The sequence below is a fragment of the Cryobacterium sp. TMT4-31 genome (genome assembly GCF_004403385.1).
GTDB classification, from domain to species: domain Bacteria; phylum Actinomycetota; class Actinomycetes; order Actinomycetales; family Microbacteriaceae; genus Cryobacterium; species Cryobacterium zongtaii.
The window spans coordinates 115,087-159,998 of sequence record NZ_SOGI01000044.1; the positions used below are offsets into that span (position 1 = coordinate 115,087).

Below are 44,912 nucleotides of genomic sequence, written 5' to 3' on the forward strand. Positions count from 1 at the left end.
CGACATCGGCATCGGCCATCAGCACGATCTTGTGGTAGCGCACCTTGTCCTGGTTGAAGTCTTCACCGATGCCGGCGCCGAACGCCGTGATCATCGCCTGCACTTCGGCGTTGCCGAGGGCACGGTCCAGGCGCGCCTTCTCCACGTTGAGGATCTTGCCGCGCAGGGGCAGGATCGCCTGGGTCTCCGGGTTGCGGCCCTGCACGGCGGAGCCGCCGGCCGAGTCGCCCTCCACGATGAAGATCTCTGAGGCGGCGGGGTCCTTGCTCTGGCAGTCCTTGAGCTTGCCCGGCATGCCGCCACCCTCGAGCAGGCCCTTGCGTCGGGCGGTCTCGCGGGCCTTGCGAGCGGCCATCCGGGCGGTCGCGGCCTGCAGCGACTTGCGGATGATCTCGCGGGCCTGAACCGGGTTGCGGTTGAACCAGTCGGAAAGCTGGTCGCCGACGACCCGCTGCACGAATGCCTTGGCCTCGGTGTTGCCCAGCTTGGTCTTGGTCTGGCCCTCGAACTGCGGTTCGGCGAGCTTGATCGAGACGACGGCGGTGAGGCCTTCGCGCACGTCGTCGCCGGAGAGGTTGTCGTCCTTTTCCTTCAGGATGCCTTTTTCCCGCGCGTACTTGTTCACCAGGGTGGTCAGCGCCGCACGGAAGCCCTCTTCGTGGGTACCGCCCTCGTGGGTGTTGATGGTGTTCGCGTAGGTGTGCACGCTCTCGGTGTACGCGGTGGTCCACTGCATAGCCACTTCGAGGGCGATCTTCTTCTCGGTGTCCTCGAACTCGAAGGAGATGATCTCCTCGTTGACCAGTTCGGCCTTCTTGGCCCGGTTGAGGTAGGCCACGTAGTCCATCAGGCCCTGCTCGTACATGAAGCTGTTGCTGAGCGGCTTGTCCTCGGCGTCCAGGCTGTCCGCACGCTCGTCGGTGAGCGTGAGGCGTAGACCCTTGTTGAGGAAAGCCATCTGCTGGAAGCGCGCGCGCAGGGTTTCGTAGTCGAAGACCGTCGTCTCGAAGGTCTCCGAGCTCGGCCAGAAGGTGATCGTGGTCCCGGTCTCGTCGGAGACCTCGTCCTGGTGCAGTGACTCGTTGGGCACACCGTTGTGGAAGCTCTGGCGCCACACATGGCCCTGCCGGCGCACCTCGACCTCGAGGCGGCTGGAGAGCGCGTTGACCACCGAGCTGCCGACGCCGTGGAGTCCTCCGGAGACCGCGTAACCGCCGCCCCCGAACTTTCCACCGGCGTGCAGCACGGTCAGGACGACCTCGACGGTGGACTTGCCTTCCGCCTTGTGGATATCGACAGGGATACCTCGACCGTTGTCCTGCACGCGCACGGCGCCATCGGGAAGAATACGGATGTCGATGGTGTCGCAATAGCCGGCCAGGGCCTCGTCGACGGAGTTGTCGACGATCTCGTAGACCAGGTGGTGCAGACCGCGTGGACCGGTTGAACCGATGTACATTCCGGGTCGTTTGCGAACAGCTTCGAGGCCTTCGAGAACCTGGATGTCTTCTGCGCCGTAAGCGTGCTGCTCCGGCTCAGTTTTCGGTTCAATTGTCATGTGAAATTGGGCTCCTGACCGTCGCACAGGCGACCCCTCAGCCTACCAAACACCCCAAGCCCCAACGGCCAAAACCGCCGTTTGACGCGTTTTATTCGTAAGGGTGACCTGTTTTGGCTACCTAGCCATAGGTATCGCGTGGACCACGCCCTGGGATTGATCTGGGACCCTTTTTCCAGGAGGGGGCGTTGGGTCCTTGAAAACGAATTGCGGCGATGCCGGCATCCGGGAACTTCTGCATGATCTGAGTCATGATTTCCACCCGCATCATGCGCAGCTGAGTTGCCCACGCCGTCGACTCGCAGTGCACGGTCAGGATGCCCTCGTCGATACCGGCCGGGGTGGAGTGTTTCGCGGTTTCCTCACCGGCGAGTTCGATCCAGGACCCGAGCAGGTCCGACTGGGCCATCGGTGAATTCCAGCCCAGCTGCGCGGTGAGCGAATTAATGGTTTCGCCCAGTCCCCGCGGGTCCCGGCCGGCGCCGAACGGCACGCTGGACCCGATTTGAGGGCTGGCCTTGCGCCTGGCGCGGGTTCGCTTGGCGTTCGGGTCGCCGAAGACATCCTTGAACCGGAGGTAGACCTTGGCGGCTTCACTGTGTTCAGCCACGGACCGTCCCGCTCTCGGCCTCGGGCGCAGCGACCACGGCGCCGGCGTGGATGTGGATGGCGTGGGCAGCGAGCACCGCAGGGACGTCTTCGAAGACGGCGGCCGTGATCAGAACCTGTTCGTAGCCGGTGACGGCTTCGGCGAGGCGCCGGCGGCGAGATTGGTCGAGCTCGGCGAACACATCGTCGAGGATCAGCACCGGGTCACCACTGGACGAATCTCGCCGGAGCAGCTCCGCCGACGCGAGTTTGAGCGCAAGCGCGAAGGACCAGGATTCGCCGTGGCTGGCATAGCCCTTGGCCGGCAGATTGTTGAGTTCGAAGACCAGATCGTCACGGTGCGGTCCGGCCAGGGTCATTCCGCGGTCCAGTTCCTTGCGCCGCAGACCGGCCAGCGCGGTGCGGAAGGTGTCGGCCGTCGCGGAACCTGAGCTCGCACTCGGCGAAGCTGCGGCCGGGGAGGCGGTCTCGTCGGCTTCCTCATCGGCACCGAGAATACTCAGCGACGCGACCAGGTTCGGCCCGTGATCCGCGCCGGCAACCGATTTGTACGCCTTTTGCAGCGGCGGCATCAGCTCAGCCACCAGATCCGCGCGGGCATCGATGATCTCGGAGCCCAGTGCCACCAGCCGTTCGTCCCAGATATCGAGGGTGCCCAGCTGGGTGGTCTTCAAACCGGAGGCCCTGGCGGACTTGAGCAGGGTATTGCGTTGTTTCAGCACCCGGTCATAGTCGGCAAGCACCCCGGAGAGTCTGGGGCTCCGCAACACCAGCAACTGGTCGAGGAATCGTCGACGACCGGACGGGTCGCCGCGCACCAGGGCAAGGTCTTCCGGTGCGAACAGCACGCTGGAGAAATAGCGGGGAAGTTCCCGGGTCTTGATGACCGACCGGTTGATCTGGGCCCGGTTGAGTCCGGACCGGTTGATCTGCACCTCAGCGAGGATGTCCCGGCCGTTGTACTCAAGGCGTGCGCGGATGATCGCGGATTCTGCGCCGGAGCGCACCATCGCCCCGGTCTGGGACACCCGGTGCGAGCTCAGGGTGCTGAGGAATCCGAGCGCCTCGACCAGATTTGTCTTGCCCTGGCCGTTTCGGCCGACGATCAGGTTGGGTCCGGGGCCGAACGGGACTTCGGCTTGCGCATAGTTGCGGAAGTCAGTGAGGGAGAGGTGTGTGACCCGCACTCGGGATCAGTCTGCCTTCTTTATGGCATGCCCACCGAACTGGTTGCGCAGCGCGGCCACCGCCTTCATGGCTGGGGAATCATCCTGGCGGGAGGCGAACCGGGCGAAGATCGACGCGCTGATCGCGGGCACCGGAACGGCATTGTTGATGGCTTCTTCGATGGTCCAGCGTCCCTCGCCGGAGTCTTCGACGTAGCCTTCGATGTCGCCCAGCTGCGGGTCGTCCTTGAGGGCACGCACCAGGAGTTCGAGCAGCCAGGACCGCACGACGGTGCCGCGCTGCCAGGCCGTGAAAATGCCGGGCACATCCTGGATGAGGTCGTCGCGCTTCTCCAGCAGTTCGTAGCCCTCGGCATAGGCCTGCATCAGCGCGTATTCGATGCCGTTGTGCACCATTTTGGCGTAGTGACCGGCGCCGACCTTGCCGGCGTGCACGAAGCCTTCTTCGCGCGGGCCCTCCGGACGCAGCGCGTCGAAGACCGGCATGGCCGTTTCCACATCGGCGGCGGAACCGCCGACCATGAGGCCGAATCCGTTGGTGAGACCCCAGACCCCACCGGAAACACCGGCGTCGACGTAGTGGATCCCGTTTTCGGCGAGCAGCGCTTCATGGGTGAAGTCCTCGGTGAACCTGGAGTTGCCGCCGTCGATGACCAGGTCGCCGGGGGAGAGCTTCGTGGCCAGGTCTGCGATCACCGCGGTGGTGATGGCTCCGGCCGGAACCATGACCCAGACCAGCCGGGGAGACGGGATCGCCTCGACCAGCTCGGCGGTGCCGGCGACGTCGGAAACCTCGGGATTGCGGTCGTAGCCGGTGACGGTCAGACCGGCGGCGCGCAGGCGGTCGCGCATGTTGGCGCCCATTTTGCCCAGGCCGACGATTCCGATGTGCATGGCAGTCCTTCGTGGTTCGTGTCGTGCTGGTGAGGCCGGCGGGTTAGCGCAGGAGCAGGTTCGGCTGCAGCAGGTACCGGTAGCTGTCGGCGCCCGGCTGCTCGCGCGACGTCTGGCTCGTGATGAGCACGGGTCCCGGTTTGTTGGGGTTCTCGGTCTTGGTGAAAGAGATGCGCACGAACTCGGAGTGCACGGCGCCGAGGCCGTCCAGCAGGAACTGCGGCTTGAGAGAGACGACGGTGTCGCCGCCGGCGAGGATCGCGTCGATGGTCTCAGAGGCCTGGGCCTGCTCCGAGCCGATGGCCTCGAGGGTGAGACCGTCGGAAGTGAAGCTGAACCGCAGGGCCGCCTCCCGCTCCAGCACCAGCTGCACGCGGCGGGTGGCCTCGATCAGTTCGGCGGTGTTCATCACGGCGTAGTTGTCGACGTTGTCCGGGAACAGGCGACGCACCGGCGGGTAGTTGCCCTTGATCAGCAGCGACGTGACGGTTTTCTTATCCGCGGTGAAGGCGATCAGTTCGCGGTCGTCGGTGTTGGTGATGGCCACCGAGATCGTGCCGCTGTGGCCGAAGGTCTTACCGACCTCCTGCAGGGTCCGCGCCGGCACCAGGGCCGTGATCGGTTCCTGGGCCTGGTTGGCTCCCGGGTCCCAGTCGATCTCGCGAACGGCGACACGGTACCGGTCGGTTGCGACGAGGCTGATGCTGTTCTCGGTGATCTGCAGCTGCACGCCGGTGATCACCGGGGTGACGTCATCGCGGGATGCGGCGACAGCGACCTGCGAGACTGCCGCGGCGAATTCCTCGGCGGGTACCAGGCCGGATTGGGCGCTGACCTGGGGAATACTTGGATATTCCTCTACCGGCATAGACAGCAGGGTGAAGTTCGCGGTACCGCAGCTCACGGTGATGCGGGACTCGTTGGTGGAAAACCGCACCGGAGCGTTCGGCATCCGGCTGGCGATCTCGGCCAGAAGGCGTCCGGAGACGAGCACCTTGCCGGTCTCTTCGACATCGGCGGCGATCTCGGTCTGGGCCGACACTTCGTAGTCGAACGAGGACAGGATCAGGCCGGTCTCTGTCGCTTCGATTAAGACGCCGCTCAAAATGGGCAGGGTGGTGCGTTGGGGAAGGAGCTTGACAGCGAAAGATACGGCTTCGCTGAAGACATCCCGATTGGCCTGAAATCTCACGAAGTCACTCCTGTCGGTGGAGACCTGGATACGGCCTCAATGCTAGTCGGGTTTATCCGCTGCCTATTTCTTGTGAGCCTCGGCGAGTAAAGGTTGTTGGACCTGGAGCTAATGAAGTTAATCGTTAATCTTCTTAACCGCTGTGGAAACTGTGGATAACTCGGTGGATAGCGCTCAGCGACTGGGAACTACAAACTTGTAACTTGTGGACGCCCTGTGAGCGGTAAGCCCAATGAATGACACGAACTTGTTTTTGTAATTCCGAGTTTTCACAAGCGAGCCGTGCGTTTCTACAGATTGTGCCAAGTTGTCCGGGCAGTTTCCACAGGGTTATCCACAGGTACGAAACACAAAAAAATTTTCTCTTACTTGTAGCGGTGATCCTGCTTGATGCGGTTTGTCAGTTCCGTCACCTGGTTGTAGATGGATCGGCGTTCCTTCATGAGCTCGCTGATCTTCTTGTTCGCGTACATCACCGTCGTGTGGTCGCGGTTGCCGAACAGCTGGCCGATCTTGGGGAGCGAGAGATTTGTCAGTTCCCGGCACAGGTACATTGCGATCTGTCGTGCGGTGGCCACAGCCTGCGAACGTGACGAACCGTACAGGTCGTCGACGGTGAGCTTGAAGTAGTCCGCGGTGTTCGTGATGATGTCCACCGGAGCGATCACGTTGTCCTCATCGAGGGTGATCACGTCCTTCAACACCGTCTGCACGAGGTTCATGTCCACCGGGGTGCGGTTCAGGCTCGCGAACGCGGTGACCCGGATCAGCGTGCCCTCGAGTTCGCGGATGTTCGACGACACCTTCGACGCCATGAACTCGAGAATGTCGTGCGGAACCTGCAGCTTCTCGCTCTGCGCCTTCTTGCGGAGGATCGCGATGCGGGTCTCCAGGTCAGGAGCCTGGACATCCGTGATCAGGCCCCACTCGAAGCGCGACCGCATGCGGTCTTCAAACCCGGTGAGGGCCTTCGGCGGCAGGTCGCTGGTGATGACGACCTGTTTGTTGTGATCGTGCAGGGTGTTGAAGGTGTGGAAGAACGCTTCCTGGGTCTCCGCCTTGCCCTGCAGGAACTGGATGTCGTCGATCATCAGGATGTCGATGTTGCGGTACCGGTTCTGGAAGGCGGAACCGCGGTTGTTGGCAATCGAGTTGATGAAGTCGTTGGTGAATTCCTCGCTACTGACGTAGCGCACACGGATGCCCGGATACAGGCTCATCGCGTAGTGGCCGATGGCGTGCAGCAGGTGGGTCTTGCCCAGGCCGGAGGAACCGTAGATGAAGAGCGGGTTGTACGCCTTGGCCGGAGCCTCGGCAACGGCGACGGCCGCGGCATGTGCGAACCGGTTGGACTGTCCGATGACGAAGTTGTCGAAGCTGTACTTGGAGTTCAGCCGGGTGTCGTGGGGGCGCTCAGGGGGAGTGCTTTCGAAAACCGACTGCGGCGTGGCCGGCGTCTCGATGTCAGGCTGGCGTTCGATGGGTTCCTGAACCGGGCGCAGGGACTCCTGCTCGAGCTCGGGATTGACCACGACGTAGAACGTGGTGACCGCGACCGATTCGCTGAGCTGGCCCATGGCAGTGAGCAGGGGAACCCGCATGCGCACGTTGAGCATGCTCGCGGTGAACTCGTTCGGGACTTCCAGGTAGAAGGTGCCGGCCGCGATGCCTTTGGGCTCGACCAGGTTCAGGAAGCCGTACAGCATCGGAGTGACCGTGTCGTCCGACTCCAGAATGGTCAGAACTGACCGCCATGTCTCGCTGATGGGCTGTTCCCCGTCTGGCATGGTTTCCCACAATCTTCATCTGTACGTTTGCCGCCCTGAGAGAGCCTTCGCGGGTGGACACAGAATGCCCATCGGGCGATTCATCCACAACGTTATCCACCGCCTGTGGGCAAATAACAACTGGATTCTCAGGGTTTACCCACAACCTGTGGATAACTTGTCCTCACGGTAGTCAATGACCGGCGGTCAGGCCAAATTAGCTTGAAGATTGCCAGCGTGTCTGTACCGGAAATGGGAATTCAATGGGCAGAATCGAACGTTTGGGCGTCGTCAGTTTGACCACGGGCGAGCGAAGCCGTAGTTTTAATCAGTTGACCCCAGCCCGTGGGCTACCTCACTCTTTCCCGGCCGCTCGTTTTGGCCTGCGGAGATCCAATACGTGGAGATTGAACAATGAGCAAGAGAACGTTCCAGCCGAACAACCGTCGTCGCGCGAAGGTGCACGGTTTCCGTCTTCGTATGCGCACCCGCGCCGGACGCGCCATCCTCGGTGCTCGTCGTCGCAAGGGTCGCACCGAACTCTCCGCGTAAGACCTCCCGTGCTCGCTCACGCCAATCGCATCACGAGCGGGAGCGACTATAAGGCTGTCGTTCGACGAGGTGTGCGGGTCGTCGGCCCGCACACTGTGGCGTACCTCCGCCGCAACCCAGAACCCACCCCGGTGCGGTTCGGGTTCATCGTCGCCAAGAACGTGGGCGGCGCGGTGGTTCGAAACCGCGTGCGTCGTCGTCTGAAAGCGGCAAGCTTCGATCTCCTTCCTGGCGTTCCCGCCGGGACGGAGATCGTTTTTCGCGCACTGCCGACATCTGTGCACGCCAGCTGGCCCGATCTTGTGGCCGAGCTGTCGACTGCACTGGTCAAGGGGCAGCGCGCGAGATGAACAGGGTGATCCTCACGTTGGTATTGCTGCCCCGAAATCTCGGGGTAGCGCTCCTGCGGGTCTATCGCGCAGTAATCTCACCGTTGTACGGCGATGTTTGCCGGTACTATCCCTCGTGTTCGGCGTACGCCCTCGGCGCCGTCCAAGAATATGGCCTGATCGTCGGCTCTTTTTTCGCCGCACGTCGGGTCTTGCGTTGTCATCCTTGGGCTGAGGGCGGAATCGATGATGTTCCCCTGAAACGACACCGTCGCTACACCGTGACGTCGTTTGGATTTGTAGTTCCTTTAGCCACGGAAAGGGCTGACCCGCACGTATGGACCTCATAGGTACTATCCTCTGGCCGCTGAAGTGGGCCGTTGAGCTTCTGCTCGTCGCCTTCCACTGGTTGTTCTCCAACCTCGGCATGGGCTACAACGACGGCATCACCTGGGTGCTGTCCATCGTTGGCCTGGTCCTCGTGGTGCGAGCTGCGCTGATCCCCATCTTCGTGAAGCAGATCAAGAGCCAGCGCAAGATGCTCGAGGTCGCGCCGCAGCTGAAAAAGATCCAGGACAAGTACAAGGGCAAGAAGGACCAGTTCTCCCGCGAGGCCATGTCCCGCGAGACCATGGAGCTGTACAAGCGCACCGGGACCAACCCGCTCGCCTCGTGCCTGCCCCTGCTCCTGCAGATGCCCATCTTCTTTGCCCTGTTCTCGGTGCTCAACGACGCCCAGCGCTCCAACGCCGGCGTCGGCCCCCTCAACCAGGCCCTGGCGACCAGCTTCGGCAATGCCAACCTGTTCGGCGTTGCCCCGCTGCACGACACGTTCGCCCAGCAGTGGACGCTGTGGACCTCCGGAGCGGACTTCAACCTCTCCGTCATGATCATCGCGGCCACCATGGTCGTCCTGATGACCGCGTCGCAGTTCATCACCCAGCTGCAGATCGTCTCCAAGAACATGTCGCCGGAGACCAAGGCCAGCCCGATGTTCAAGCAGCAGAAGATCATGCTGTACCTGCTGCCCCTGGTCTTCGCCTTCTCCGGTGTGGCCTTCCCGCTCGGCGTGATGTTCTACTGGCTCACATCGAACATCTGGACCATGGCCCAGCAGTTCCTCGTCATCCGAAACATGCCCACACCGGGCAGTGAGGCCGCCAAGGCCCGCGAAGAGCGGCTCGCCCGCAAGGGCAAGCTCATCGCAACCGACGGAGACGTCATCATTGTCGACGAGCCCAAGAAGCCGGCCCAGCGCCAGCAGCCCGTTGGCAAGAACCGTGCCAAAAAGCAGACCGGCCCCAAGAAGTAAGAGGGATGGACATCGTGACTGAGAACACCGACGTGATCAACGCGGATGCCGCGTCCGACGCCGCTCCCACCATCGGCCAGCTGGAGCAGGAAGGCGACATCGCAGCGGACTACATTGAAGAGTTCCTGGATATCTGCGACCTCGACGGTGACATCGACATCGATGCCCGGAACGGACGGGCCTACCTGTCGGTGAATTCGGTTGACCCGCAGAACCTGCGCCTGCTGTCCAAGCCCGACACCGTGAACGCCCTGCAGGAGCTCACCCGACTGGCCGTGCAGAACAAGACCGGGTCGTTCTCCAGGCTGATCCTCGACATCGGCGGATCCCGCGAGGCCCGCGAGGCCGAGCTGACCGACCTCGTCGGCCACGCCATCGAGCGCATCGAAGGCGGCGCAACGGAGGCTTCCCTCCCCCCGATGTCGTCCTACGAGCGCAAGCTCGTGCACGACATCGTTTCGGAGCGCGGATACGTCTCCGAGTCCCTGGGCGAAGGTCGCGACCGTCACACCGTCATCACGGCAGCGTAGCCACACCGAGTATGACTGAGACCCTCGAGGCCGAGCCCGCCGTTGCAGCTGGACTCTTCGGTGACCGCATCGAGGTCGCCCGAGAGTTCACCAGGCACCTCGCCGAGCAGGGGGAGGAGCTCGGCCTGATCGGTCCGCTCGAACTTCCCCGGTTGTGGAGCCGGCACATCCTGAACTGCGTCGTGGTAGCACCACTCCTGAAGCCCGGCCTGGTCGGCGACGTGGGATCGGGCGCCGGGCTGCCGGGTCTGGTGCTGGCGATCGCGCGGCCCGATGTCTCGTTCGTGCTCATCGAGCCGATGGAACGCCGAGTGGCGTGGTTGACCGGCCAGATCGCCGCACTCGGCCTCACCAACGCACGGGTGCAGCGGGCCCGCGCCGAAGACATCCGTCTGGATACGCCCCTGGATCAGGTCACCGCCCGCGCCGTGAGCGCGTTCAAGACCCTGATTCCCCTCACGGCCCCACTGTTGCGTTCCGGCGGTGAACTCGTGCTGATGAAGGGCGCGGGTGCCGCGGGGGAGATCGCCAACGCCGCCAAGCCGATCAAGAAGTTCCGCCTGCGCGATGTGGAGGTCCTCACCCTCGGCGAGGGTGTGCTGGAGGACGTCACGCGGGTCATTAAGGCTACAGTGGACTAGTCCCCGGCAACATCCGCGCAACATGGGCGGAGAACTCCGGGGCACCCTTTCGGGTGGCTCATCAACCGTCGAACGCAAAGGTTTCACGTGAAACATCCCGGCGAAGACCAGCAGACCGGCACTCCCGGTTCCGGCGTCGACAACAGCACCCCCCTGGCGCGGGAGATCTCGGATCTGACCCGCCGCCGTCAGGTGATCGCCGCCGAGAGGCTACCCAAGCCCGAGAGCACCCGGGTGATCACCATCTCCAATCAGAAGGGTGGGGTGGGCAAGACCACCACCGCCGTCAACCTGGCCGCCGCGTTGGCCCGCCAGGGTGCGCGTGTTCTCGTGATCGACCTGGACCCGCAGGGCAACGCCTCCACCGCGCTCGGTGTGGAGCACCGCGCCGAGACCTCGAGTGTTTACGACGTCATCATCAATGACTTGCCGATGGTGGACGTTGTGCAGAAGAGCCCGGAGTTCGGGGCGCTGTACTGTGTACCGGCGACCATCCACCTGGCCGGCGCAGAGATCGAACTCGTTTCGCTCGTTGCCCGGGAACAGCGACTGCGTCGCGCCCTGGACCTGCACATCAAGGAGATGGCGGACCCCTACGACTACGTCTTCATCGACTGCCCGCCGTCCCTCGGGCTCCTCACGATCAATGCGTTCGTCGCCGCTCGGGAGGTTCTCATCCCGATTCAGTGCGAGTACTACGCGCTGGAGGGACTGAGTCAGCTGTTGAAGAACATCGAGCTGATCGAGAAGCACCTGAACCCGCAACTCATCGTCTCGACGATCCTGCTCACCATGTACGACAGCCGCACGAACCTCGCGAACCAGGTGGCGCAAGATGTGCGCGATCACTTCCCGAAACAGGTGCTGGACACGCTGATTCCGCGCTCGGTGCGGGTTTCTGAGGCGCCCAGCTACGGTCAGAGCGTCATCAGCTACGACCTCAACTCGGCAGGATCGCTCTCCTACCTCGAAGCAGCCGCAGAAATCGCCCGTCGGGGCGTTCCACGAACAGGAGATGCGCAGTAATGGCGAAACGTACAGGGCTCGGCCGCGGTATCGGTTCGCTCATTCCCGTGCAGGACAACCCGTCACAGGCACGACCCGTTGACGTCTTCTTCCCGTACAACGAGGTCCCGCACGCCGAGGGCACCGCCGGCGCCTCCCCGGTGCCCGGCTCTGCGCCGACGTCTTCCGCAGGTTCGGCTTCGACGGCGACGATCGAGGCGGCCGACGAGACCACTGTTGAGCTTCTTCCGGTTCCCGGGGCGCGCCTTGCGCATCTGAATCCGGCCGACATCGTGCCCAATGCCGTGCAGCCGCGCAGCGTTTTCGACGAGGACGACCTGGCCGAACTCGTGCACAGCATTCGCGAAGTCGGAGTGCTGCAGCCCATCGTCGTGCGTCCGCTCCTGGAACAGCCGGGCAAGTACGAACTCGTCATGGGGGAGCGGCGCCTGCGCGCCACCAAGGAAGTCGGCCTCGACAGCATCCCGGCGATCGTGCGGGATACCGCTGACATCGACATGCTCCGCGACGCGCTGCTGGAGAACCTGCACCGCGCGCAGCTGAACCCGCTCGAAGAAGCGTCCGCTTACCAGCAGCTGCTGTCGGACTTCGACATCACCCAGGAAGAGCTGGCCAGCCGCATCGGTAGGTCGCGCCCGCAGATCACCAACACCCTGCGCCTGTTGAAGCTGCCGGAGGCCGTGCAGCTTCGTGTTGCGGCCGGCGTACTGTCGGCTGGTCATGCGCGAGCAGTGCTGTCAGTGGGGGACACCGAGGGCATGTTGCGCCTCGCAGACAAGATCGTCAACGAGGACCTGTCGGTGCGGGCGGCTGAGGCCGCCGCCGCTGCCGGACCCAAACCCGTTGTCGTGAAACCCGCACCCGGAAAGCGACAGGGACATCTCAACGAGATCGCCGAACACCTCGGAGACCGCCTCGATACCCGCGTGAAAATCAACCTGGGCGCACGTAAAGGCCAGATCACAGTTGATTTCGCTACGATCGGCGACCTGAACCGCATCCTCGGCGTACTCGGGGAACCCGGCTTCGGAGCCAACTAGCCGGGCACTGTTTCACGTGAAACATTCGGTGTGGGACGAGGTAGGCCTGCCAAACGGCGGGTCTCGCTGATCGAGGTGAGCGAGGTTCCCTACTGATTCGGGCGCACTCGCCCGCGGCGGTCCTCGCTGATTGAGCATGTGGATATCAGATTTCCGGGTCCTGACAGCTCGGCTCCTGGCCACCCTTCCGGGCCTCGGTGACTGACGTGGTCGATGTTCGAATCCGAGGGTCTCGCACGCTCACCCACAACCGGGCCTCGCTGATTGCGCTTGTCGAAATCAGGCCTGGGCCTGTCGACGAGTCCGATCCAACGGGGGTCCCCGGGATTGAGCCTGTCGAAGTCGGATCCTCGATGCTCCTGAGCCCGAACCGCGCGGCCGGCAGTCATCGGTTTACGCGATTTTGAGCTCATTTGGGGCGTTGAGAGGGCGACTGTGGCGCGACGAGCCGGCATTTGCGCCGCTGACAAGCGGAGCAGCAGCCTTACGATGGCTCTCAGGGCCGTCAATTCGCGCCAATCTGGCGGGAAAATTGCCTACTGTACCCCCTTTGCGGCGAGAAACCGGGTGGCCGGTGGTTGACGAACCCTGGCTCACGACGGGCATCCCGTCGAGTGTGATGTTCACGTGAAACAGCTGCCGCGCGTGGTAGCGACGGGCTTGACCAACCACGAGGGTGCGACGCTCAGGCCATGACTGCTCCTTCGAGGCGGGTTGACTGGGGCGTTCCGAAATCACGGTGCCCCGTTCGAGGAAGCGACTCTTCAGGTCTCACCTAACCGCTTGAGATTTCTGACATCAGATTCACTGAGCCGGCTGGCACGACGCGCTCTGCTCAGCGCTGACCGTGACCGACCCCTGGCCCGATTCCGGACGCTCGTAAGACGATCGTGGCGTCGCCGGGCTGTCTTTGGCCCTCCGAAAGCGGGGGAGTGGTCGTTCGATGGCTCACGTGTCGGGTTTACGTCAAACGGCCCGGAATTGCGCCGGCTGGACCTGCTCCGAGCGTTGTTTCACGTGAAACACTGGCCGTGTCGGGACTCGATAGGCACGACCCCCGAAATGGCATGCAACCTGCGTGTTCTGGCCGGAGCACGTCGGGTGGGTCTGGCCGTGCCCGCGGCTCGAGACTTCTGGCCGTGTCGTCAAGCTCGGCCGACGTACGTGCGGAGCGCAAGCCCTGGCGTTCGGATCGTCCCGACCGCTCAGTGAGGGTGTCGGGGATTGACGCGGGCGACGTAACGGGCCCTGACTCGCTTGCTTCAGCCCGTCGAGATTCCGCTCCCGCTTCTGGATAGGCCCCGTGGGCTCCATGTCTGGTTGATTGAACTTGTCGACGTCAAGTTTTTGGCACTCATGAGTAGGAACGATCCCGCGAGGGGAGCGGCCGCAAATGGGGGACTTGAGAGGGCTGTTTCAGCGAAAATGGAGGCGAATTCGGTGGTCGGGGCGGATGCGCCGTCGGAAGCTGCCGCGTCTCCGGTCCGGTGTTTCACGTGAAACATTCGTCACCTAGGGGCTCAGCAGGCTCGACCGGCAAGGTGGTTGGGGCCTGCACGTCAAGGTCTGAAATGCGCACCCACGGCTGATTGTGGTTGTCGAAAGCGGGTTTCCGGTGCCAATGGGCTGCACGGGAGCGCATACAACGGCCTCTACAGCGCAATTTGAGCCGGTTTTGGGCCAGTCGAGGGCGATTTGTGGCGTTCCCGAGCTACTTCGGCGGCATTGACGCGCGGGGGAGTGGACGCGCGGGGGAGTGGACGCGCGGTGGCGCTCGGAGCCGCCAGATCAAACGACGTGGGGACGAAGTTCAGATCTGTCGCCAGGAGCGGGTGGCCGCCTAGGTTCCTCCAGCAGGGCCTCGACCAGCTCGACCACCGAAGGGCGCGTCTCGCTTTCTGGCCGGACCGGCGAGATGGTGACGAGCGGCCACTGGGAGCCGTCGTTGACAATGTTTCACGTGAAACACCCAGCCTCGGAGGGTCGTGTTTCACGTGAAACATGACGGCAACGCGTGGCTACTGCAGGCTGGTGGAGGCCGCTCGAGCGAGAGCCGCATAGACAGTTCCGAGTGACTCTCCGGAGGCTTCAATGGACTGCGGGGCGAGCGAGGTTTCGGTGAGTCCGGGCAGGACGTTCGCCTCGAGGAACCATGCGACCCCCTCGGCGTCGACCATCAGGTCGATGCGGGAAAGCTGGGCCAACCCCAGCAGGCTATGAATCGCCACGGCGGTCTCGGCCACCCGCTGGGCCACATCCGGGGCGATGCGGGCCGGCGTGAAGAACAGCGTTTCGCCGGCGTTGTACCGAGCTTCGAAGCTGAAGACGCCACTCACGGGCACGATTTCAACGGCGGGGAGGGCGACGGGCCCGGCACCGGTGTTGATGACCGTGATGGCAAGCTCGGTGCCTTCGATCTTCGTCTCGACGAGGGCGGTTTCGTCGTAGGTGTAGGCATCGACCATAGCGCGGGGGAGACCTGCTGCCGTGTCGACAATGGTCACGCCCTGGGCGGAACCACCCTGAGCGGGTTTGACGACCAGGGGTGTGCCCAGGGCGGTCACGAGGTGCTCGAGCACGCTGGCGGCACCGAGGTCGCGGAAGGTCTCACGCGAGAGGGCGATCCAGGGCGGGGTGGCGTATCCGGCGCGACGCACAAGTTCCTTGGCGGTGGGCTTGGACCAGGCCAGTCCCGCCGCGGTGCCACGCGGGCCGACGTGCGGGATCCCGGTGGTCTCGAGCAGTGAGAGCAGGGCACCGTCTTCTCCGGTCGCGCCGTGCAGAACGGGCCAGATCACGTCGGGCTTGCGGGTGGCTAGCTCGGTGAGGAGTCCCGCTTGCGGGTCGAGCACGGTCACGGTGTGACCGAGCCCGGTCAGCTCGTCTGCCACCCGGCGGCCACTGCGCATGGAGACGTCGCGCTCGTGCGAGATTCCACCCGCGAGCACCACAATGTCAAGAAACTCTGATTCGCTCATGATCTGGGGTTTTCCTTAGCTCGAGCCGGAGAAACGCGGGGTTAGTTGATGTCGGGCGGCGGGGCGCCGAAGCGGCGACCGTCGTGGGCGGGAAACAGCGAGCCTGTTCCGGCGAAGGTGTCGAGCAGCTCTAGTTCGTCACGGATGACGGTGGCGAGGCGACGGATACCCAGGCGGATGTGGTCCGGCGTGGGATAGCAGAAGGAAAGCCGGATGTTCTGGCGACCCTGACCATCCGCGAAGAACGCCGTGCCGGGGGTGTACGCCACGAGCTCCTTGACCGCGCGAGGCAGCATTGCCTTGGAGTCCAGGGTGTCCGGCAGGTTGAGCCACACGTAGAACCCGCCGTTGGGGTTGGTCCAGGTGAGCTCGGGAAGGTATTCCGTCAACGCGGAAAGCATGGCGTTCTTGCGTTCGCGGTAGACGCCGCGGAAGGTGTTGATCTGACCTTTCCAATCCGCGGTGGACAGGTACTCGGAGATCACCAGTTGGCTGAACGAGCTGGGGGAGAGTACCGCCGCCTCGTTGGCCAGCACGAGCTTCTCGCGGATTGCGTGCGGCGCCAGGGCCCAACCCACCCGGAAGCCGGGGGCGAGGGTCTTGGAGAAGGTCCCCAGGTACACCACACCGTCCCGTTCGATGGAACGCATGGCATCCGGTGCCTTCTGGTCGAAATACAACAGCCCATACGGGTTGTCCTCGAGGACCAGAATCTGGTTGGCCTTCGCGATCTCCAGGATCTCCAGACGGCGGGCCCAGCTGAGGGTCACCCCGGCCGGGTTGTGGAAACTGGGAATCGTGTAAAGGAACTTGATCTTGCGACCGGCGGCCTTCAGGCGTGCGATGTGTTCGCGGAGGGCCTCGGGGATCATGCCGTGCTCGTCCATGGGTACATGGTCGACATCGGCCTGGTACGACTTGAAGATGACCATGGCCGTGACATAGCTCGGCCCCTCGGCGATGACAACGTCGCCGGGGTCCAGGAAGAGCTTGCTGACCAGTTCGAGAGCGTGTTGCGACCCCGTGGTGACGACGACGTCATCGGCGTGGGCGCGGATGCCTTCCAGCGCCATGACCTCGAGGATCTGCTCACGGAACAAGGGAACTCCCTGGCCAGAGCCATATTGCAGCGCAACGGGGCCCTGTTTGCGCATGACGCTGTCCATCGCGTTGATCACGAGGTCCTGGGGCAGGGCGGCGACGTAGGGCATGCCACCGGCAAGGGAGACGACCTCGGGGCGCGAGGCGACGGCGAACAGGGCGCGCACCTCGGAGGCGCGCAGGGCGGCGGCTCGCTCGGCGTAGTGGTGGTACCACGGGTCGAGGTTGTTGCCGGCCTGGGAGGTGCCTATCGCTGTCACGTCATATCCGTTCTGGTGTGGCCTTAATCGTATGGGGTGCGTCGCTCAGCGGCCGCATCCGCTTGAATTTACAAAAAACACCCGCCCGGCGGCTGCCGGGCGGGTGTCGGGTTCGCGGAAGAACCTGCCGGCGGCTACTTGAGGTAGGCGGCCAGGTCGGCTTCGAGGGCGGGCTTCGGCTTGGCGCCGATGACGGTCTTGACGACCTCACCCTTCTGGAAGACCTTCATCGCGGGGATGGAGGTGATCATGTACTTTGCGGCGAGGGCCGGGTGGTCGTCCACGTTCAGCTTGACGATGTCGATCTTGTCGGAGTGCTCCGCGGCGATCTGGTCGAGGATCGGGCTGACGGCGCGACACGGGCCACACCACTCGGCCCAGAAGTCCACCAGGACGGTCTTCTCGTTGTTGATGACTTCCTGGTCGAAGGTGGCGTCGGTGACGGCGCGTGCTGACATGTAGTGCTCCTTAGTTGGTGACGCTTGCAAATTCGGGGTCGCCGGCCGCAGCCAGCAAGTCCTCGGGGAGGGTGGCCAGGTAGTGTTCGGCGTCCAGGGCCGCCACAGTGCCGCTGGCGGCCGCGGTGACGGCCTGGCGGTAGGTGGGGTCAATGACGTCTCCGGCGGCGAAGACGCCCGCCTGGCTGGTCTTGGAGGAGCGTCCGGCGACGGCGATGGTGCCCTCACTGGTGAGGTCGAGCAGATCGTGCACGAGGTGGGTGCGCGGGTCGTTGCCGATGGCGACGAACAAACCGCCCACCTCGAGGGTGCTCTCGGTGCCTGTGACGGTGTCACGAAGACGCAGACCCTCAACGGCCTCTTCACCATCGATGCCGACGACCTCGGAGTTCCAGACGAACTCGATCTTCGGGTGCGACAGAGCGCGCTCCTGCATGATCTTGGACGCCCGGAGGGTGTCCTTACGGTGAATGATGTAGACCTTTTTCGCGAAGCGGGTGAGGAAGGTGGCCTCCTCCATGGCGGAGTCGCCGCCGCCGACAACGGCGATGACCTTCTCCTTGAAGAAGAAACCATCGCAGGTGGCACACCAGGACACGCCCCGGCCGCTCAGACGCTCTTCGTCGTGGATGCCGAGCTTGCGGTAGGCGGACCCGGTGGCGAAAATCACCGACAGGGCCTCGTGCTTCTCGCCGTTGCCGAGGGTGACCGACTTGACCGTGTCGCCGAATTCGAGCTTGGTCACGTCGTCGTAGACGACCTCGGTGCCGAACTTCTCGGCCTGCTCCTGCATCTTCGCCATCAGCTCCGGGCCCTGGATGCCGTCGGCGAAGCCCGGGAAGTTCTCAACGTCGGTGGTGTTCATCAGTTCACCGCCGGCCTCGACCGAACTGGCGATCAGCAGCGGCTTCATGTTCGCACGCGCAGCGTAGATGGCGGCGGTGAATCCGGCAGGACCCGAACCGATGATGATGATCTGACGCACGCGTAGACTCCTTGAAATCAGTGGAAGAGACGCCTTTCGGCGCCTCACATTCGGGTACAACACATCCTAATCGGAAGCTATTCCGCTCCGTCCGGCTCGAGCCCCCGCTGCACAGCTGCTGTTCAGCAACCGGTCACCCGGCCATTACCCGCAGCACGGGCGGGCTACCGCCCGAGGCGGGCCTTCAACGGGGCCAGGAAGCCGTGTAGTTCGGGGCTGCGCATGAGAAGCAACAGGCCGAAGTACAGCACGGCCATGACCGAACCGATCAGGATCATGGAGAGAATCGCCGGTCCGATTCCCGACACGGCGAAACCGCCCGCCGTGGTGCCGCCCAGCACGACCAGGATGCCGATTCCCGCGGCGACCGGGACGATGACGGCGGCGACGTACTTCACCAGGCTGCGCAGGATCCGCCGCCCGTCGATACCGCCGAGACGCTTGCGCAGCAGCCACGCGGCCAGGATCGCCTGGAGGATCCCGGATACCGTCACCACGAGGGCGATGCCGAACGCGATCCATTGCGGCGGAAGCAGGGCGCAGCCGAGCACACCCGTGATGACCAGGACCACCTGGAACAGGGTGAAGAAGAACGGGGTCCGCGTGTCGCCGAGGGCGTAGAAGGTGCGCTGCACGACGAAGAGCACGCAGAAGGCCACCAGGCCCAGGAGGAAGGCGATGATGACGTTGCCGATGGCTTGCACCTGTTCGAACCCGGCTTCGCCGAAGACCGTGGCGAACGGGTAGGCGCAGACCATGATGACCGCACTGGCGAGCACGATCAGCAGGGTGGTCCCGCGGATGGCCGAGGAGGCATCCGTGCGCAGCTTCTCGGTGTCATGGCGGGCGGCGTGCTCGCTCATCCGGGTGAAATACGCGGTGGCCACGGAAACCGTGATGATCGAGTGCGGCAGCATGAAGATCAGCCACGCCGTGCTCATGACGGTGGAGGAAGCGCCTTCTCCCGATGCGAGGGTCACGACCTGCGTTTCGACGATGCCGGCGATCGTGGTCAGCAGCAGCATGCCGAAGGTCCAGCTGGCCATCTTGCCGGCCGCGCCGAGGCCGACACCCCTGAAGGCGAAGTCGGGGCGGTAGCGCAAGCCGATGCGGCGCCAGAAGTAGTAGAGCACCAGGGCCTGCAACACGACACCGAGCGTCGCGCTGCCGGCCAGCAGGGCGGTCATCCCCGGGGTGAAGTCGGCCGGCGGCCGTTGGCCATCCGTGTCGATACCGAACAGGAGACCGAACAGCAGCAGACCGCCGATGGAGATCACGTTGTTGATCACGGGCACCCAGGTGAACGGGCCGAAGGACTTGCGGGCGTTGAGGACCTCGCCCAGGACCGTGTACAAGCCGTAGAAGAAGATCTGCGGCAGGCACCAGTACGCGAATCCGATCGCCAACGACAGTTGCTCGGGGGAGAAGCCCAGGCCGATGAACCGGGTGATCAGGGGTGCGAGCAGCGTGGCGGCCAGGGTCGTGATGGCCAGGATGCTCAAGGCCAGGGTGACGAGCTTGTTGATGTATGCGGTCCCGCCATCGTCGTGCAGGCTCGCGCGCACGATTTGGGGAACCAGCACCGCGGTGAGGACGCCGCCGGCCACGATCGTGTACACGGTGTTCGGCAGCTGGTTGGCGACCGTGAAGGCGTCGGGGACGCTGCCGATCTGCCCGATGATGTGGGCGAAGACGATGACCTTGAGAAAACCGAGCAGACGCGAGACGAGAGTTCCCGAGGCCAAGATCGCACTGGCGCGGCCGACGCCGCCCTGGCTAACCACGGGGAGCCGGGGGGACATCGTCGGCAACAGCTGGGGGAGTGACGGCGGGGTCGCTGTCGAGCGGGTCGGCGTCAGCTTCGGCGCCCTGTGAACGGTCGCGTCGCCGGTGCACGATGTTGCGCCACACGCCGAAGCCGAAGAACAGCACGACCAGAGCGGCAAAGATGCGGGATCCGATGCCTTCCCAGTCCGCGCGCACATTGACCGAGATCAACGAGGGCTGACCCAGTTGCGCCCCGGACGGGGTGAAGAGCGTCACTCGCAGGCTGACCGCGCCGTTTCCGACCGCTGCGGTCACGGGGATAGACACTGTCTTGGCCGAACTCGCGTCGATCACGGCCTCGACATCGTTGCCCACCACCAGGCGGCCGTTGGAGGGGACGACCTGTACCCGCACCGTGACGGCCTGGCCGAGGGCGTTGTTCAGCGTGACGGGGATGTCGACCTTGCTTCCGACGACATTGATCGGTCCCTTGGTGCTCACCGTGACCGACCGCAACACCTCGCTGGACGTCGCCAGATTGTCGTCAACGGCGGTGCGCCAGTCGTCCGGGTCGGCCCGCCAGGACGTCGCCAGCAGGGCCAGCACGGCGAGCCGGTTCGGTGCCGTGACGGCGGCCGGATCGGCGAGGGCTGTGGAGAAGGAGACGATCTCGGCTTCCCGGGCGATCAGTCGGCTCGCGAGGTCGACGCTGCTGCTGGGCTCGGCCTGCGGCCGGAAGGTGACGTCGGTGGAGACCGGAGCTGCTGCTGCCGCCGTCAGCGTTGTTGCGGAGTACCAGGGCAGGGCCGACAGTGCGTCGATGGTCTGCGCCAGCCGCGCCGCGGTCGGCGGCCAGCCGCGATCGAGGGTAGCGAGGAGCGTGTGCGCCTGGTCGGGATTCGCGGCGGCCACGACGGCGATTTGGGAGGACAACTCGGCCATGTACCCGCGCCAGTCGTCATCGGTCGTGGCCATGACGGCCGAGCGCATCGCCTCCGAGATCCCGGCGTCGGCAACCAGGCCGAGTTCGTTGGAGCCCAGGTCGACAGTTGTGCTGGTGGTGACTTCAGGGTCGTCCAGGGTCACGTTGCCCGATGAGAGGAGCGTCGTGGTGAGTTCCGCGGTCGCGAAGGCGGACAGGTCTGCCTGAGCGACGGCGTCGTCGGCGGGCCAGGCGATGGACGTGGAGGTGTAGTCCCAGGCGAGCAGCTGGTCGAGGGTCGGCACAGGGTTTTCGCCGGTGGGCTGGTCCGGGACCGCGGGCGCGTCGGACGAGGTCGGTGCGCCGGGATCGACGGCGCTGCCCTCGGGCGCTGGCGCGGCGGTGGGTTCGATGGGAACGAACAGGGCCGGGTCGGTGGCGAAGGTCAGCGAGGTCGGTGAGAGCGGGCTGCTTGACCCGGCCTGAACGGCCAGGGAAGGATCCGAGTCTGCATACCCGAGCGGGAATATATCGTTTTCCGCCAGATCGAGGCGGTTCAGCCAGGTGATCGCGGACTCAGGCGCGCTCGTTCCGAGCACCCGGATCGAGGCGATGATCATCGGGTCGACGGCGATCGCGACGGGGCGGTTGAGAAGCCCGTCGAGCTGGCGGGTGAGGATACCGGAGCTGGAGGTGTACGCGGCGAGATCCTCGGCACTGATGAGGCCGGAGCTGTTCGCGGGGGTGGTGATCGGCATCGCTACGGCGAGGCTGACCGGGGTGACGACGGGGGGCTGCTGCACGGAGGCATCCGGGTACCAGACGAAGGTGGACCGACCGGACGCCCGCACCGATTCATCAGTGTTGAGGGAGGCCGCGATGCCCCGCGGTCCCCAGGGACTCCACTCGAACAGGCCGAGCGCGGCGTTGGGCACCGAGACCGCGACCGTGACTGTGCTGTTGGGCTGCACGGGGACGGTGAGCGGGACGCTGGTCATCAGGTCGCTGCCGGTGTCGTCGTCCTCGTCCGAGGCGAGCCAGTCGTCCAGGTCCGTTGAACTGGTCAGCGCCCGCTCCGCCAGGAAGACATCGATGTTTCCGGTGGGGATGGCGGTGGCGGAATCGTTGGTGATGGTGACGGAGAGCTTGAGGTCCTCGTTGAGGCGCAGGATCGAGGAGGTGGCCGGTGTGACGTGCAGGGCGACGGTGTCGTCGTTGGTCGCCGTGTCCACCGACCCCACGAACGTGCCCGTCGCGGCGGTTGCCGGAGTCGCGGTGGCCAGCGCCGGGCAGAGCAGCAGGGGGGCGCACAGCAGCGCGGCCACGATGCGACGCCGGATTCCGGGGAGCGCAGGCCGACGCGCGTGATTCGGATCGGCCAGCATGTACGGGATTCTACGGCGTAGCCGGGTGAGAACCCTCCGCGCCGGCTGGGTGGCGCGCGGGTGGGACGGGCGAGCAACTACCATTGGGGCATGCAGAGCGTCACGGCAGCCCTCGCAAGACTGGGCGACCTGGCTGCGTCCCCCACGGTGTCCCGTTTGGCGAACTCATTCGCCGCGGCCGGTTTTGAACTGGCCCTGGTCGGCGGTCCCGTCCGCGACGCGTTCCTGAACCGGGTCACCAATGACCTCGACTTCACCACCAACGCCACTCCCGACCAGATCCTGACGATCGTCAAGCCGATCGCCGAGGCGCACTGGGACATCGGTCGTGCGTTCGGCACCATCGGCGCCCAGATCGCGGGCGAGAAGGTCGAGATCACCACCTATCGGGCCGACAGCTACGACGGTCAGACCCGCCGCCCCGACGTGGTCTTCGGCAGCAGCCTCGATGATGACCTGCTGCGGCGGGACTTCACCGTGAACGCGCTCGCTCTGCGGTTGCCGCAGCTCACTCTCGTCGACCCGTCTAATGGGATCGACGATCTGCTCAACGGGGTGCTGCGGACGCCCACCGCACCCGAGATCTCGTTTGGCGACGACCCGCTGCGGATGATGCGGGCCGCCCGCTTCACCGCTCAGCTGGGCTTCACCCTCGAGATCGACACCGCGATCGCCATGTCCGCCATGGCCGGGAGCATCAACATCATCTCCGCCGAACGGGTCGGCGATGAGCTCGGCAAGCTGCTGCGCTCGGCGAACCCGCGCGCCGGCATCGAGCTGCTCGTGGATTCCGGCCTGGCCGCGATCGTGCTGCCGGAGATCCCGGACCTGCGCCTGGAGGTCGACGAGCACCATCATCACAAAGACGTCTACCAGCACACCCTGACGGTGCTCGACCAGGCCATCGGTTACGAGCGAACCCGTAAGAACCTTCCCGAACCCGACCTCGTGGTGCGGTTGGCGGCGCTCATGCACGACATCGGCAAGCCGGCCACCCGGCGGCTCGAGTCCGGCGGTGTGGTGAGTTTTTACCACCACGACGTGGTCGGTGCGAAGCTGGCCAAGAAGCGGTTGCGTGCGCTGCGCTTCGACAACGACACCATCGCTGCGGTGGGCAAACTCGTGGAACTGCACCTGCGGTTCTTCGGTTACACCGAAGGGGCCTGGACCGACTCCGCCGTGCGCCGGTACGTGCGCGACGCCGGCGACCAGCTCGAGCGGCTGCACATCCTCACCCGAGCCGACGTCACCACCCGCAACCGGCGCAAGGCCGACCGGCTGGGCTTCGCCTACGACGACCTCGAACAGCGCATCCGTGAGCTCGCGGCCCAAGAGGAGATGGACTCGGTTCGGCCCGACCTCGACGGTGAAGAGATCATGGCGATCCTGGGCCTGACGCCGGGCCGTGAGGTGGGCGAGGCCTACCGCTATCTCCTGGAGCAGCGCTTGGACGATGGTCCCCTCGGCACCGAGGAAGCCACCCGCCGTCTGCAGTCCTGGTGGGCGGCCCGCAGCGCCTGACCCGCCCGCCCCCCTCGGCGAGTTGCCCACGTGCGGACGAGTTGCCCCGGCACACCGGGGCAACTCGTCCGCAGTAGGGCAACTCGCGCGGGAGCGCCCGTCCTCCACAGGCCGAGCTCGGCCGAGTTCTGCACCGCTCGCGTACCGGTCACCGCCCGGCGAGGCCACCGGGAGACGCTTCTCGGCATGGACCCCAACGCTTCCGCGCTGTCTCAGCTGCGGCTCACCCGCGATCAGCCCGGCCACGACGCGCGCGCCCATCGCCGCGAGCACGAATACGGCGGCACCGAGCGCTTGCGGCGTGGCATCTACGTGTCGCGGACCATCTGGACCAGCGCCGACGCGGATGCCCGCTATCTGATGCGCATCCAGGCCGCGGTGCTGTCCAGGCAGTCGCGCCCGGTGGTGAGTCACCTGTCGGCGGCCCGGGTCTGGGGGTTGCCGGTGCTCGGGCAATGGCCTACCGAGGTTCACCTTCAGGGCGGGAGCGGACAGACGCGGACGTCGAAGAACTGGATCGCCTGGCATCACGACCCGCTGCCGGACGAGGACGTCACCGAGATCGACGGTCTACTGGTGACGACGAGACTCCGAACCCTGGTCGACCTGGCCCGGAGCCAACCCTTCCGCTCCGCGGTGATCAGCCTGGATGCCGGACTGCAGGAACAGTTCCTCCTCCCCGGCGGTGCGGTGATCCCGGCCATCACGCGCGACGAGGTGATGGCCCGGGTGCTGCGGCTCGGAAGTGCGCGGGGCACCCGACGTGCCCGCCGGTCCGTCGGCTTCGCAGACGCGAAGTCGGGCTCGCCAGGGGAGTCCCTGAGCCGCACGGGCATCTTCCTCGCCGGCATGCCGATGCCGGAGCTGCAGGTGGTCTACCCGCACCCCTTCGGTGAAGACCGGGTCGACTTCCGCTGGAAGCGCCGGTTTCAACTGAAACGGATGCCTCTGCTCGGCGAATTCGACGGGGAGGTCAAGTACACCAGGGGCGAGTTCATGGGCGGGCGCACAATCGACGAGGTCGTCTGGGCCGAAAAGCGCCGGGAGGACCGGTTGCGTGCTCCTGGCCGGGCGATGGTCCGCTGGCTCTGGGCGGATGCCCTCCGACCTGAGCGCCTCCGCGCACTGCTCCTCAACGCCGGTCTGCGCCCCACCCAATGAGCGCCACCGCAGGTGTGCGCGCCGCGAGTTGCTCTGCCGCGGACCAGTTGCCCCGGAGCGCGGGGGCAGCTCGTCCGCAGGTGGGCAACTCGCGGAAGATTTCCGATGCGGAGGGCATCGGAGGGGATGGTGGCGCAATCGCCGCGGTTCCAGTAGTCTTGGCAGGTTGTCTGTGTGCCGGATTCCCGGCCTCCACGTTCAACACATGCACAACCCTCCTGTTGCAGAAATACTGCAGCCGTTTAGTCCGAAGGAGGTGGGTTAGTCATGCATCAGTACGAATTGATGGTAATCCTCGATCCCGAGATCGATGAGCGCACCGTAGCTCCCAGCCTTGACAAGTTCCTCAACGTTGTTCGCAACGATGGTGGAACCATTGACAAGGTTGACGTTTGGGGTCGCCGCCGTCTCGCATACGAGATCAACAAGAAGGCCGAGGGCATCTATGCCGTCGTCGACTTCACCGCAAACGCCTCAGCAACTGCCGAGCTCGACCGTCAGCTGAAGCTGTCGGAAGCCGTCATGCGCACCAAGGTGCTTCGCGCAGAAGAGGGCATCGCCCAGGTTGCCGTCGCAAGCAAGCTTGCCGCCGAGAAGGCCGCCCGCAAGGCAGCTAACCCGAAGGCTGCTGCTGCTCCGGTCAAGGCCGACGCTCCTGCCGCAGCTCCCGCTGCCAAGGTCGCCGCATCCGCAAAGCCTGCAGCTGCCCCGGCAGCTCCGGTCGCCGTGGACGCTCCTGCCGAGGCAGACGCCGACAAGGCAAGCGACAAGTAGCCCATGGCCGGCGAGACCGTAATCACCGTGGTGGGCAACCTCACCAGCGATCCGGAACTGCGTTACACGCAGAACGGGCTGGCGGTAGCCAACTTCACCATCGCTTCCACTCCGCGCAATTTCGATCGCGCAACGAGTGAGTGGAAAGATGGCGAGGCACTGTTCCTGCGCGCGAGCGTTTGGCGTGAATTCGCCGAGCACGTGGCCGGTTCATTGACCAAGGGTTCCCGTGTCATCGCTTCCGGGCGTCTCAAGCAGCGTTCGTATGAGACCAAGGAAGGTGAAAAGCGCACGAGCATGGAGCTCGAGATCGACGAAATTGGTCCTTCGCTGCGCTACGCCACCGCCTCCCTCACGCGCGCGCAGTCATCCTCTGCTCCCCGCGGCGGCGCGCCCGTCGCGCAGCAGCAGGGTAACGACGAGCCCTGGGCACCCAGCGCCCCCGCAGCCAACACTGGCGGCGGCGACGTCTGGAACACCCCGGGCAACTTCAGCGACGAGACCCCCTTCTAAGCCGAACCTCACGGTTGACGGCTGCACTCACACGTTTTAGAAAGTTAGGAAATCATGGCTGGAAAGTCGAGCGGCGACCGCCGCAAGCCGCTCCGCGGTGCTAAGGGTGGCAAGAACGCCGCTCCCGCGAAGTCGATCCGGGTTGGTGTCATCGATTACAAAGATGTCCCCACTCTTCGGAAGTTCATCTCAGAGCGTGGAAAGATCCGCGCCCGCCGCATCACCGGCGTCTCCGTCCAGGAGCAGCGCCTGATCGCGCGTGCCGTCAAGAACGCCCGCGAAATGGCCTTGCTGCCCTACGCCGGCTCAGGCCGGTAAGGAGCCCTCACATGTCGAAATTGATTCTGACGCACGAGGTCTCCGGCCTCGGTACCCCCGGTGACATCGTTGATGTCAAGAACGGGTTCGCTCGTAACTACCTTCTCCCCCAGGGCTTCGCTGTTGCGTGGACCCGCGGTGGCGAAAAGCAGATCGAGCAGATCAAGGCCGCCCGCGTAGCCCGCGAGCACGCCACCCTCGAAGAGGCCCAGGCTCTCAAGGCAACCCTTGAGAACACCAAGGTCAAGCTGGTCGTCAAGGCCGGCGCCGGCGGACGCCTGTTCGGCTCCGTCAAGACCACCGACGTAGCCGACGCGGTTGCCGCGGCCGGCCTCGGTGCCATCGACAAGCGCAAGATCGAGCTCAGCCCGATCAAGCTGACCGGTGAGCACACCGCGACAGTTCGTCTGCGCGACGAGGTCAGCGCGACCATCACCCTTCAGGTGGTAGCCGCAAAGTAGTCTCGTTTCATCAGGAGTAGCGGCGGTTTCGAAAGAAGTCGCCGCTACTCCTATTTAACGCCCAAGCGCGTAGCCCCCGTTCTTGGCACATTTGTCCCGTGTTTTACACCGCTTTGTGCACAGGTGTCCACCTATTTCATCAACATTCAATCGAGCATTGAAACTAGTTTTTCCACACACATGTGAATAGTTTTAATACCTGATCAAACGCAACTTCAAGTTAAATATCCGTGAGTTGTCCACAGCCGAGTGCACAGGTTGTGCACAAGTCGTGCGGCGTTTCGCGCAGATTACTCACAGAGTTATCCACAGGGTGGTTTGGCTGGGCAGACGAGTCTCTCTATGGTGGGCAAGCAGGTATTCGCTCTTGTGCGCCTGCCTACCGGATGATCGCTGTCAGCGGCTCCTGATACACCAGAACCACACCAACACGAGGAGGCTCGGCGTGTCGATAGCTCACCTGGGTTACGCCGATCAACGCGGCTCAGATCAACGCGGCTCCGAGTACCGTGGCAGCTCCGAACCGCGCCACGCCGAACGCACGCCGCCACACGACCTGCTGGCCGAGCAGAGCGCCCTGGGCGGCATGATGTTGAGCAAGGATGCCGTCGCCGATGTCGTCGAGACCGTCCGCGCGGCCGATTTCTACGTTCCCAAGCACGAGATCATCTTCGACGCGATCCTCTCGCTCTACGCGCAGGGTGAACCCACCGACGTCATCACCGTCACCGACGAGCTGACCAAGCTCGGCGAGATCTCCCGCGCCGGCGGCGCCGACTACCTGCACACCCTCACCAGCCTGGTGCCCACAGCCGCCAACGCCGGCTTCTATGCCACCATCGTGGCCGAACGGTCCATGCTCCGTAAGCTCGTCGACGCCGGAACCCGGATCGCGCAGATGGGTTACGCGGGGGAGGGCGAGGTCCTCGACCTGGTGAACACCGCGCAGGCCGAGATCTACTCGATCACCGGCAGCACCGAGGTCGAAGACTATGTCCCCCTCACCGACGCCGTCACGGCCGCCATCGAGGACATCGAGGCCGCCAAGCTCAAGGACGGCCAATTCACCGGTGTCCCCACCGGCTTCGCCGACCTCGACGAGCTCACCAACGGCTTCCACGGCGGCCAGCTCATCATCGTCGCCGCCCGACCGGCCCTGGGTAAGTCCACCCTCGCGCTGGACTTCGCGCGGGCCGCCTCGATCCACCACGACATGCCGAGCATCTTCTTCTCGCTCGAAATGGGCCGCAGTGAGATCGCCATGCGTCTGCTCGCCGCCGAGGCCTCCGTGCCCCTGCAGAGCATGCGTAAGGGCAACGTCGAAGCGCGCGACTGGACCACCATCGCCGCCACCCGCGGCCGCATCAATGATGCGCCGCTCTACATCGACGACAGCCCCAACATGACCCTGGTCGAGATCCGGGCCAAGTGCCGACGACTGAAGCAGCGTGTGGGCCTCAAGCTCGTCGTGATCGACTACCTGCAGCTGATGACGTCGGGCAAGAAGGTCGAATCCCGCCAGCAAGAGGTCAGCGAGTTCTCCCGGGCGCTCAAGCTGCTCGCTAAGGAGTTGCAGGTCCCGGTCATCGCCCTGTCCCAGCTGAACCGTGGCCCGGAGCAGCGAGCCGACAAGATGCCCGCGATCTCCGACCTCCGCGAGTCCGGTTCGCTCGAGCAGGATGCCGACATGGTGATCCTGCTGCACCGCGAGAGCGCGTACGAGAAGGACAACCCGCGCGCGGGCGAGGCCGACCTGATCGTGGCCAAGCACCGTAACGGCCCCACCCGGACCGTCACCGTGGCCTTCCACGGCCACTACTCCCGCTTCGCAGACATGGTGCCCGGCGCATAGCGCTCAGCTGACCGCAGGGTGTGTCGCGGCCCTAGCCCAGGGCAGCGCGGCGCGTGGTGTGGCGGGTGGGTACGGCGGACCAGGGGTCCTCCGGCCAAGGGTGCTTCGGGTAGCGTCCGCGCATCTCCGCTCGCACCTGCGAGTACGGGCCTGCCCAGAAGGATGCGAGGTCGTCGGTCACGGCAAGGGGATGCCCGGCGGGGGAAAGCAAGTGGAACAACACCGGCACTCGTCCTCCGACGATTCGTGGGGTCTCTGCCCATCCGAAGCACTCCTGGAGTTTCACAGCCACAACGGGACGAGCCGACGAATCATCGGCGGGTGGGTAGCTGAGACGGACATGCGAACCGCTGGGAACCCGGAAGCGCTCCGGAACCAGAGCGTCAAGGTCGACCGCCGCGGGCCAGGGCAGGGTACGGCGGAGTGCAGGGGCAAGGTCGATGCGCGCGGCCGGAGTGCCGGCGGCCAGGTCTGAGAGCTCGGGGCCGAGCCAGGCATCGAGCGTAGCGAGCAGAACGGTGTCTGAGACATCCGGCCAGGGCGATCCGAGCTCGCGATACAGCAGCGCGAGGCGCCGCCGCAGAGCGTCCGCGGCGTCTGACCAGATGAACACTCCGAGGCCGTGCGCTGTGACGGCACGGCGGACGGCATCCCGTCCGCCATCGTCCGCCGGTACGCGCACCGGCACGGACGAGCGAATGATCGCACCGATCCGACGTTCGCGGCGGGCCACGACGCGCCCGTCCACGAACCGTGCTTCGACCCGGTCTGTGCAGAGATGGGGCGCCACCTGCTCCGCCTGGTTCTCGGAGATGACGGCGGCAGAGCGGATGAGTGCTCCGGTTCCTGCGGCCGCTCGTCCCTCTGCCCGAGTGACGTCCGCCACCGCCAACCAGTCGGCACTCGCGAGCTGACCGGTGATCCCGGCACGGGTGCCGGAGGCGAGAAGAAAGGTTGCACCGTTGGGCGATTGATCGACGCGGCGGGCGATCCACTCGGGAAAGGCGAGCGCGATGATCAGTCCGGTCTGATCAGCGCCTCCTCGCGTCGTGTCAATCGCCCCGGCGAAGCGCTCGAGACGGCGGACATCCTGCTCCCATCGGCGGGCATCCGGGCTTCGTCCAGTGCGCAGCGCGTTGAGAGCGGCCTGGGCGTCTCCGTCGTGAACGCGGAGGTCACCTGTGAGCAGCGCGATGACCTCGGCCGCTGTGCGCCCGCCGACCAGGTCACTCCCGGCGCGCAGTGCGCGGGCGAGGCGCGGAGCTGTCGGGACGCGGGCGAGCGCTCGGCCCTCGTCGGTGGCGCGGCCATCGGCATCGATCGCGCCGAGCCCACGCAGCGCGGCGAGGGCCTCGTCCAGGCTGCCAGACGGGAGCGGATCGACCAGCCGCAGGCCCACGCCACTTGGGGCGCCCCAGCAGGCGAGGAGCAGGGCTGCATCGGTGAGATCTGCCGCCTGGATCTCAGGGGTGGCGTGCGACGGCGCCGTGGCGAAGGTGCGCTCGTCGACGCAGCGGACCACGACGCCAGGCCCCTGCCGGGTGGCGCGCCCCGAGCGCTGGATGGCGGAGGCCTTGGGCGTCGGGCCGGTGACGAGACCGCTCATACCGCGTGCAGCATCCCGCTGCGGAGCACGAGACAGGCAGGTGTCGACGACCAGGCGTACGCCGGGCACGGTCAGAGAGGATTCGGCCAGTGACGTCGTGACGATGATCCGTGCCGCAGCATCGGGGCTCCGCCCACTGACCACCGTATCCTGCTCTGCGGCGGGGATCTGGCCGTGCAGTTCCCGCACGTCGAACTCCGCGGCGAGACCACGGATGCGTCCGGCGATCTCGGAGACCTCACGCGCACCCGGCGCGAAGACGAGAGCATCGGCGGCCGGATCGGTGCGCACGAGGGTGCGGTGTGCGGCAACCGCGGTGCTCGCGACGTGGTCGAGGAAAGCCCAGGTGACCCCCCGCTCATCCAGTCGAGGTGTGGGAGAGGGCGCCCAGCGCACCTCGAGCGGATGGGCCGGTGCGCTCTGGGTCACGATCGGGGCCGGGCCCGCATCCGTACCGAGAATTGACGCGAACCTCTCGGCGTCGAGGGTCGCGGACATCGCGATGAGGACGAGGTCGTCGCGCAGCTCGCGGACCTCGCCGAGTAGCCCGATCAGCAGGTCCGTCTCCAAAGCCCGTTCGTGCACTTCATCGATGATGACCGCATCGATCCCGTCGAGACCAGGGTCATCGAGCAGTCGGCGCAGGAGCACGCCGGCGGTAACGAACTCGATCAGGGTGGACGGACTCACCTGGCGTTCGCCACGGACGGTGTATCCGACGCGAGAGCCGAGAGAGGATCCGTCCAACTGCGCGAGTCGTCGGGCGGCAGCGCGGGCAGCGACCCGGCGTGGCTGAGTGACGATCACACGACCCGGAACCCGATCGGCGAGGATGGGCGGCACGAGTGTGGTCTTTCCCGTGCCCGGCGGCGCGCTGACGACCACGGTGCGGCTCCGATCAAGCGCAGCACTCAGATCATCGATCGCCGAGGCGAATGCGAGCCCGCGACCGAGTCTGGACGGATCGAACGAAAGACGGGTCACGTCCTCAGTCTGTCGCGTTTGGGGGGTGTGTGCTCACGTGTCGTAGGTACCGAGCCTCGGCTCTGGGCCCACGTGACTTGCCTCAGCGAGCCACTGGCCCGCTTCGGCAAGCGCCGATAAAGGCCTGACAGCGGGGATGGCCTCGCCTGTCAGGCCCTTTCGGTGTGCGGCGCGTCAGGCCCGGCCGGCCCGGTTCGCCAGACGGCTCACGACGTGCGCGGGTCCTCCGGGTCGGCGTCCGGCGCGAGAGCGGTATCCGGCGTCATGGCGTCGGGTTCGGCGTGGTCTGCCGCCGACGGGTGCGCCGACGACGTGTCCGCAGTGGGCTGCGGGTCCTGGGGCATCAGATCGCCCAGGTCCTGCATCTCTCCGATCTCCTCCGGGGTGAGTTCGCCCAGGTCGGGGCGGTCGACCAGGGGGGTCTGGCCGCGCGGTCGGCGTGGCCAGAAGGCACGTCGTTCTCGCGTCTGGATGGAGACGTTGCCGGCGGCATCCGTGATCGCGGCACTGATGCGGCCGTCCATCTGGTCGCCGAAGTGGTCGTCGAAGTTGTTCTCCAGATGGTTGGTGACGCTCTGGCTGATCCGGCGCGCCATCTCCTCCCGGCGGACCCGGCGTTCGACCTGCACGAGCACCTGGTGTTCGGCCCTGAAGGCCCGATAGGTGGCGATACACATGCCGATCATCACCACACTCACCGGGATGGCGGTGAGGATGGCGCCGGTCTGCAGCGCGGACAGGCCACCGGCGAGCAGGAGAGCGATCGCGACGACGCCGACCAGGCTGGCCCACAGGATACGGCTCCACTTGGGCGGATCGGTCTCGCCACCGGAGGCGAGCATATCGATCACGAGGGAGCCGGAATCGGCCGAGGTGATGAAGAAGATCGCGACGATCGCGACAGCCAACACCGCCAGCACGGGCCCGAACGGAAGCGCGGCGAGGAAGTCGAAGAGCACGTTCTCCGGCACGATCCCCACCTCGGGGTCGACCAGGGCCGCGGGGTCCTCCCACACCTGCTTGATAACGCTGCCACCCATCACGGCGAACCAGAGGAACGTGACAAGGGTCGGCACCAGGAGAACGCCGGCGACGAACTCGCGCACGGTGCGGCCACGGGAGATCCGGGCGATGAAGACACCGACGAACGGCGCCCAGGAAATCCACCAGCCCCAGTAGAAGACCGTCCAGCTGCCCTGCCAGTCCAGACCCGCCTGGCCGGTGAAGGCGCTGGCGTCGAAGGTGAGTCCGACGATGTTCTGCAAGTAGCCGCCGAGGGACTCCACGAAGACCCGCAGCAGGTACATCGTGGGGCCGAGCAGCAGGACGGCGACCAGGAAGAGCGCGGCCGCGCCGAGGTTGATGTTCGACAGCCACTTGATGCCCTTGCCGACGCCGCTGACGACGCTGGCGATGGCGATGAGGGTGATGATCACGATCAGGACCACCAGCAGGGTGTTGCTCACGGAATCGACGACGCCCAGGTGGCGCAGCCCCGCGGCGATCTGCTTGACACCGAGCCCGAGCGACGTGGCCACACCGAACAGGGTGCCCACGATCGCGGTGACGTCGATGGCATCGCCGAGGCGACCCTTCACCTTGTCGCCGAGCAGCGGTTCCAGGGCCCAACGGATCGAGACCGGCCGCCCCTTGCGGTGAATGGCATAGGCGAGGGACAGGCCGACCACGGCGTACACCGCCCAGGCGTGGAAGCCCCAGTGCAGGAAAGTCTGGGACATGGCTGCGGCCGCAAGTTCCGGGCGGCTGCCGTGCACGCCCGGCTTGGGCTCCAGGAAGTAGGTGAGCGGCTCGGCGGCGCCCCAGAACACCAGGCCGATGCCCATGCCCGCGGCGAAGAGCATCGAGAACCAGGACATCAGCCCGAATTCCGGCTTGTCGTCGTCCTGGCCGAGCTTGATGTCACCGAACCGGCTCAGCCCCATCCACAGTGCGAAGATGACGAAGAAGGCCACCAGCACGAGGTAGTACGGCCCGAGGCCGGCCACCACCAGGGTCTGCAATTGCGCGAGGACGGCGCCGGTGCGCACCGGGAAGAAGATGCTGACCAGGACGACGGCCACGATGATGCCCAACGCCGGATAGAAGATCCGCGGGGCCGGCACGTGCACCCCGAAACGTCGGGGCCGGCTGGTCGAGGCGGCTGCTGTTTGCGGGGCTGACGGGGACGGGGCGGCGCTGGGAGCGCCCGCCACGTCGGCGGGTTCAGTGGAGCTGATAGCGGACAACCAATCGGGTTGGGGCATCCGTTTAGCCGGGCGCTGCTCGGGTGTGGATGCCGGCGGCAGTGCGGGAAGATCAGGCAATTTTTACGGGGTGGGCGCCACTACGGCGGCCCGGGCAATCCTTCAGCCTACGAGGTCGAGGGTGCTCTTGGCCACCCGGGCAGGGTCTTTCGGCCCTGAAAAACGCCCCGGGCCGGCAAAACCCGACGGTACGCTACGGAGTGAGATCGCCCTGGGACGCGCGAACGACCCCGTTTCGCTCGTCAGGTGGCAGATGCGTCAAAGGAGTGGTTACTCGTGAAGGTTGGCATAGGGCGTGAACGCCGAGAGGGCGAAAAACGCGTCGCAGCAACACCGGAAACGGTGACCCAACTCACCGCGCTGGGTGTCGACGTCACCGTCGAAGCCGGCGCCGGACTGGCATCGGGCTACTCCGACGCCGCCTATGAGAAGGCCGGCGCGCAGCTGGTCGCGGACTTCGACGCCACCGCGTTCGATGTGCTCTGCCACGTGCGTCCGCTGAGTCCCCAGCTGGCCGCCACGCTACCGGCTGGAATCATCACGGTGGGTCTGGCGTCGCCGGCGTCCGAACTGCCCACGGTGGCAGCCCTGGCCGCCGCACAGGTCACATCGTTCGCGCTCGAACTGGTGCCACGTATCTCCCGGGCCCAGTCGATGGACGCGCTCACCTCGCAGGCCCTGGTCGCCGGCTACCGGGCCGTGCTCGAAGCCACCATCCGGTTCCCCCGGTTCTTCCCGCTCTACATGACCGCGGCCGGCACCATTCCGCCGGCCCGGGCGCTCGTGCTCGGCGCCGGCGTCGCCGGACTGCAGGCCATCGGCACCGCCAAGCGCCTCGGCGCCAGGGTCTCCGCCTATGACGTGCGGCCGGCGTCGGCCGACGAGGTCACCTCGATGGGCGGCACCTTCATCACCCTCGACCTGGCCGCCGTCGAAGGCACCGGCGGTTACGCCAGCGAACTGGCCGAGGACCGCGCCGTGCGCCAGCGCGAACTGCTGGCCCCACACGTGGCCAAGGCGGATGTGCTCATCACCACCGCCGCGATCCCCGGCCGGCCGGCCCCGCTGTTGGTGACCCGGGAGATGGTCGCGGCCATGCCCGCCGGTTCCGTGGTCATCGACCTCGCCGCCGAAACCGGCGGCAACGTCGAGGGCGTACTCCCCGGCGTCGACCAGCTGGTGCCCACCGCGGCCGGTGACGGCTTCGTCACCCTCGTCGGCATGCAGGACGCCGCCTCCGCGATGGCCTCCGACGCATCGCGGCTGTACGCCAAGAACGTCGCCAACCTGCTCGCGCTGATGATTCATGACGGCCAGATCGTACCCGACTTCACCGACGAGGTCATCGCCGGAGCCTGTCTCACCACCGGCGGCGAGGTGCGGCACGCACCGACAGCTGCCGCGCTGGAAGGAAAGAACTGATGGATCCGATCACTCTGCTCACGGTCATCGTGTTGACCGTCTTCGTCGGCTTCGAGGTGGTCTCCAAGGTGTCCAGCACCCTGCACACCCCCCTGATGAGCGGCGCCAACGCCATCCACGGCATCATCCTGATCGGCGCGATCATCGTCGCCGGCCAGCTGGACGACCCGTGGCTGATATTCGTGGCCCTACTCGCCGTCGCCCTCGCCACCGCCAACCTCGTCGGCGGTTTCGTCGTCACCGACCGGATGCTGGGCATGTTCCGCGGCCGGAAGCCCGCCGCCACCCCGAAGGACACCACCAAATGAGCCTCCTGTCCGCCGAGTGGACCGCACTGCTCTACCTGGCCGCGGCCGTCTGCTTCATCCTCGCCCTCAAGGGCCTGAGCTCGCCCCGCACCGCCCGCCGCGGCAATCTGATCGGCGCCGCCGGCGCCACCCTCGCCGTGATCACGGTGTTCCTGTCGGCCAAGCTCGACAACATCCCGCTGATCCTGCTGGCGATCGCGGTGGGATCCGCGATCGCGGCACCCATCTCCCGTCGGGTGCAGATGACTCAGATGCCCCAACTGGTGGCACTGTTCAACGGCGTCGGCGGCGGCGCCGCTGCGCTGGTCGCGATGCTCGAACTCGGGCACAGTGAAGGCCCCTGGGTGCTCGTGGCGGTGGTCTTCACCATGCTCGTCGGCGCGGTCTCGTTCGCCGGTTCCGCGATCACCGTGGCCAAGCTGCAGGAACTGATCACCACCCGCCCGGTGGTGTTCCCCGGCATGAAGTGGGTCATGACCCTCGCGGTCGTGGCAGCCCTCGTCATCGGCGGGCTCGTCGTGGCAACGGGGTCCACCGGCTGGGCGCTGCTGCTCCTGGTACTCGGCCTGGTCGTCGGCCTGCTGCTCGTGTTGCCCGTCGGCGGCGCCGATGTGCCCATCGTCATCTCGCTGCTCAACGCCTTCACCGGACTCGCGGTCGCGGCATCCGGTGTGGTGTTGGACAACGTGCTGCTCGTGGTCGCCGGCACCCTGGTCGGTGCCAGCGGTACCATCCTCACCCGAGCCATGGCCTCCGCCATGGGGCGTGGCGTCAGCGGCATCATGTTCGGCGCTTTCCGCGGCGGCTCGACCGCCGGCTCCACAACGCAGAGCGACCGCCCGGTGCGCTCCTCGAACCCCGAGGACGTCGCCGTGATGCTCGCTTACGCGCAGCGTGTGGTGATCGTGCCCGGCTACGGCCTGGCCGTGGCCCAGGGTCAGCACACCATCGCCGAGCTCGCCACGACCCTCGAGGCGCGCGGCGTCGACGTGGCCTTCGCGATCCATCCCGTCGCCGGGCGGATGCCCGGACACATGAACGTGCTGCTCGCCGAGGCCAACGTGCCCTACGAGTCGCTCAAGGAGATGGCCGAGGTCAACCCCGAGTTCAAGAACACCGATGTGGTGCTCGTGGTCGGCGCGAACGACGTCGTCAACCCGGCCGCGAAGACCTCGCCGGGCGCGCCGATCTACGGGATGCCGATCCTCGAGGTCGAAGAGGGCCGCCAGATCGTCTTCCTCAAGCGGTCGATGCGCCCGGGCTTCGCCGGCATCGAGAACGAGCTGCTCTTCGACCCGAAGACCACGCTGCTGTTCGGTGACGCCAAGGACTCGCTCACCAAGGTGCTCGGCGCCGTCAACGCCCTCTGACCCGGGCTGCGCCCCTTCGACACTGCAAGGCGGGGCGACTCAGCGCCTCGGAGGACAGAGCGCGGCTCAGCCGACGGTTCCCCAAAGGTTGCGATCGGCGAGCACCGACCGCAGCCGCGCCTTGGCGTGGTTCGACCGCACGATCCAGCGGGCATCCGGGTCGTCGCTGGCGGTCAGCGCGCGGAAAGCGGTGAGGCCCGCCGCCGGGCTCGCGGCGATCGCCACGCTCCAGCCGTAGCCCAGGGCCTGGCGCAGCACCCGGTGCGCCTCGCGGGCGCGCACAGGGTCGTTCGGGTTCGGTTCGCCGCGAAGCAGCAGGGCCGTGGCCCGGTCGCAGACCCGCACTGCCAGCGCCTGGGCGTCGTCATCGGCCAACAGCCGTGGCTCACAGATCGCGGCCACGGCGGCGCGCGCCAGCCAGGCGTCCATGGACTCCGACCAGTCCTCCACGACGGCGTGAATCAGGGCCGGGTCGGCGTCCCCGATCAGCTGCAGCGCCCGCGCGGCGCCCTCCCGTACCCGCCAACGCTCGTCGGCGGCGGCCCGACGAAGTGCCGTGAGGGCAGCGGGCCGCTCGTCGGGGGAGAGCGCGAGCCGTCCGAGCCCCTCGGTGCCGCAGAATGCCAGATACTCGTCGGCCGAATCGACCAGGCTCCAGATCAGTTCGGCCGGCGCCGTACCGGCGAACGCATCGGCGAGCGGGAGGTTGGCCCGCGGGCCCGGCAGGCCGGAGCGACCGGTGAGGAAACCGGGCACCTCGGCCGGCGCCCGGGCCAGCAGGCCCGCCAACGCGGCCGCGTCTTCCCCGGGGCTGACCCGCACGCTGCCGGCCGGTACGTTCGAAGTGACCACCGTTGGACCCCCTGTCCCGCCCGACGGTAGTCGCGGATGCCGGCGCCCGCTACGCCCGGGCACCGAACCCGGCCGAATGCGCCGCGTAGACTGGCAGGACTCCCTGCGACGAAAGAGGTGCCCGCGTGGCGCATGCCCCGGCAGCAGCCGTCATCGGTACCCGGTACTGGACCGTGCCCATAACGCGCGCCATCGTGGCCTTCGTGCCGGCGGCCGTGATCACGTTCAACGCCGACCACTCCGCCGGTTTCGGGCTCGTCGCGTTCGGCGCCTTCGCGCTGGTCAGCGGCCTGATCACCGGGCTGCTCAGCTGGAAGACCGTCACCGACCCCCGCGACCGCAGCATTTTCGCTGTTCAGGGCGCGGTCGGTGTGCTCGCCGGCGTGCTCGCGCTGGCGATGTCCGCCGGCGGGCTGGGCTTCTTCCTCTACATCGTCTCGGTGTGGGCTGCGGTCACCGGCGCTCTCGAGCTGTACACGGGCATCCGCGTCCGCGGACGTGGCCAGGTCGCCCGCGACTGGCTGGTCGTCGGTTCTCTCACCGCGGTGCTCGCGCTGGTGTTCCTGTTGCTGCCGCCGCACGCCGTCGTCGCGGTCGGGCTGCTCGGCGCCTACCTGGTGATCATCGGCGTCTACCTGGTCATCGCCGGCGTCTCCCTTTCTTCTGCGCACGCGGATGCGCCGCGCGACCTGGCCTCCTCCTCCACAGATTCGGACACCCCGTGACCCAGAACAGCCCACACAAGCCCAGCCGGTCCGAGATCCTCAAGCCCGTCGAGCTGGTCGCCATCTCCGCCGGAATGGGGCTCTTCGTCGGGCTCACCATCCTGCTGGCCACCCGCAACTGGGCGCTGTCGTCGATCGCTTTGGGCATCACCTTCATCGTGGCCCTGGTCGTCATCGCGATGCTCGCGCTGGGCATGAAGCCCGACGCGGCCGAGAAAAGCGACCTCGACGAGCAGAACAAGACCGGCGAGACCCCGGGTCACTAGCCTCCTCCGCCGCCCGCAGGGTGCTTTAATGGGCCCATTGTGGTCCGCTTCCCGGCGTTTCCTCCCCTGACGGGGCAGCCATGACCACAGACGGCTTGGCCGGCCCCGCCCCGGCGAGTCCAGACCGGCCCTATGCCCGCACCGTCGAGGCCGTGTGCGCCGACCTGCACACCAGCCGGCACGGTCTCGACGAGGCCGAGGCCGCCGCACGGCTGGTCCGGTTCGGCCCCAACGCCCTGCCCGTCGTCGCGAAGAAGAACCCGGTGCTTCGCTTCCTCGGCCACTTCAACGACGTGCTCATCTACGTGCTGCTCGGCTCCGCAGTGCTCACGATGGTGTTCGGCGACTGGGTGGACGCGTCGGTGATCCTGGCGGTGGCCGTGATCAACGCGGTGATCGGGTTCCTGCAGGAGGGCCGGGCGGAGAAGGCGCTCGACGGGATCCGCCGGATGCTGTCGCTGAACGCGAAGGCCCGCCGCGGCGGACACTGGGTGAACACCGACGCCGCGACCCTCGTGCCCGGCGACATCGTGCGGGTGAAGTCCGGCGACAAGGTGCCCGCCGACCTGCGTCTGATCGAGGGCACCAATCTCAGGGTCGAGGAGTCCGCGCTGACCGGCGAATCCGTGCCGGCCGGCAAGGACGTCGCCGCCGTCGCGGCGGATGCCGGTGTCGGGGACCGGCACTGCATGCTCTTCTCCGGCACCATCGTGGCGGCGGGCAGCGGCCGGGGCGTGGTGACCGGCACCGGATCGGACACCGAGATCGGCCGCATCCAGACCCTGGTCACCGACACCGAGGCCCTGGCCACCCCGTTGACCCGGCATCTGGATGTCTTCAGCACCCGTATCTCGCTGGGCATCCTCGCCGTTTCCGGGCTGATGCTCGTGATCGGCCGGCTGGTGCACGACCGCGGTTTTGCCGACCTCTTCGCCGCCACCATCGGCTTCGCGGTGGCGGCGGTGCCGGAGGGGCTGCCGGCACTCGTCACCATCACGCTGGCCCTCGGCGTGCGGCAGATGGCCACCCACAACGCCATCGTGCGGAAGCTCACCGCCGTGGAGACCCTCGGGTCGGTGACCACGGTGTGCACCGACAAGACCGGCACCCTCACCCGTAACGAGATGACGGTACGCACCGTGATCACCGGTGCGGCCCGGTACGAGGTACTGGGGATCGGCTACGAGCCCGACGGCGCGGTCCTCAGGGACGGCCGGCCCGTGACCGTGGCCGACCAGGACGACCTGGCCCGGCTGGTGGAGGTCATGGCCGTCTGCAACGACGCCAGGGTCAGCGCCGACGACGGCGTCTGGCGGGTGGTCGGCGAACCGACCGAGGGGGCGCTCTGCACCCTCGGGCACAAGGCCGGTTTCGACCCGGCGGGCTTCGATCGGCTGGCCGTGATCCCGTTCGAGTCGGCCAACAAGTTCATGGCCACCCTCAACCGGTGGGACGACGAGCCCGCACGCATCCTGGTCAAGGGCGCACCGGCCCGGCTGCTCGAGCGGTGCAGCAGGCAGCTGGATGCCGCGGGGCTGCCGGAACCCCTCGACGAGGCCTTCTGGGAGCAGCAGGTCGACGAGCTCAGCTCCACCGGGCTGCGAGTCCTCGGCGCGGCCGTCGGCGACGCCCCGGCCGACCTGAGCGCCCTGCACCTGGGCGATGTCGAGGACGGCCTGCTGTTCCTCGGCGTGGTCGGCATCGTGGATCCGCCCCGGCCGGAGGCCATCGCGGCGATCGGGATCATGCACGCCGCCGGCATCCGGGTGAAGATGATCACCGGCGACCACCACGGCACGGCCGTCGCGATCGCCAAGGAAATGGGCATCGTGACCGGTGAACCCCGGGTGCTCACCGGTGGCGAGCTGCAGAGACTCTCCCAGGACCGGCTGGCACGGGTGGTGCGCGACGTCGACGTGTTCGCCCGCACCAGCCCTGAGCACAAGTTGCGCATCGTGAAGGCGCTGCAATCGTACGGTGAGGTCGTCGCGATGACCGGTGACGGCGTCAACGACGCCCCGGCACTGCGCCGGGCGGATGTGGGCGTGGCGATGGGCATCAAGGGCACGGAAGCCACCAAGGAGGCCGCCGACATCGTGCTGGCCGACGACAACTTCGCCACCATCCAGAAGGCCGTCGAAGAGGGCCGGCGGATCAGGGACAACCTGCAGAAATCGATCATCTTCATCCTGCCCACCACCGCGGCCCAGTCGCTGGTGGTGCTGCTGGCGGTGCTGTTCGGTTTTGCGCTGCCACTGCAGCCCACCCAGATCCTCTGGGTGAACCTGATCACCGCCGTCACCCTGTCGCTCGCCCTGGCCACCGAACCCGCCGAACCCGGCATCATGCTGCGCCGGCCCCGGCCGGCCGGCGGCGCGGTGCTCGACTCCGAATACCTGGGCAGGCTGCTCTGGGTCTCGGTGCTGATCACGGCCGCGACCATCGGGGTGTTCTTCTACGAGCTGTCGATCGGGTCGCCGCGCGCGGTAGCGCAGACCACCGCCGTGACGATGCTGGTGCTCAGCCAGCTCGTGTTCCTGTTCAACTGCCGGTTCCTGCGCGCGTCGAGCCTCACCCCGGCCGTGCTGCGCGGGAATCGGTCGGTGTGGATCTCGGTAGGCACGATGCTCGTGCTGCAGCTGGTCTTCATCTACACGCCGGTGATGAACGTATGGTTCAGCTCCACACCAATCGGCCTACGCGAGTGGGTGTACACGCTGGGCCTTGCCCTGGTGATCTTCCTGCTCGTCGAAGTCAACAAGCTGATCGGCCGGCGCGGGGCGCGCCGCCGCGCGGACAGTGCGGCGGGATCCCGGGGCGCAGCACCCCGGGATGCCCGGCCGTCGGACGGTCAGCCCAGGTAATCCACCAGCGGGTCAGCCAGGCCCACGTAGCCGGCCGGCGTCAGCTCGAGCAGGCGGGCCTTGGCGGCGTCGCCGATCTCGAGTTCCTGCACGAACGCGACCAGGTCGGCGCGGTTGATCCGCTTGCCGCGGGTGAGTTCCTTGAGCAGCGCATACGGGTCGGCGATGGTGGAGCGCCCGGAGCTGACCTCGGCGCGGATGACCGTCTGGATGGCCTCGCCGAGGATCTCCCAGTTGGTGTCCAGGTCGTGGGCGAGCAGCTCGCGGTCCAGGTCGATCTCGCCCAAGCCCCGCACCAGGTTGTCCAGTGCGAGCAACGAGTGCCCGAAACCGACGCCGATGTTGCGCTGGGTGGTGGAATCGGTCAGGTCGCGCTGCAGCCTGGAGGTGACCAGGGTGGCGGCCAGCGAATCCAGCAGGGCGCTGGAGAGTTCGAGGTTGGCCTCGGCGTTCTCGAACCGGATCGGGTTGATCTTGTGCGGCATGGTCGACGATCCGGTGGCGCCGGCCTGCGGCACCTGACGGAAGTAGCCGATCGAGATGTAGGTCCAGACATCCGTGGCGAGGTTGTGCAGCACCCGGTTGGCGTGCGACACCTTGCCGTACAGCTCGGCCTGCCAGTCGTGCGACTCGATCTGGGTGGTCAGCGGGTTCCAGCCCAGGCCCAGGCCCTCGACGAACTCGCGGGACACCGACGGCCAGTCCACGGCGGGATCCGCGGCGACGTGCGCGGCGAAGGTGCCGGTGGCGCCGCTGAACTTGCCGAGGTACTCGTTGGCCTCGATCTGCTTCTGGATCCGCTCGAGCCTGTACACGAAGACCGCCAGCTCCTTGCCCATGGTGGTGGGCGTGGCGGGCTGGCCGTGGGTGCGGGCCAGCATGGCGTCGGCACGGTAGTCGCCGGCCAGGGCGCGGAGGGCGCCGATCAGGGCGCGGAACTTGGGCAGCCAGACCTCACGCACGGCGTCGGAGACCGTGAGGGCGTAGGCGAGGTTGTTGATGTCCTCACTGGTGGCGGCGAAGTGGGTCAGTTCGCTGATCGATTCGAGGCCCAGCGGCACCAGGCGGCGGCGCACGAGGTACTCCACGGCCTTGACGTCGTGCCGGGTGACGGCCTCGAGGGCGGCCAGTTCGTCGATCTCGGCCTGACCGAAGTCGGTGACGAGGGCGCGGAGGCCTGACTTCTGGTCGACGGTGAGCGGCGTGGATCCGAACAGGCTGCGGTCGGTGAGGGTGATCAACCACTCCACCTCGACCTTGACCCTGGCCCGGTTCAGTCCGGCCTCAGACAGGTACTCGCCCAGTTCGGTGACGGCGGCTTGATACCGGCCGTCGAGTGGACTGAGGACCTGCGGGGGTAGAGGACTCATCGGACTCCCTGTCTGATTGCGGGTGCGAGCTGCGCGAAGAGCGCAAAATTGGCTCTCTCAATCATGCCTAATACGGAGTCAAACAGCGCATCGTCGGAATAGTAGGGGTCGGGCACGTCCCGCAGAGTGGCCTGATCCCGGTCGAAGCTGAGCAGCAGGCGCACCTTGTTGCGGTCCCGTTCGGTCGGCGCCCAATTGCGCAGGATGCGTTCCTGCGACCTGTCGAGCACCACGACGAGGTCGAGGTCGTCGAACCAGCCCGCGTCGAATTGGCGGGCCCGGTGGTGACTGCCGTCGTAGCCGCGCTTGGCCAACGCCGAGATCGTGCGGGTGTCGGCCTGCTCGCCGACGTGCCAGTCGCCGGTGCCCGCGGAGCTCGTCGTGATGAGCCGACCCAGTCCGGAGCGCGTGACGAGGTCGCGCAGCATCACCTCGGCCATGGGCGACCGGCAGATATTGCCGGTGCAGACGAAAATGATCCGGAATGGCGTCGACTCATCTGGACTGAGCGCCGCGAAATTCATGTGTCCATTGTGTTCCACATTCCCCTCCTCCACATCCGCGGTCCTGGGCAAATTTTCCCCGGATTGAGCGCGGACCACGCGGCCACGACCGGGCCGGCCCAGGGTGGGCCGCACAGTCTGGACCGAGGAGGCGCGGTGGAATCACTGGGTGGCAGCATCCTGCCGGATGCAGGCACGGGGCCGGATGCCGAGACCCTCGCGCGGCTGCGCGAGCAACGGCGGCTGTTGAGAGGGGTGCGGGACGGTGTGGAGGAATCGGGGCGTCGGCTGGCGGGCCAGGCGTCCGGCGGGGCCTGGCGGTCGCCGGCCCAACGGGCGTACGGCACCCGCCTGGGTGAGCTGGGCCTTGACCTGGCCGGGGTCTGGCGAGCCCTGGACGATGCGCTGTGGGCCGTGGATGAGGCCATCGACCGGCTGAAGGCAGCGCTGTGACCGGCTCGGGCGCTGCGCCCGGGGGACACGACGGGACCCTGACGGTGTCCGGCGGCGGCAGCATCCAGGTCGCCACCGACACCGTGTTCGCCGAGATGGCGGCGCTGCGCCTGGTGCAGCAGGAGGCGGAGCAGTGGCAGTGGCAAATCGGCCGGGTGCGGGCGTTGGGTGTCGGTTCGGCGCCGAGCTGGCAACCGGACGACCTCGGCGCCTGCGTGTTCGGCGCGTCCGTGGCGATAGACGCGATTGCCGCACGGAGCCACGAGCTGGCCGAGGCCCTTGAGCAGGCCGCCGAGGAGTACGGTCGCCTGGAGTCCGGTCTTGACCTGGTGCTGCAGGGTACGGGCGCCTGGATGGCGCACACCCTGGGGGTGCTGGCGCCGGTGCTGGTGCTGTCCTTGGCGTCGCCGCTGGCCTACCTGGCCGCCGGCTCGCTGCTGTCCACTGCGGCGCTGGGACGCACACCGTCGGTGCTGCCGCCGTCGCTCACCGACTGGCTGCGGGAGAATCCGCGGCGGCTCACCGACCCGGGGACGGTCGCAGTGGTCCGGGTGCTCGTGGGCTCGGCCGATGATGCGGTGCTGGGCCGGCTGGGCGTGCCGTACCCGGTGGCCGCGGCACTTGGTGATGCGGGTGCCGGCCTGCTCGGGGCACCGTTTTCGGCAATCGGGCTACTCGTCGCGGCGCGGGCGGCGGGGATGTTGCGCGAGTCGCCCGTGCGGGTGGCACAGGTGGGATCCTCGGCCACCCCGGCGGGCGGGGCCGGGGCCGAACGACCAGGCCCGGCCGGCGGTGTCGGGGCCGGCCCGCTGGCCCTGCCCCTGCGGGGCCCC

General features: G+C 66.4%; 39 protein-coding genes and 1 pseudogene (1 of these 40 running past the window's edge). 23 read left to right on the forward strand and 17 right to left on the reverse strand.

Annotated elements, in window-relative coordinates; translation table 11 throughout:
• The 6 genes from gyrB to dnaA all read right to left on the reverse strand — a co-directional run.
• Nucleotides 1-1,558, reverse strand: the 5' portion of a protein-coding gene (gene gyrB, locus E3T19_RS11060; protein WP_134408808.1) for a DNA topoisomerase (ATP-hydrolyzing) subunit B. It extends 422 nt beyond the left edge of the window; 1,558 of the gene's 1,980 nt are visible here — the first part of the coding sequence; its start codon is at nucleotides 1,556-1,558; its stop codon lies beyond the left edge, outside the window.
• A gap of 121 nt (nucleotides 1,559-1,679) precedes the next feature.
• Nucleotides 1,680-2,168: a DUF721 domain-containing protein gene (locus tag E3T19_RS11065; RefSeq protein ID WP_088454785.1), complete on the reverse strand. Its 489-nt coding sequence runs from the start codon at nucleotides 2,166-2,168 to the stop codon at nucleotides 1,680-1,682.
• Entirely contained in the window at nucleotides 2,161-3,354 is a 1,194-nt protein-coding gene (gene recF / locus E3T19_RS11070) for a DNA replication/repair protein RecF (protein WP_103479213.1), read from the reverse strand. Before recF ends, E3T19_RS11065 begins: the two co-directional genes overlap by 8 nt.
• Nucleotides 3,355-3,360: 6 nt before the next feature.
• On the reverse strand, nucleotides 3,361-4,248 hold the full coding sequence (gnd, locus tag E3T19_RS11075; protein WP_134408809.1) for a phosphogluconate dehydrogenase (NAD(+)-dependent, decarboxylating): 888 nt from the start codon (nucleotides 4,246-4,248) through the stop codon (nucleotides 3,361-3,363).
• Between the two features lie 43 nt (nucleotides 4,249-4,291).
• On the reverse strand, nucleotides 4,292-5,440 hold the full coding sequence (gene dnaN, locus E3T19_RS11080) for a DNA polymerase III subunit beta (RefSeq protein ID WP_088454782.1): 1,149 nt from the start codon (nucleotides 5,438-5,440) through the stop codon (nucleotides 4,292-4,294).
• Nucleotides 5,441-5,805: 365 nt separating this feature from the next.
• Entirely contained in the window at nucleotides 5,806-7,227 is a 1,422-nt protein-coding gene (dnaA, locus tag E3T19_RS11085; protein ID WP_088454781.1) for a chromosomal replication initiator protein DnaA, read from the reverse strand.
• A 393-nt stretch (nucleotides 7,228-7,620) separates the two neighbouring features.
• Between dnaA and rpmH the strand changes: the two genes are divergently transcribed.
• The 8 genes from rpmH (at nucleotide 7,621) to E3T19_RS11125 (ending at nucleotide 12,636) form a co-directional block, all read left to right on the forward strand.
• Entirely contained in the window at nucleotides 7,621-7,758 is a 138-nt protein-coding gene (rpmH, locus tag E3T19_RS11090; protein WP_010204566.1) for a 50S ribosomal protein L34, read from the forward strand.
• An 8-nt stretch (nucleotides 7,759-7,766) separates the two neighbouring features.
• Nucleotides 7,767-8,108, forward strand: a complete 342-nt coding sequence (gene rnpA / locus E3T19_RS11095; protein WP_088457780.1) for a ribonuclease P protein component — start codon at nucleotides 7,767-7,769, stop codon at nucleotides 8,106-8,108.
• Nucleotides 8,105-8,437, forward strand: coding sequence for a membrane protein insertion efficiency factor YidD (gene yidD / locus E3T19_RS11100; protein ID WP_088457779.1), 333 nt, complete (start codon nucleotides 8,105-8,107; stop codon nucleotides 8,435-8,437). Before rnpA ends, yidD begins: the two co-directional genes overlap by 4 nt.
• A complete protein-coding gene (yidC, locus tag E3T19_RS11105) occupies nucleotides 8,425-9,399 on the forward strand; it encodes a membrane protein insertase YidC (RefSeq protein ID WP_088457778.1) in 975 nt (324 codons plus the stop codon). Before yidD ends, yidC begins: the two co-directional genes overlap by 13 nt.
• Nucleotides 9,400-9,404: 5 nt before the next feature.
• Nucleotides 9,405-9,929, forward strand: coding sequence for a R3H domain-containing nucleic acid-binding protein (locus tag E3T19_RS11110; protein ID WP_088457777.1), 525 nt, complete (start codon nucleotides 9,405-9,407; stop codon nucleotides 9,927-9,929).
• A gap of 11 nt (nucleotides 9,930-9,940) precedes the next feature.
• Nucleotides 9,941-10,570: a 16S rRNA (guanine(527)-N(7))-methyltransferase RsmG gene (gene rsmG / locus E3T19_RS11115; protein ID WP_088457776.1), complete on the forward strand. Its 630-nt coding sequence runs from the start codon at nucleotides 9,941-9,943 to the stop codon at nucleotides 10,568-10,570.
• An 87-nt stretch (nucleotides 10,571-10,657) separates the two neighbouring features.
• Nucleotides 10,658-11,596 (forward strand): ParA family protein, encoded by a 939-nt coding sequence (locus E3T19_RS11120; protein WP_088457775.1) that lies wholly within the window; start codon nucleotides 10,658-10,660, stop codon nucleotides 11,594-11,596.
• The gene (locus E3T19_RS11125) at nucleotides 11,596-12,636 is read left to right on the forward strand and encodes a ParB/RepB/Spo0J family partition protein (protein WP_088457774.1); all 1,041 of its coding nucleotides are present in this window, start codon (nucleotides 11,596-11,598) and stop codon (nucleotides 12,634-12,636) included. The genes E3T19_RS11120 and E3T19_RS11125 overlap by 1 nt, the downstream gene beginning before the upstream one ends.
• 2,018 nt (nucleotides 12,637-14,654) lie before the next feature.
• On the opposite strand, the gene E3T19_RS11130 is transcribed toward E3T19_RS11125, so the two are convergent.
• From E3T19_RS11130 to E3T19_RS11155, 6 genes are all read right to left on the reverse strand, one after another.
• Nucleotides 14,655-15,614 carry a D-alanine--D-alanine ligase gene (locus E3T19_RS11130; protein ID WP_134408810.1) on the reverse strand — a complete coding sequence of 320 codons (960 nt, stop codon included), beginning with the start codon at nucleotides 15,612-15,614 and terminating at the stop codon, nucleotides 14,655-14,657.
• Nucleotides 15,615-15,655: 41 nt separating this feature from the next.
• Entirely contained in the window at nucleotides 15,656-16,975 is a 1,320-nt protein-coding gene (locus E3T19_RS11135) for a PLP-dependent aminotransferase family protein (RefSeq protein ID WP_088457772.1), read from the reverse strand.
• Between the two features lie 134 nt (nucleotides 16,976-17,109).
• Nucleotides 17,110-17,433, reverse strand: coding sequence for a thioredoxin (gene trxA, locus E3T19_RS11140; RefSeq protein WP_088457771.1), 324 nt, complete (start codon nucleotides 17,431-17,433; stop codon nucleotides 17,110-17,112).
• A 10-nt stretch (nucleotides 17,434-17,443) separates the two neighbouring features.
• On the reverse strand, nucleotides 17,444-18,418 hold the full coding sequence (gene trxB / locus E3T19_RS11145) for a thioredoxin-disulfide reductase (protein WP_103429920.1): 975 nt from the start codon (nucleotides 18,416-18,418) through the stop codon (nucleotides 17,444-17,446).
• A gap of 164 nt (nucleotides 18,419-18,582) precedes the next feature.
• Entirely contained in the window at nucleotides 18,583-20,220 is a 1,638-nt protein-coding gene (gene murJ, locus E3T19_RS11150) for a murein biosynthesis integral membrane protein MurJ (protein WP_134408811.1), read from the reverse strand.
• Nucleotides 20,195-22,492 carry a DUF6049 family protein gene (locus tag E3T19_RS11155; RefSeq protein ID WP_134408812.1) on the reverse strand — a complete coding sequence of 766 codons (2,298 nt, stop codon included), beginning with the start codon at nucleotides 22,490-22,492 and terminating at the stop codon, nucleotides 20,195-20,197. The genes murJ and E3T19_RS11155 overlap by 26 nt, the downstream gene beginning before the upstream one ends.
• Nucleotides 22,493-22,582: 90 nt before the next feature.
• Between E3T19_RS11155 and E3T19_RS11160 the strand changes: the two genes are divergently transcribed.
• From E3T19_RS11160 to dnaB, 7 genes and pseudogenes are all read left to right on the forward strand, one after another.
• A complete protein-coding gene (locus E3T19_RS11160; protein WP_134408813.1) occupies nucleotides 22,583-24,013 on the forward strand; it encodes a CCA tRNA nucleotidyltransferase in 1,431 nt (476 codons plus the stop codon).
• Nucleotides 24,014-24,199: 186 nt separating this feature from the next.
• Nucleotides 24,200-25,174: a hypothetical protein gene (locus tag E3T19_RS11165; RefSeq protein WP_134408814.1), complete on the forward strand. Its 975-nt coding sequence runs from the start codon at nucleotides 24,200-24,202 to the stop codon at nucleotides 25,172-25,174.
• 267 nt (nucleotides 25,175-25,441) lie between these two features.
• Nucleotides 25,442-25,810, forward strand: a pseudogene (rpsF, locus tag E3T19_RS11170) (30S ribosomal protein S6); the annotation flags it as partial.
• Nucleotides 25,811-25,951: 141 nt separating this feature from the next.
• Nucleotides 25,952-26,461 (forward strand): single-stranded DNA-binding protein, encoded by a 510-nt coding sequence (locus tag E3T19_RS11175; protein WP_088457765.1) that lies wholly within the window; start codon nucleotides 25,952-25,954, stop codon nucleotides 26,459-26,461.
• A gap of 54 nt (nucleotides 26,462-26,515) precedes the next feature.
• A complete protein-coding gene (rpsR, locus tag E3T19_RS11180) occupies nucleotides 26,516-26,779 on the forward strand; it encodes a 30S ribosomal protein S18 (protein ID WP_035835236.1) in 264 nt (87 codons plus the stop codon).
• Nucleotides 26,780-26,790: 11 nt separating this feature from the next.
• Nucleotides 26,791-27,240, forward strand: coding sequence for a 50S ribosomal protein L9 (gene rplI / locus E3T19_RS11185; RefSeq protein ID WP_088457764.1), 450 nt, complete (start codon nucleotides 26,791-26,793; stop codon nucleotides 27,238-27,240).
• A 445-nt stretch (nucleotides 27,241-27,685) separates the two neighbouring features.
• Complete coding sequence (dnaB, locus tag E3T19_RS11190) at nucleotides 27,686-29,092, forward strand: replicative DNA helicase (protein ID WP_088457763.1); 1,407 nt, start codon at nucleotides 27,686-27,688, stop codon at nucleotides 29,090-29,092.
• Between the two features lie 31 nt (nucleotides 29,093-29,123).
• Here dnaB and hrpB read toward each other — a convergent pair whose 3' ends face one another.
• Both hrpB and E3T19_RS11200 read right to left on the reverse strand, forming a co-directional pair.
• Nucleotides 29,124-31,682 carry an ATP-dependent helicase HrpB gene (hrpB, locus tag E3T19_RS11195; RefSeq protein ID WP_134408815.1) on the reverse strand — a complete coding sequence of 853 codons (2,559 nt, stop codon included), beginning with the start codon at nucleotides 31,680-31,682 and terminating at the stop codon, nucleotides 29,124-29,126.
• 206 nt (nucleotides 31,683-31,888) lie between these two features.
• Nucleotides 31,889-33,946, reverse strand: a complete 2,058-nt coding sequence (locus E3T19_RS11200) for a BCCT family transporter (protein ID WP_134408816.1) — start codon at nucleotides 33,944-33,946, stop codon at nucleotides 31,889-31,891.
• Between the two features lie 276 nt (nucleotides 33,947-34,222).
• On the opposite strand from E3T19_RS11200, the gene E3T19_RS11205 reads away from it, so the two are divergent.
• The 3 genes from E3T19_RS11205 to E3T19_RS11215 are packed head-to-tail and all read left to right on the forward strand — an operon-like array spanning nucleotide 34,223 to nucleotide 37,046.
• The gene (locus tag E3T19_RS11205; RefSeq protein ID WP_134408817.1) at nucleotides 34,223-35,368 is read left to right on the forward strand and encodes an NAD(P) transhydrogenase subunit alpha; all 1,146 of its coding nucleotides are present in this window, start codon (nucleotides 34,223-34,225) and stop codon (nucleotides 35,366-35,368) included.
• Entirely contained in the window at nucleotides 35,368-35,676 is a 309-nt protein-coding gene (locus E3T19_RS11210) for an NAD(P) transhydrogenase subunit alpha (protein WP_103460053.1), read from the forward strand. The genes E3T19_RS11205 and E3T19_RS11210 overlap by 1 nt, the downstream gene beginning before the upstream one ends.
• Nucleotides 35,673-37,046 carry an NAD(P)(+) transhydrogenase (Re/Si-specific) subunit beta gene (locus tag E3T19_RS11215; protein WP_088457758.1) on the forward strand — a complete coding sequence of 458 codons (1,374 nt, stop codon included), beginning with the start codon at nucleotides 35,673-35,675 and terminating at the stop codon, nucleotides 37,044-37,046. Before E3T19_RS11210 ends, E3T19_RS11215 begins: the two co-directional genes overlap by 4 nt.
• Nucleotides 37,047-37,112: 66 nt before the next feature.
• Here the strand turns inward: E3T19_RS11215 and E3T19_RS11220 are convergent, their stop codons facing one another.
• A complete protein-coding gene (locus E3T19_RS11220; protein ID WP_198418782.1) occupies nucleotides 37,113-37,898 on the reverse strand; it encodes a HEAT repeat domain-containing protein in 786 nt (261 codons plus the stop codon).
• A gap of 125 nt (nucleotides 37,899-38,023) precedes the next feature.
• On the opposite strand from E3T19_RS11220, the gene E3T19_RS11225 reads away from it, so the two are divergent.
• The 3 genes from E3T19_RS11225 to E3T19_RS11235 all read left to right on the forward strand — a co-directional run bounded on the left by E3T19_RS11225 (nucleotide 38,024) and on the right by E3T19_RS11235 (nucleotide 41,753).
• A complete protein-coding gene (locus E3T19_RS11225) occupies nucleotides 38,024-38,623 on the forward strand; it encodes a DUF308 domain-containing protein (RefSeq protein WP_134408818.1) in 600 nt (199 codons plus the stop codon).
• Nucleotides 38,620-38,889, forward strand: a complete 270-nt coding sequence (locus tag E3T19_RS11230; RefSeq protein ID WP_088457756.1) for a hypothetical protein — start codon at nucleotides 38,620-38,622, stop codon at nucleotides 38,887-38,889. Before E3T19_RS11225 ends, E3T19_RS11230 begins: the two co-directional genes overlap by 4 nt.
• An 80-nt stretch (nucleotides 38,890-38,969) precedes the next feature.
• The gene (locus E3T19_RS11235; RefSeq protein WP_134408819.1) at nucleotides 38,970-41,753 is read left to right on the forward strand and encodes an HAD-IC family P-type ATPase; all 2,784 of its coding nucleotides are present in this window, start codon (nucleotides 38,970-38,972) and stop codon (nucleotides 41,751-41,753) included.
• Here the strand turns inward: E3T19_RS11235 and purB are convergent.
• Together purB and E3T19_RS11245 are read right to left on the reverse strand one after the other, a co-directional pair.
• Nucleotides 41,741-43,123: an adenylosuccinate lyase gene (purB, locus tag E3T19_RS11240; RefSeq protein WP_088457754.1), complete on the reverse strand. Its 1,383-nt coding sequence runs from the start codon at nucleotides 43,121-43,123 to the stop codon at nucleotides 41,741-41,743. The two genes, E3T19_RS11235 and purB, sit on opposite strands and share 13 nt — an antisense overlap.
• A complete protein-coding gene (locus E3T19_RS11245; RefSeq protein ID WP_088457753.1) occupies nucleotides 43,120-43,647 on the reverse strand; it encodes a low molecular weight protein-tyrosine-phosphatase in 528 nt (175 codons plus the stop codon). Before E3T19_RS11245 ends, purB begins: the two co-directional genes overlap by 4 nt.
• A gap of 135 nt (nucleotides 43,648-43,782) precedes the next feature.
• On the opposite strand from E3T19_RS11245, the gene E3T19_RS11250 reads away from it, so the two are divergent.
• Both E3T19_RS11250 and E3T19_RS11255 read left to right on the forward strand, forming a co-directional pair.
• Complete coding sequence (locus E3T19_RS11250; protein ID WP_134408820.1) at nucleotides 43,783-44,079, forward strand: hypothetical protein; 297 nt, start codon at nucleotides 43,783-43,785, stop codon at nucleotides 44,077-44,079.
• Nucleotides 44,076-44,912, forward strand: an 837-nt coding sequence (locus E3T19_RS11255; protein ID WP_198418783.1) for a hypothetical protein, incomplete at its 3' end; no start/stop codon positions are given. The genes E3T19_RS11250 and E3T19_RS11255, both read left to right, overlap by 4 nt.

Bases quoted from the DNA above. Each gene is read 5' to 3' on its own strand.
- gnd (WP_134408809.1), bottom strand. From the start codon at position 4,248: ATGCACATCGGAATCGTCGGCCTGGGCAAAATGGGCGCCAACATGCGC.
- dnaA (WP_088454781.1), bottom strand. From the start codon at position 7,227: ATGCCAGACGGGGAACAGCCCATCAGCGAGACATGGCGGTCAGTTCTG.
- rpmH (WP_010204566.1), top strand. From the start codon at position 7,621: ATGAGCAAGAGAACGTTCCAGCCGAACAACCGTCGTCGCGCGAAGGTG.
- yidD (WP_088457779.1), top strand. From the start codon at position 8,105: ATGAACAGGGTGATCCTCACGTTGGTATTGCTGCCCCGAAATCTCGGG.
- yidC (WP_088457778.1), top strand. From the start codon at position 8,425: ATGGACCTCATAGGTACTATCCTCTGGCCGCTGAAGTGGGCCGTTGAG.
- E3T19_RS11110 (WP_088457777.1), top strand. From the start codon at position 9,405: ATGGACATCGTGACTGAGAACACCGACGTGATCAACGCGGATGCCGCG.
- rsmG (WP_088457776.1), top strand. From the start codon at position 9,941: ATGACTGAGACCCTCGAGGCCGAGCCCGCCGTTGCAGCTGGACTCTTC.
- E3T19_RS11125 (WP_088457774.1), top strand. From the start codon at position 11,596: ATGGCGAAACGTACAGGGCTCGGCCGCGGTATCGGTTCGCTCATTCCC.
- E3T19_RS11130 (WP_134408810.1), bottom strand. From the start codon at position 15,614: ATGAGCGAATCAGAGTTTCTTGACATTGTGGTGCTCGCGGGTGGAATC.
- trxA (WP_088457771.1), bottom strand. From the start codon at position 17,433: ATGTCAGCACGCGCCGTCACCGACGCCACCTTCGACCAGGAAGTCATC.
- murJ (WP_134408811.1), bottom strand. From the start codon at position 20,220: ATGTCCCCCCGGCTCCCCGTGGTTAGCCAGGGCGGCGTCGGCCGCGCC.
- E3T19_RS11155 (WP_134408812.1), bottom strand. From the start codon at position 22,492: ATGCTGGCCGATCCGAATCACGCGCGTCGGCCTGCGCTCCCCGGAATC.
- E3T19_RS11160 (WP_134408813.1), top strand. From the start codon at position 22,583: ATGCAGAGCGTCACGGCAGCCCTCGCAAGACTGGGCGACCTGGCTGCG.
- E3T19_RS11165 (WP_134408814.1), top strand. From the start codon at position 24,200: ATGGACCCCAACGCTTCCGCGCTGTCTCAGCTGCGGCTCACCCGCGAT.
- E3T19_RS11175 (WP_088457765.1), top strand. From the start codon at position 25,952: ATGGCCGGCGAGACCGTAATCACCGTGGTGGGCAACCTCACCAGCGAT.
- rpsR (WP_035835236.1), top strand. From the start codon at position 26,516: ATGGCTGGAAAGTCGAGCGGCGACCGCCGCAAGCCGCTCCGCGGTGCT.
- rplI (WP_088457764.1), top strand. From the start codon at position 26,791: ATGTCGAAATTGATTCTGACGCACGAGGTCTCCGGCCTCGGTACCCCC.
- E3T19_RS11200 (WP_134408816.1), bottom strand. From the start codon at position 33,946: ATGCCCCAACCCGATTGGTTGTCCGCTATCAGCTCCACTGAACCCGCC.
- E3T19_RS11210 (WP_103460053.1), top strand. From the start codon at position 35,368: ATGGATCCGATCACTCTGCTCACGGTCATCGTGTTGACCGTCTTCGTC.
- E3T19_RS11215 (WP_088457758.1), top strand. From the start codon at position 35,673: ATGAGCCTCCTGTCCGCCGAGTGGACCGCACTGCTCTACCTGGCCGCG.
- E3T19_RS11235 (WP_134408819.1), top strand. From the start codon at position 38,970: ATGACCACAGACGGCTTGGCCGGCCCCGCCCCGGCGAGTCCAGACCGG.
- purB (WP_088457754.1), bottom strand. From the start codon at position 43,123: ATGAGTCCTCTACCCCCGCAGGTCCTCAGTCCACTCGACGGCCGGTAT.
- E3T19_RS11245 (WP_088457753.1), bottom strand. From the start codon at position 43,647: ATGAATTTCGCGGCGCTCAGTCCAGATGAGTCGACGCCATTCCGGATC.